This is a genomic window from Isoptericola sp. NPDC057653 (assembly GCF_042799955.1).
Lineage (GTDB): Bacteria > Actinomycetota > Actinomycetes > Actinomycetales > Cellulomonadaceae > Isoptericola.
In genome coordinates, this window is record NZ_JBHVHP010000001.1 from 2222109 (window position 1) to 2278255 (window position 56147).

General features: G+C 75.3%; 56 protein-coding genes (2 of these 56 cut by a window edge). 44 read left to right on the forward strand and 12 right to left on the reverse strand.

All coding sequences use genetic code 11. The annotated features are described in order from the left end of the window. From ACFU9A_RS10150 to ACFU9A_RS10165, 4 genes are all read right to left on the reverse strand, one after another. Nucleotides 1-525, reverse strand: the 5' portion of a protein-coding gene (locus ACFU9A_RS10150; RefSeq protein WP_430575091.1) for a PQQ-dependent sugar dehydrogenase. It extends 2061 nt beyond the left edge of the window; only the first 525 of its 2586 coding nucleotides appear in the window; its start codon is at nt 523-525; its stop codon lies off the left edge, out of view. A gap of 366 nt (nt 526-891) precedes the next feature. Further along, the gene (locus ACFU9A_RS10155; RefSeq protein ID WP_430575092.1) at nt 892-1749 is read right to left on the reverse strand and encodes an ATP-binding cassette domain-containing protein; all 858 of its coding nucleotides are present in this window, start codon (nt 1747-1749) and stop codon (nt 892-894) included. Beyond that, nucleotides 1746-2828 carry a putative F420-0 ABC transporter permease subunit gene (locus ACFU9A_RS10160; RefSeq protein WP_430575093.1) on the reverse strand — a complete coding sequence of 361 codons (1083 nt, stop codon included), beginning with the start codon at nt 2826-2828 and terminating at the stop codon, nt 1746-1748. Before ACFU9A_RS10160 ends, ACFU9A_RS10155 begins: the two co-directional genes overlap by 4 nt. Continuing rightward, nucleotides 2825-3880: a putative F420-0 ABC transporter substrate-binding protein gene (locus ACFU9A_RS10165; protein WP_430575094.1), complete on the reverse strand. Its 1056-nt coding sequence runs from the start codon at nt 3878-3880 to the stop codon at nt 2825-2827. Before ACFU9A_RS10165 ends, ACFU9A_RS10160 begins: the two co-directional genes overlap by 4 nt. A gap of 186 nt (nt 3881-4066) precedes the next feature. Between ACFU9A_RS10165 and ACFU9A_RS10170 the strand changes: the two genes are divergently transcribed. The 3 genes from ACFU9A_RS10170 to ACFU9A_RS10180 are packed head-to-tail and all read left to right on the forward strand — an operon-like array spanning nt 4067 to nt 7101. Continuing rightward, nucleotides 4067-4849 (forward strand): tyrosine-protein phosphatase, encoded by a 783-nt coding sequence (locus ACFU9A_RS10170; RefSeq protein ID WP_430575095.1) that lies wholly within the window; start codon nt 4067-4069, stop codon nt 4847-4849. 25 nt (nt 4850-4874) lie between these two features. Beyond that, complete coding sequence (locus tag ACFU9A_RS10175; protein WP_430575096.1) at nt 4875-5429, forward strand: hypothetical protein; 555 nt, start codon at nt 4875-4877, stop codon at nt 5427-5429. A gap of 4 nt (nt 5430-5433) precedes the next feature. Then, on the forward strand, nt 5434-7101 hold the full coding sequence (locus tag ACFU9A_RS10180) for a molybdopterin-dependent oxidoreductase (RefSeq protein WP_430575097.1): 1668 nt from the start codon (nt 5434-5436) through the stop codon (nt 7099-7101). A gap of 10 nt (nt 7102-7111) precedes the next feature. Here the strand turns inward: ACFU9A_RS10180 and ACFU9A_RS10185 are convergent, their stop codons facing one another. Continuing rightward, nucleotides 7112-7552 carry a hypothetical protein gene (locus tag ACFU9A_RS10185; RefSeq protein ID WP_430575098.1) on the reverse strand — a complete coding sequence of 147 codons (441 nt, stop codon included), beginning with the start codon at nt 7550-7552 and terminating at the stop codon, nt 7112-7114. A gap of 89 nt (nt 7553-7641) precedes the next feature. On the opposite strand from ACFU9A_RS10185, the gene ACFU9A_RS10190 reads away from it, so the two are divergent. Next, entirely contained in the window at nt 7642-8202 is a 561-nt protein-coding gene (locus tag ACFU9A_RS10190) for a TetR/AcrR family transcriptional regulator (RefSeq protein WP_430575099.1), read from the forward strand. Nucleotides 8203-8214: 12 nt separating this feature from the next. Here the strand turns inward: ACFU9A_RS10190 and ACFU9A_RS10195 are convergent, their stop codons facing one another. Further along, entirely contained in the window at nt 8215-8862 is a 648-nt protein-coding gene (locus ACFU9A_RS10195; protein WP_430575100.1) for a LysE family translocator, read from the reverse strand. Nucleotides 8863-8925: 63 nt separating this feature from the next. Here ACFU9A_RS10195 and ACFU9A_RS10200 point away from each other — a divergent pair, with 63 nt between their 5' ends. Further along, the gene (locus ACFU9A_RS10200) at nt 8926-9423 is read left to right on the forward strand and encodes an HIT family protein (RefSeq protein WP_430575101.1); all 498 of its coding nucleotides are present in this window, start codon (nt 8926-8928) and stop codon (nt 9421-9423) included. Between the two features lie 13 nt (nt 9424-9436). Here ACFU9A_RS10200 and ACFU9A_RS10205 read toward each other — a convergent pair whose 3' ends face one another. Continuing rightward, nucleotides 9437-10036 (reverse strand): YdcF family protein, encoded by a 600-nt coding sequence (locus tag ACFU9A_RS10205; RefSeq protein WP_430575102.1) that lies wholly within the window; start codon nt 10034-10036, stop codon nt 9437-9439. A 24-nt stretch (nt 10037-10060) separates the two neighbouring features. Further along, complete coding sequence (locus ACFU9A_RS10210) at nt 10061-11047, reverse strand: bile acid:sodium symporter (protein ID WP_430575103.1); 987 nt, start codon at nt 11045-11047, stop codon at nt 10061-10063. 381 nt (nt 11048-11428) lie between these two features. On the opposite strand from ACFU9A_RS10210, the gene ileS reads away from it, so the two are divergent. Further along, on the forward strand, nt 11429-14767 hold the full coding sequence (gene ileS, locus ACFU9A_RS10215; protein ID WP_430575104.1) for an isoleucine--tRNA ligase: 3339 nt from the start codon (nt 11429-11431) through the stop codon (nt 14765-14767). A 30-nt stretch (nt 14768-14797) separates the two neighbouring features. On the opposite strand, the gene ACFU9A_RS10220 is transcribed toward ileS, so the two are convergent. Next, nucleotides 14798-15496: an alpha/beta fold hydrolase gene (locus ACFU9A_RS10220; RefSeq protein WP_430575105.1), complete on the reverse strand. Its 699-nt coding sequence runs from the start codon at nt 15494-15496 to the stop codon at nt 14798-14800. 121 nt (nt 15497-15617) lie between these two features. Between ACFU9A_RS10220 and ACFU9A_RS10225 the strand changes: the two genes are divergently transcribed. The 29 genes from ACFU9A_RS10225 to ACFU9A_RS10365 all read left to right on the forward strand — a co-directional run bounded on the left by ACFU9A_RS10225 (nt 15618) and on the right by ACFU9A_RS10365 (nt 44957). Beyond that, on the forward strand, nt 15618-16094 hold the full coding sequence (locus ACFU9A_RS10225) for a nitroreductase/quinone reductase family protein (protein WP_430575106.1): 477 nt from the start codon (nt 15618-15620) through the stop codon (nt 16092-16094). Between the two features lie 41 nt (nt 16095-16135). Continuing rightward, nucleotides 16136-17572, forward strand: coding sequence for a bifunctional folylpolyglutamate synthase/dihydrofolate synthase (locus tag ACFU9A_RS10230; RefSeq protein ID WP_430575107.1), 1437 nt, complete (start codon nt 16136-16138; stop codon nt 17570-17572). A gap of 147 nt (nt 17573-17719) precedes the next feature. Next, nucleotides 17720-18715 (forward strand): dihydroxyacetone kinase subunit DhaK, encoded by a 996-nt coding sequence (dhaK, locus tag ACFU9A_RS10235; RefSeq protein WP_430575108.1) that lies wholly within the window; start codon nt 17720-17722, stop codon nt 18713-18715. A gap of 41 nt (nt 18716-18756) precedes the next feature. Next, on the forward strand, nt 18757-19428 hold the full coding sequence (dhaL, locus tag ACFU9A_RS10240; RefSeq protein WP_430575109.1) for a dihydroxyacetone kinase subunit DhaL: 672 nt from the start codon (nt 18757-18759) through the stop codon (nt 19426-19428). Then, nucleotides 19425-20144 (forward strand): dihydroxyacetone kinase phosphoryl donor subunit DhaM, encoded by a 720-nt coding sequence (dhaM, locus tag ACFU9A_RS10245; RefSeq protein WP_430575110.1) that lies wholly within the window; start codon nt 19425-19427, stop codon nt 20142-20144. The genes dhaL and dhaM overlap by 4 nt, the downstream gene beginning before the upstream one ends. A gap of 57 nt (nt 20145-20201) precedes the next feature. Next, entirely contained in the window at nt 20202-20816 is a 615-nt protein-coding gene (locus tag ACFU9A_RS10250; protein ID WP_430575111.1) for a TetR/AcrR family transcriptional regulator, read from the forward strand. A 144-nt stretch (nt 20817-20960) separates the two neighbouring features. After that, nucleotides 20961-22661 (forward strand): MDR family MFS transporter, encoded by a 1701-nt coding sequence (locus tag ACFU9A_RS10255; protein WP_430575112.1) that lies wholly within the window; start codon nt 20961-20963, stop codon nt 22659-22661. Beyond that, a complete protein-coding gene (locus tag ACFU9A_RS10260; RefSeq protein WP_430575113.1) occupies nt 22658-23101 on the forward strand; it encodes a DUF4233 domain-containing protein in 444 nt (147 codons plus the stop codon). Before ACFU9A_RS10255 ends, ACFU9A_RS10260 begins: the two co-directional genes overlap by 4 nt. A gap of 104 nt (nt 23102-23205) precedes the next feature. Next, nucleotides 23206-23661: a nucleoside-diphosphate kinase gene (ndk, locus tag ACFU9A_RS10265; protein ID WP_430575114.1), complete on the forward strand. Its 456-nt coding sequence runs from the start codon at nt 23206-23208 to the stop codon at nt 23659-23661. A gap of 191 nt (nt 23662-23852) precedes the next feature. After that, nucleotides 23853-27431, forward strand: coding sequence for a chromosome segregation protein SMC (gene smc / locus ACFU9A_RS10270; protein ID WP_430575115.1), 3579 nt, complete (start codon nt 23853-23855; stop codon nt 27429-27431). Between the two features lie 4 nt (nt 27432-27435). After that, nucleotides 27436-27762, forward strand: a complete 327-nt coding sequence (locus tag ACFU9A_RS10275; protein WP_430575116.1) for a hypothetical protein — start codon at nt 27436-27438, stop codon at nt 27760-27762. Between the two features lie 106 nt (nt 27763-27868). After that, nucleotides 27869-29041, forward strand: a complete 1173-nt coding sequence (ftsY, locus tag ACFU9A_RS10280; protein WP_430575117.1) for a signal recognition particle-docking protein FtsY — start codon at nt 27869-27871, stop codon at nt 29039-29041. A gap of 154 nt (nt 29042-29195) precedes the next feature. After that, nucleotides 29196-30473 carry an ammonium transporter gene (locus ACFU9A_RS10285; protein ID WP_430575118.1) on the forward strand — a complete coding sequence of 426 codons (1278 nt, stop codon included), beginning with the start codon at nt 29196-29198 and terminating at the stop codon, nt 30471-30473. Next, entirely contained in the window at nt 30470-30808 is a 339-nt protein-coding gene (locus tag ACFU9A_RS10290) for a P-II family nitrogen regulator (RefSeq protein WP_430575119.1), read from the forward strand. Before ACFU9A_RS10285 ends, ACFU9A_RS10290 begins: the two co-directional genes overlap by 4 nt. 12 nt (nt 30809-30820) lie before the next feature. Continuing rightward, complete coding sequence (locus tag ACFU9A_RS10295; protein WP_430575120.1) at nt 30821-32644, forward strand: HD domain-containing protein; 1824 nt, start codon at nt 30821-30823, stop codon at nt 32642-32644. A 53-nt stretch (nt 32645-32697) separates the two neighbouring features. Next, the gene (ffh, locus tag ACFU9A_RS10300) at nt 32698-34317 is read left to right on the forward strand and encodes a signal recognition particle protein (RefSeq protein WP_430575121.1); all 1620 of its coding nucleotides are present in this window, start codon (nt 32698-32700) and stop codon (nt 34315-34317) included. A 52-nt stretch (nt 34318-34369) separates the two neighbouring features. After that, on the forward strand, nt 34370-35482 hold the full coding sequence (locus tag ACFU9A_RS10305; protein ID WP_430575122.1) for an amidohydrolase family protein: 1113 nt from the start codon (nt 34370-34372) through the stop codon (nt 35480-35482). A gap of 190 nt (nt 35483-35672) precedes the next feature. After that, nucleotides 35673-36089 carry a 30S ribosomal protein S16 gene (rpsP, locus tag ACFU9A_RS10310; protein WP_430575123.1) on the forward strand — a complete coding sequence of 139 codons (417 nt, stop codon included), beginning with the start codon at nt 35673-35675 and terminating at the stop codon, nt 36087-36089. Next, a complete protein-coding gene (locus ACFU9A_RS10315) occupies nt 36089-36328 on the forward strand; it encodes an RNA-binding protein (RefSeq protein ID WP_430575124.1) in 240 nt (79 codons plus the stop codon). Before rpsP ends, ACFU9A_RS10315 begins: the two co-directional genes overlap by 1 nt. Before the next feature lie 154 nt (nt 36329-36482). Beyond that, nucleotides 36483-37019: a ribosome maturation factor RimM gene (gene rimM, locus ACFU9A_RS10320; protein ID WP_430575125.1), complete on the forward strand. Its 537-nt coding sequence runs from the start codon at nt 36483-36485 to the stop codon at nt 37017-37019. A gap of 1 nt (nt 37020) precedes the next feature. After that, nucleotides 37021-37818 (forward strand): tRNA (guanosine(37)-N1)-methyltransferase TrmD, encoded by a 798-nt coding sequence (gene trmD, locus ACFU9A_RS10325; protein WP_430575126.1) that lies wholly within the window; start codon nt 37021-37023, stop codon nt 37816-37818. Between the two features lie 165 nt (nt 37819-37983). Beyond that, the gene (gene rplS / locus ACFU9A_RS10330; protein ID WP_430575127.1) at nt 37984-38343 is read left to right on the forward strand and encodes a 50S ribosomal protein L19; all 360 of its coding nucleotides are present in this window, start codon (nt 37984-37986) and stop codon (nt 38341-38343) included. Nucleotides 38344-38523: 180 nt separating this feature from the next. Further along, nucleotides 38524-39357 (forward strand): signal peptidase I, encoded by an 834-nt coding sequence (gene lepB, locus ACFU9A_RS10335; protein WP_430575128.1) that lies wholly within the window; start codon nt 38524-38526, stop codon nt 39355-39357. Nucleotides 39358-39419: 62 nt separating this feature from the next. Next, nucleotides 39420-40241, forward strand: a complete 822-nt coding sequence (locus tag ACFU9A_RS10340) for a ribonuclease HII (protein WP_430575376.1) — start codon at nt 39420-39422, stop codon at nt 40239-40241. Further along, nucleotides 40238-40537: a DUF2469 domain-containing protein gene (locus tag ACFU9A_RS10345; RefSeq protein WP_013838354.1), complete on the forward strand. Its 300-nt coding sequence runs from the start codon at nt 40238-40240 to the stop codon at nt 40535-40537. Before ACFU9A_RS10340 ends, ACFU9A_RS10345 begins: the two co-directional genes overlap by 4 nt. Nucleotides 40538-40680: 143 nt before the next feature. Then, nucleotides 40681-41040 (forward strand): YraN family protein, encoded by a 360-nt coding sequence (locus ACFU9A_RS10350; RefSeq protein WP_430575129.1) that lies wholly within the window; start codon nt 40681-40683, stop codon nt 41038-41040. Further along, a complete protein-coding gene (locus tag ACFU9A_RS10355) occupies nt 41040-42575 on the forward strand; it encodes a YifB family Mg chelatase-like AAA ATPase (protein ID WP_430575130.1) in 1536 nt (511 codons plus the stop codon). The genes ACFU9A_RS10350 and ACFU9A_RS10355 overlap by 1 nt, the downstream gene beginning before the upstream one ends. Then, nucleotides 42568-43932, forward strand: a complete 1365-nt coding sequence (gene dprA / locus ACFU9A_RS10360) for a DNA-processing protein DprA (protein ID WP_430575131.1) — start codon at nt 42568-42570, stop codon at nt 43930-43932. The genes ACFU9A_RS10355 and dprA overlap by 8 nt, the downstream gene beginning before the upstream one ends. 77 nt (nt 43933-44009) lie before the next feature. Next, entirely contained in the window at nt 44010-44957 is a 948-nt protein-coding gene (locus tag ACFU9A_RS10365; RefSeq protein ID WP_430575132.1) for a tyrosine recombinase XerC, read from the forward strand. Nucleotides 44958-45018: 61 nt separating this feature from the next. On the opposite strand, the gene ACFU9A_RS10370 is transcribed toward ACFU9A_RS10365, so the two are convergent. Further along, entirely contained in the window at nt 45019-45594 is a 576-nt protein-coding gene (locus ACFU9A_RS10370; RefSeq protein WP_430575133.1) for a dihydrofolate reductase family protein, read from the reverse strand. Nucleotides 45595-45667: 73 nt separating this feature from the next. Next, a complete protein-coding gene (locus ACFU9A_RS10375; protein ID WP_430575134.1) occupies nt 45668-46648 on the reverse strand; it encodes a murein hydrolase activator EnvC family protein in 981 nt (326 codons plus the stop codon). Between the two features lie 646 nt (nt 46649-47294). Here ACFU9A_RS10375 and rpsB point away from each other — a divergent pair. The 7 genes from rpsB to ACFU9A_RS10410 all read left to right on the forward strand — a co-directional run bounded on the left by rpsB (nt 47295) and on the right by ACFU9A_RS10410 (nt 53450). Next, nucleotides 47295-48236, forward strand: coding sequence for a 30S ribosomal protein S2 (gene rpsB / locus ACFU9A_RS10380; protein WP_430575135.1), 942 nt, complete (start codon nt 47295-47297; stop codon nt 48234-48236). 111 nt (nt 48237-48347) lie between these two features. Continuing rightward, nucleotides 48348-49187, forward strand: coding sequence for a translation elongation factor Ts (gene tsf / locus ACFU9A_RS10385; RefSeq protein ID WP_430575136.1), 840 nt, complete (start codon nt 48348-48350; stop codon nt 49185-49187). A gap of 234 nt (nt 49188-49421) precedes the next feature. Next, nucleotides 49422-50189 (forward strand): UMP kinase, encoded by a 768-nt coding sequence (gene pyrH / locus ACFU9A_RS10390; RefSeq protein ID WP_430575137.1) that lies wholly within the window; start codon nt 49422-49424, stop codon nt 50187-50189. 62 nt (nt 50190-50251) lie between these two features. Beyond that, on the forward strand, nt 50252-50809 hold the full coding sequence (gene frr, locus ACFU9A_RS10395) for a ribosome recycling factor (protein WP_430575138.1): 558 nt from the start codon (nt 50252-50254) through the stop codon (nt 50807-50809). A 98-nt stretch (nt 50810-50907) separates the two neighbouring features. After that, entirely contained in the window at nt 50908-51705 is a 798-nt protein-coding gene (locus ACFU9A_RS10400) for a phosphatidate cytidylyltransferase (RefSeq protein WP_430575377.1), read from the forward strand. Nucleotides 51706-51810: 105 nt separating this feature from the next. Continuing rightward, the gene (gene rlmN, locus ACFU9A_RS10405) at nt 51811-52902 is read left to right on the forward strand and encodes a 23S rRNA (adenine(2503)-C(2))-methyltransferase RlmN (protein WP_430575378.1); all 1092 of its coding nucleotides are present in this window, start codon (nt 51811-51813) and stop codon (nt 52900-52902) included. Continuing rightward, nucleotides 52899-53450 carry a DivIVA domain-containing protein gene (locus ACFU9A_RS10410; RefSeq protein ID WP_430575139.1) on the forward strand — a complete coding sequence of 184 codons (552 nt, stop codon included), beginning with the start codon at nt 52899-52901 and terminating at the stop codon, nt 53448-53450. The genes rlmN and ACFU9A_RS10410 overlap by 4 nt, the downstream gene beginning before the upstream one ends. A gap of 106 nt (nt 53451-53556) precedes the next feature. Here the strand turns inward: ACFU9A_RS10410 and ACFU9A_RS10415 are convergent, their stop codons facing one another. Then, a complete protein-coding gene (locus tag ACFU9A_RS10415) occupies nt 53557-53940 on the reverse strand; it encodes a MerR family transcriptional regulator (protein ID WP_430575140.1) in 384 nt (127 codons plus the stop codon). Nucleotides 53941-54010: 70 nt separating this feature from the next. On the opposite strand from ACFU9A_RS10415, the gene ACFU9A_RS10420 reads away from it, so the two are divergent. Next, entirely contained in the window at nt 54011-55306 is a 1296-nt protein-coding gene (locus tag ACFU9A_RS10420) for an MFS transporter (RefSeq protein ID WP_430575141.1), read from the forward strand. Between the two features lie 51 nt (nt 55307-55357). After that, nucleotides 55358-56147, forward strand: partial view of an ion channel protein gene (locus ACFU9A_RS10425; protein ID WP_430575142.1) — the 5' portion only. It continues 497 nt past the right edge of the window; 790 of the gene's 1287 nt are visible here — the first part of the coding sequence; its start codon is at nt 55358-55360; its stop codon lies beyond the right edge, outside the window.

Sequence of the window (56147 nt, forward strand, 5' to 3'; positions counted from 1 at the left end):
GAGGCGGTTGACGCCCTTCCACTGGTCCCAGTAGCTCTCGTCCTCGCCCGCGGGGAGCTTCTCCGGGGCGTTGCCCGTGGGGGTGTCCGACACGCCGTCGCCGTCGGCGTCGCGCGGGGCGTAGACGAGGTAGACCCAGCCGTTGTCCTCGAAGGCGGGGTCGATCGCGATGCCCTGGAGCCCGTCCTCCGAGTTGGCGTACACGTCGAGGGTGTTGACCACCTTCGTGACGCCGGTCGACGGGTCGGTGAGGCGGATGTCGCCGTTGCGGGCGGTGTGCAGCACCCGGCTGTCGGGGAGCACCGCCATGTCGATCGGCTCGCCGACGTCCTTGGTGAGCGTGATCTTCTCGTAGTTGGACCAGTCGAGGGCGGCGTCGCCGCCCGGCTCGGCCGCGTGGTCGACGCCGTCGTGCGCGACGGCGGGCGCCGTGGCGGCGCCGATGCCGGTGAGCGCCAGCAGGCCCGCGGTGAGCGCGGCGGTCGCGCGCCGGTTCGGGGCCCTGTTCCCGTGGATATGCTTCATCTGATGCCACTCCTGTGAGGTTCAGTCGCCTGCGAGAGGTCATCCGGACCGGGTCACCCCCGTCGCGCCAACGACGGGTCAGGGTGGCCCGGTTCTGTGTCGGTCCTGGTCAGGGGCCTGTGCGGCGCCCTGCGTCTGCCCTCCTCGTCTCGTCGTCGAGCGAAGCCCGCCGCACGTCGTCGTACGGGGGAGCGCGTCGCCCCGCGCTGCTCGGCGCGGGGGCGACGGGGTCGAACCGTTCCTGGCGGGTGAATCGTTGCCGACCACCTGGTCGTCATCCTACGAGACTTCCGTCGAGAGTCAATCAAAAGTTGGGTGCTCGTCGACTGCTGCGTGTCGCCCGCCGGCGCGGTTCGGGGGAGCCGCTCAGTCGCGGCGCGTGAACGTCAGCACCGGACGCCCGGTGACCGGGTGCGTGAGCACCTCGGTCCGCACCCCGTACACGGGGTCGAGGACGTCGGGCACGAGGACGTCGCGGACGTCCCCCGCGGCGACGACACGGCCGGCGGCGAGCAGCACCACGTGGTCGCAGTGCTGGGCGGCGAGGTGCAGGTCGTGCAGGGCGGCGAGCACGGTGACGCCGCGGTCGGCGAGCGTGCGCAGCACGCGCAGCGCGTCGAGCTGGGCCGCGATGTCGAGGTGGTTGGTGGGCTCGTCGAGCAGGATCAGCGCGGGCTCCTGCGCGAGCGCGCGGGCCATGTGCACGCGCTGGCGCTCGCCGCCGGAGAGGGTCGTGACCTCGCGGTCCGCGAGCCCGGCGGCGCCGGCCTCGTCCAGGGCGCGGAGGGCCGCGGCCCGGTCGGCGGCGGAGTCGCCGGCCAGCAGGGGGCGGTGCGGGATGCGCCCGAGCAGGACGGCGTCGAGCACGGTCACGGGCAGGTCGGTGGACGCCTCCTGCTCGACGAACGCGAGCGTGCGCGCGCGGCGGCGACGCGGCAGGGCGAGCAGGTCCGCCCCGGCGAACGCGACGCGGGGAGCGCCGGCACCGCCGTCCGACGGCGGCTGCACGCCGGCCACCACGCGCAGCAGGGTCGACTTGCCGGACCCGTTGGGCCCCAGCAGGCCGCTCACCGCGCCCGCGGGCGCGGTGACGTCCACGCCGTCGAGGATCAGCCGCCCGCTCGTCGCCCACGAGACGCGGGCGGCGTCGAGGCCCGCGGCCGGGGCGTCGGTGGAGGTGGCCCGGGCGTCCGTGCCCGGGGCGGTGCTGGTGCCCGCGCTCATGCGATCCTCCGCCCGCGCCACAGGAGCAGGGCGAACACCGGCGCGCCGACCGCCGCGGTGACGATGCCGACGGGCACCTCCCGCGGGGCGAAGACGGTGCGGGCCAGCGTGTCCGCCCACACGAGGAACGACGCCCCGCACAGCGCCGACAGCGGCAGCAGCAGCCGGTGGCGCGCGCCCGTGAGGAGCCGCACGGCGTGCGGCAGGATCAGGCCGACGAAGCCGATCGACCCGGACTGCGAGACCAGCGCCCCCGTCAGCAGCGCGACGCCGACCAGCAGCAGCCAGCGCACCCGCGCCACCGGCACGCCGAGCGCCGCGGCGGCGGTGTCGCCGAACGTGAACGCGTCGAGGACGGACCCCGTCGAGGCGAGCAGCGTGCCCAGCACCAGCACGGCCACGCCCGTGATCGCGACCGACGTCCACGTGGCCCCGGCCACCGAGCCCATCAGCCACGACAGGATCTCGCGGTACGAGTCGCCGGTGGCCGACCAGAAGATGACGAAGCTCGTCGCGGCGGCGGCGAGCTGGCTCACCGCGAGCCCCGCCAGCACGGTGCGGGTCGGCGTGATCGTGCCGATCGCCCCGGCGAGCCCGAGCGCGGCCGCCAGCGCCACGACCGCGCCGCCGAACGCCGCGACCGGCAGCAGCACGGTCAGCCCGGCCACGAGCACGAGGACCGCGCCGAGGGAGGCGCCGGACGACAGGCCCAGCAGGTACGGGTCGGCCAGGGGGTTGCGCGTCAGGGACTGCATGACGACGCCGCACACGGCGAGCCCGGCCCCGACGGCCGCCGCGGTGAGCACGCGGGGCAGCCGCAGCTCCCAGACCATGCCGTCGGGCAGCGCGCCCAGCGGCTCCAGGCCGAGCACCCCGCCGAGCCCGAGGTGCGTCGCGATCGAGCGCCACACGTCGGCGACGGACAGGTCGGCCGGCCCGACGGTGACCGTCACGAGGACGGTCGCGACCAGCACCACGGCCGCCGCGGGCAGCCACCACCCGGCGCCGCGGCGCGCGGCGGACGGGCCGGGTGCGGGCGGTGGCGCGGGCGGCGCGTCGGGCCGGGCCTGGACGCTCACAGGTCGAGACCGGCCAGCTGGTCGGAGAGGTCCACGACGGCGTCGACGTTCCGCACCCCGGCCTCGGACGCCGGGAACGGCACGGTGAGGTAGCGGCCCTCGCGCACGGCCGTCATGCGCGCCGTGGCGGGGTTGGACTCCAGCCGCTCGATCTTCTGCTCGGCGCTGTTCCACGTCGCGTCGACGAGCACGATGACGTCCGGGTCGGCCTCGATGGCCTGCTCCCACGAGAACGACGTCCAGGTGTCGTGCACGTCCGCGGCGACGTTGTCCAGGCCGACGGCGTCCATGATCATCTGCGGCGCCCCGATGCCCGCGCCGACGTACGGGATGTCGTCGCCGGAGGAGTACCAGAGCGCGGTGAGGCCGCGGTCGTCGCGGGTGACGGACGCGAGGGTGTCGCGCTGGGCGGCCACGAGGTCGTCCGCGGCGTCGGAGGCGTCGAAGATCTCGCCGACCTCGCCGATCTCCGCGAAGACGTCGTCGAAGGTCAGCGGGTCGGGCATCGACTCCGGGGACTTGCAGGCGGCCGGGGAGACGTAGGTCGCGACGCCCAGCTTCGCCAGGGTGGCGCGGTCGCCCGCGCCGTCCGCGGTGAGGTTGGACTCCCAGCCGGCGTACACGAGGTCGGGCTCCAGCCCGAGCACGGCCTCGCTGCCGGGCACCTGGTCGGACAGCGGGGTCGCGACGGCGGGGGCCTCCGCGGCGGCGTCGGCGAGGGAGTCGGGCACCGGGCCGTCGAGGAACGCCGACCCGACGATGCGGTCGCCCAGCCCGAGCGCGAGCAGCATCTCGGTGGTGCTCGACTTGATCGTCACGACCCGCTGCGGGGCGGCGTCGACGGTGGTCCGCGTGTCGCAGTTGTCGAGGCTGAGCGGGTAGGAGGTGCCCGCTCCGGCGGCTCCGTCGGACGAGGCGGACGAGGCGGACGAGGCCGGCGCCGCGCCGGCGTCGGGCCCTTGCCCGCAGCCCGCGAGGGCGACGACGGACAGGGCGGTCACGAGGATGGTCGGGACGGCGGCGGGCACGGCGGTGAGGGGGCGGCGAGGCACGCGGGGGACTCCAGGATCACGGGTCGGGGACGGCACAGGGCGGTCAAAGGTCCAGGACGGCGCGGCATCTCGCACCGGTGGAACCGCGGCCCACAGCCCGGGTCGCGCCGACGGGCCAGAGTCGGGCCCGTGATCCGGCGTCGAGCCTAGTACGCCCGTGGCCGCGCGTGTGGTTGCCTGGCGCGCGTGACCTCCCCGAGCGGCATCGTCCCCACCGCGCCGACGCCTGCGGCCGGTCCCGCAACGGACGACGGCCGCGCCGTGCGCTGGGGCGCGCTGCCGAACGCCCGGGACCTGGGCGGCCTGCCCACCACCGACGGCGGCCGCACCGTGGCCGGGCGCGTCTTCCGGGCGCCGCGCCTCGAGGACGCGGGCCCCGACGGGATCGCGGCGATGGCGGGAGCAGGTGTCCGCACCGTCGTCGACCTGCGCAACGCGGCCGAGGTGGAGCCGCTCGCACTGCCGTCGTCGGTGACGCGCCACGCCCGCCCGGTCGAGGACCCGGACGACGAGGAGTTCATGCGCGCGTGGGCCCCGCACCTCGACACCCCGCGGTACTACCCGACCGTGCTCGAGCGCTGGCCCGACCTGATCGCGGCCGTCTTCCGGACCCTCGCCGCCGCGCCCGACGGCGCCGTCGTCGTCCACTGCGCGGCCGGGCGCGACCGCACGGGCATGGTCACCGCGCTCCTGCTGACCCTGGTCGGCGTGCCGCGCGCCGCGGTCGTCGAGGACTACCTGCTGGCCGTGCGCGCGACCAACGAGCGCGCCGCCGCCCACCCCGGCGGGCACGAGACCCATCGCGCCCCCGACGAGCTCGCGGCCTGGTGCGACGACGTCGGCGCGGCCCTCGAGGAGTTCCTCGACGCGGTCGACCCCGCCGCCTACCTGCGTGCGCACGGCGTGACGGACGCGGAACTCGACCGCGTGCGCGCCCGCCTGCTGGACCGACGGCGGGCGTGGCGGTGACCGGGCGGCGCTACGCTCCGGCGTCATGACCAGTCGCGTGCAGGACGCCATCTCGTGGCGGCGGCCGCGCCGACAGCGGCGCGGGGCCCGCGCGAGCGCGGGCGCGGCGACGGGCCTCGTGCGCGCCGCCGTCGACCTCGCGATGTCGATCGCGAGCGGCGACGCCCCCGCCGGCGACCTCTCGGGCCTCGCGGCGGAGCCCCCGCGCGTGCCCCGCGACCCCGCGCAGCCGGTGGCCGAGCTCCCGTGCGTCGTCGTCGGCGGCTCCCCGTCGTGGGCCGCCGCGACCGCGGCGGACCGCCCGCGCCTGTGGGCGACCGCGCCGCGGTTCTGGGTCGAGCTCCCGGGGACGGGCGGCGACGTCGAGGTCGACCGCGCGACGCTGGCGCTCCGCTCGCTCGCCGTCGCGCCCGGGCAGGAGGGGCCCGTCACCCTCGACACCCGCTGCGACGCGACCCTCGCGGCGCCAGGCCTCGAGATCGTCGTCCAGGGGTCGTGGCTCGCCGTCGCGTGGCTCGGCCACCTCGCCGGCTGGCGCGACCCCGGGCTGCCCGAGCCGGGCACGGCAGTGGGACGCTGAGGGGATGACCAGCACGCCGGCAGGGGACAGCGCGTCGCAGGGGGCCGGGCCGGGGGAGGCCGGACGGGGGGAGGCCCCGCCGTGGGACCCCGCGTCGGCGGGCCCGCCCGAGAAGCGACGGCACGACGGCTGGTGGGCGGCGCTCGCGGGCGTCGTCGCGACGGGGGCGGGCCTCGCGCTCGCGGAGCTGCTCGCCGCGTTCGTCGGCCCGGGGTCCGGCCCGGTCGTCGCCGTGGGCGGCGCGGTGGTCGACGGCGTGCCGGGCTGGCTCAAGGACCTCGCCGTCTCCTGGTTCGGCACGGCCGACAAGGCGGTGCTGCTCGCCACGATGGGCGTCGTCTCGCTCGCGGGCGCCGCGTTCGCCGGGTTCCTGGAACGCCGTCGCCCGCCGTGGGGCGCGGTCCTGCTCGGCGCGGTCGGCGTGGTCGCGGCGATCATCGCCGCCCGCCGCCCGGGGGCGACCGTCGTGTGGGCCCTGCCCAGCCTGGTCGGCGTCGTGGCCGCCGTCGTCCTGCTGGGCGCGCTGCTGCGCCGCGTCGAGGTGTGGTTCGCCGAGGACGAGCGCCCGGGGGGCGACTGGCGCGAGGCGGTCGACCGGCGGCGGTTCCTGCAGTGGACGGGCGTGACGGCGGCGGGCGCGGTGCTCGCGCTCGGGGCCTCGCGCGTGGTGTCCGCCGGCGGCCGCGTGGTGGCGGCCGCGCGGGACGCGATCCGGCTGCCGCGCCCCGCGACGGCGGCCGCGCCGCTGCCCACCGGCGTGGACTTCGGCGCCCCGGCGACGGTCCCCGGGCTGACCCCCTACGTCACGCCGAACCCGGACTTCTACCGGATCGACACCGCCCTGCTCCTGCCCCAGGTGGACCCGGGGGACTGGTCGCTGTCCGTGACGGGCCTGGTCGACCAGCCGTTCACCCTCACGTGGGACGAGCTGCTCGCCTTGCCGCTCGAGGAGCACTACGTGACCCTGACGTGCGTCTCCAACGAGGTGGGCGGCAACCTCGTCGGGAACGCCCGGTGGCTCGGGTACCCCGTGCGCGAGCTGCTGGCGCGGGCCGGGCCGCAGGTCGGCGCGGACATGGTGCTCTCGCGCAGCACGGACGGGTTCACCGCCGGCACGCCGCTGGAGGTGCTCCAGGACCCCGGCCGGGCGAGCCTCCTCGCCGTGGGGATGAACGGCGAGCCCCTGCCCGTGGAGCACGGCTTCCCGGCACGGCTGGTGGTGCCGGGCCTGTACGGGTACGTGTCCGCCACCAAGTGGGTCACGGAGCTCACGGTGACGACGTTCGCCGCCGACCAGGGCTACTGGACGCCGCGGGGGTGGTCCGCGCGGGGCCCGATCAAGCTGTCGTCGCGCATCGACGTCCCCCGCCCCGGCGCCGACCTGCCCGCGGGCACCGTGACGCTCGCCGGCGTGGCGTGGGCGCAGCACACCGGGATCTCGCGCGTGCAGGTGCGGGTCGACGACGGTGCGTGGGTCGAGGCGCAGCTCGCCGGGACCGTCGGCCCGGACACCTGGCTGCAGTGGCGCCACGACTGGGACGCGACGCCCGGGGACCACACCGTGGCGGTCCGCGCGACCGACGCCGACGGGAACGTGCAGGTCCAGGCCGAGGCGCCGCCCGCGCCCGACGGCGCCACCGGCTGGCAGACCATCCCCGTGACGATCACCTGACGCCGGCGCCTCACCACGCCGCGAGCGCGGGGACGAGGCAGGCGGCGACGAACACGACCTGGAGCGCGGACCGCGCGGGCAGCGGCATGGTGCGGACGCCGGCGGCGGCCCGGGCCGCGTGCACGTTGGCCGGGAACATCACGACGAACAGCAGCGCGAGGCAGATCCCGGCCGCCGTGCGCGTGGCCGGCAGGAGCAGCCCGGCGGCACCCGCGAGCTCGAGCACCCCCGTGACGGTCACGAGCAGCTCGGGCCGGGGGAGGCGGGGCGGCACCATGGCGACCAGGGCTGCGCGCCGGGGGCTCGTGAAGTGGGCGCTCGCGGTGAGGAGCAGCATGGCCACCAGCCCGGCGGTCAGGGCGGGCGGCCAGCCGTCGAGCGGGTCGACTCCGAGGGCGCCGAGGCCCCGGGCCGCGAGGGTGACGGTGACGAGGACGACGAGGGGTGCCATGGCGTTCTCCCGGATCGGCTAGAGTGGATCTTGACAGTGACAAGTTAGATTCGCGAGCGCGGACTGGTCAATGGCTAGATGGAGGCCTGATGGCGGACGGGTACCACCACGGGGACCTGCGGTCGGTCGTGCTGCGCCACGCCGCCGACCAGATCGCGCAGGACGGCGTCGACGGGCTCTCCCTGCGGGGCCTGGCGCAGCGGTCGGGGGTGTCGCACGCCGCGCCGGCGCACCACTTCGGCGACCGGCGAGGGCTGTTCACCGCGCTCGCGACCGAGGGCTTCGACCTGCTGGCGGCGGAGCTCGTCGCCGCGGGCCCCGAGCTGAAGGAGGTGGCGGTGGCCTACGTCCGGTTCGCCCTCGCCCGGCCGGGCCACTTCGCCGTGATGTTCCGCTCCGACCTGCTCCGGGCCGACGACCCGGACCTGGCCGCCGCCCGCCGGCGTTCCGGGCAGGCGTTGCGCGAGGGGGTCGGCCGGCTGGACGGCGTCGCCGACCCGGCAGCCGTCCAGCTGGCGGCGTGGTCGGTCGTGCACGGCTTCGCGTCGCTGTGGCGGGAGGGGGCCTTCGCGGGATCGGACCTCCTGGACACGTCGGCCGACCCGGAGGAGGCCGCGCGGCGCGTCGTGGAGAGGCTGTCGTTCAGCTGACGCCGGGTCCGGTCAGACCCGCGCGGACACGGCGAGGCGCGCGCCGAACAGGACCAGCACGCCGCCCGTGACGCGGTCCACCCAGCGCACGGCGCTCGACCGCCGCAGCCGCGGCCCGACCCACCCGGCGCCGAGGACGACCAGCGACAGCCACGCCGTGCCCAGCAGGCAGTGCACCAGCGCGAGCAGCAGGCCCATGAGCAGCGGGTTCACGCCGTCGGGCACGAACTGCGGGATGGCGGCGACGTAGAACACGCCGACCTTGGGGTTCATGAGGTTGGTGCTCAGCCCCATGCCGAAGTCGCGCCACCGGCCGCCGGTGGGCAGGGGGACGTCGAGGCCGCCGTCCCCGGGCGCGGTCGCGGGCGCGCGGAACGAGCGCCAGAGCATCGCCGCCCCCATCCACACCATGTACGCCGCGCCGGCGAGGGTCAGCACGCGGTACGCCGTCTGGCTGGCGGCGAGCAGCGCGGCCGCTCCGCCGGCGGCGGCCGCGCCCCACACCAGGGTGCCGACCTGGATCCCGAGCAGCGCCGCGAACCCGTGCGAGCGCGAGCGGGTCACGGTGCTGCGCAGCACCAGCGCGGTGTCGAGGCCGGGGACGAGGGTGAGGAGCCCCGCGACGAGCGCGAAGGCGAGCAGCGACTCGTGGATGGTCACGGCGACACCCTAGGGGTGCCGGCGGCGTCGCGGGGAAGCCCGCGGCGCTGGAAGACTCCCCGCATGGAGCACACCCACGCGCCCGCGGGCTACGCGTGCCCGTTCTGCCTCGAGCAGCAGGGGCGCGGGGACGAGCACAGCCGGCCGGGCGACGTCGTGGCCGTCACCGGGCGGGCGTACGCGCGCGTGGCGCCGAAGTGGTGGCCGGGCAACCCCGGCAGCCTGCTGGTGATCCCGCGCGCGCACGTCGAGAACCTGTACGCGATCACCCCCGAGGACAACCAGGCGGTGTGGGACCTCGTCCGGCGCGTGGCCGTCGCCGTGCGCGACGCGTACGCGTGCGACGGCACGTCCGTGCGGCAGCACAACGAGCCCGCCGGGGACCAGGACCTGTGGCACCTGCACGTGCACGTCTTCCCGCGCCACCGCGGCGACGACCTGTACCGGCGCCACCACGACGCGGCCTGGGCGACGCCCGACGCGCGGGCCCCCTACGCGGCGCGGCTGCGGCGGGAACTGGGGCTGCCGACGTCGTTCCGCGCCGTGCCGCGCGACGACTGACCGAGGGGCGCGGTCACGGTCGTCGCAGGTCCGCGCGGACGCCGCGCAGGGTCCACAGCCCGTAGGCGGCGAGGACCGGCTTCAGCGCGAGCCACTCGCCCCACCGGTGGTCGTCGGCGCGGGTCAGGCGACCCGCCAGGTCGGGCCGCTGCCGCCGCGCGTAGACCCGCGCCTTGAGCGCGTGGGCGGGCTGCGACACGATCGTGATGCGGTCGGCGTCCTCGACGAGCGGGAGCACGCGGGCGACGTTCTCCCACGTGGTGCGGCTCTCCTCCTCGAGCACGACGGGGCCGTCGTAGCCGAGGACGGCGACGGCGTGCGTGCTCAGCACGCTCGCCTCCGACCGCCCGCCGGTGGTGGCGCCGCCGCTGAGCACCAGGGTGGCCCGCGCGGCGGGGTCGATCGACCGGAGCGCGGCCCGGACCCGCCACCGGTTCACGGCGTTGGCCGCGGGGCCGGGGTTGCGGAAGCCGAGCACGACGACGGCCTGCGTGCCCCCGGGCGGTCGTGCGTCGTCGGCGACGAGCGTCCGCGACCAGCGGCCGTTCAGCCACTCGCTGCCCGCGAGCGCGGCGGCGAGCCCGGCGAGGGCGAGGAGCGGTCCGCGGCGCATGCCGGCGACGCTACCCCGCGCGCCTCAGCGCACCGGAGCGAGCCTCGGCACCAGGCGCACCAGCACGACCATGGCGACGAGCTCGACGAGGGTCTGGGTGACCACCGCGAGCGGCGCGAGGGCCAGCGCGCCGGGCAGCGCGAGCGCGAGGGGCAGCACGACCAGGGAGTTGCGCGTCGTCGTGGAGAACACCGCCGCGCGGGTGCGGGGCGCGTCGAGGCGTCCGGCCCGCCCGGCGGCCAGGCCCACCGCCACGGCGACGACGACGAACGCGACGTAGAGGGGCACCACCCGCACGAGGTCCACCGCGCGGGCCCCGACGGCGGCGACCTGCGAGCCGACCACCACCGCGAGGGTCGCCATCATGAGCGGCACCATGGCGCCGGCGGCCACCGCCTCCGTCGCCCGGCCGGCGCGGCCCGCGGCACCCGGCCGGTCCGCCCCGCCCCGCCGGGCGAGCGCCTGGACGACGCCCGCGGCGGCCAGCGGCGCCACGACGAGCACGACGAACGCGTGCACGAAGGGTCCCGCGTCGACCACGCCGAGCACGCCGGGGCCGGCGAGGAGGGCGAGGTGGCCCGGCAGCAGCAGGAGCTGCAGCAGCATCAGCAGCGGGGTCGCGGCGAGGAGCCGGTCGCGGGCGCCGCCCGCCAGCCCCGTGAAGACCACGACGTAGTCGACGCACGGCGTGAGCAGCACGAGCAGCACGCCCAGCAGCAGCCCCGCGTCGTCCGCCACGGCCCGGGAGAGCCCGAACGTCACGGCGGGCATCACCACGAAGTTCGTCGTGAGCACCACGGCGAGGAACCGCCAGTCGCGGAACGCGCGCCCGACGTCGACGAGGGGCACGCCCAGGAACGTCGCGAACAGCAGCAGCGCCAGGACCGGCGTGATCGCGTGCTCCAGGGCGGGCGCCACCTCCGGGAGGGTCAGGCCGGCGGCGGCGCCGACGACGATCGCGGCCAGGTACAGCGGCACCTGCCGCCGGTCCCACCAGCCCACCGCGCCCACCGGCCCGTCCTTCCGCCCACGTCCGTCAGGCGCCCGCCGCCCCGCGCGACCCTAGACGAGTCGCCATGCCGATGGCGCGGCGTCGGGACCGGCTTGCGCGGCTGGCTACCATGGACGCACAGGCGTCGACCCGGCCATCACCGGCGAGCCTCCGGAAGAACCGAGTGCGTCCCACTCCCAGTAGAACCGGACGGGTAGGCCCGTGACAGCCGTGAACGAGCGGCGGGCGCCGTGCCGAGACCTCGGCAGGTGTCCGCAAGCGGGGTGGTACCGCGGTACCCGCGCCCTTCGGGGCGGGGGCGTCGTCCTCGCGGAGACAGCAGCACGACGCACTCGATCCGCCGACCCGTACCGCCAGCTCGTTCGCACAGGAGCCCACCCATGGCCTATCCGCAGCACCGTTCGTCCGACCAGAGGCCCGACCAGCCGGGCGCCGCCTTCGGCATCGCCGGCGTCCCCGCGTCCCCGGACCTGCCGGCGATCGAGCGCGAGGTCCTGGACTTCTGGGGCGCCGACGACACGTTCCGCGCGTCGGTGGCGAAGAACCCGGCCGGCGAGAACGGCAGCAACGAGTTCGTCTTCTACGACGGCCCCCCGTTCGCCAACGGCCTGCCGCACTACGGGCACCTGCTCACCGGCTACGCGAAGGACGTCGTCCCGCGCTACCAGACCATGCGCGGCAAGCACGTGGAGCGCCGGTTCGGCTGGGACACCCACGGCCTGCCCGCCGAGCTCGAGGCGATGAGCCAGCTCGGCATCAAGACCAAGGACGAGATCCTCGAGCTGGGCATCGAGAAGTTCAACGCGGCCTGCCGCGCGTCGGTGCTGAAGTACACGTCCGAGTGGCGCGACTACGTCACCCGCCAGGCGCGCTGGGTCGACTTCGACCACGACTACAAGACGCTCAACGTCACCTACATGGAGTCGGTGCTGTGGGGCTTCAAGAAGCTCTACGACGCCGGCCTCGTGTACGAGGACTTCCGCGTCCTGCCGTACTGCTGGAACGACCAGACGCCGCTGTCCAACCACGAGCTGCGCATGGACGACGACGTCTACCAGACGCGCCAGGACCCGGCCGTGACCGTCGGCTTCGACGTCGCGACCGTGCCCGCCGGCCAGGACGTGGTGCGCCCCGGGGACAAGCTCCTCATCTGGACCACCACGCCGTGGACCCTGCCCTCCAACCTGCTCGTCATGGTGGGCGAGGACATCGACTACGTCGTCGTGGAGTCGTCGTTCACCGGCACGCCGCAGCGGTACGTGCTCGCCGCGGCGCGCGTGGACGCGTACGCCCGCGAGCTCACGGACGAGGGCGAGGACGCCCCGCGCGTCGTCGGCCGCCTCACCGGCCGCGACCTGCTCCAGACCTCCTACGTGCCGCCGTTCGCGTACTACGAGGGGCGCGAGCGCGCGCACCGCGTGGTCGAGGCGGACTTCGTCACGACGACGGACGGCACCGGCCTGGTGCACAGCGCCGGCGCGTTCGGCGAGGACGACAAGGTCGTGTGCGACCGCGAGGGCGTCGCCTCCGTCATGCCCGTGGGCGCGGACGGCAAGTTCACGCACCCGGTCGACGAGTACGCCGGGCTGCAGGTCTTCGACGCCAACCTGCCGATCATCGACCACCTCAAGGCGCGCACCCGCGGGGAGGCGGAGGCCGGGTCGGTGACGGCCGGCACCGTGCTGCTGCGCCGCGAGTCGTACGCCCACTCCTACCCGCACTGCTGGCGCTGCCGGCAGCCGCTGATGTACATGGGCGTGTCGTCGTGGTTCGTCGAGGTGACGAAGTTCAAGGACCGCATGGTCGAGCTGAACCAGGAGATCTCCTGGACGCCGGAGCACATCAAGGACGGCCAGTTCGGCAAGTGGCTCGCGAACGCCCGCGACTGGTCGCTGAGCCGCAACCGGTTCTGGGGCTCGCCCGTGCCCGTGTGGAAGAGCGACGACCCGGCGCACCCGCGCCTCGACGTGTACGGGTCGCTGGCGGAGATCGAGCGCGACTTCGGTCGCCTGCCGCTGGGCCCCGACGGCGAGCCGGACCTGCACCGCCCGTTCGTCGACGAGCTCACCCGCCCCAACCCCGACGACCCGACGGGGAAGTCCACGATGCGCCGTGTCGAGGACGTCATGGACGTGTGGATGGACTCCGGCTCCATGCCGTACGCCCAGGTGCACTACCCGTTCGAGAACGCGGACTGGTTCGAGCACCACTACCCGGGCGACTTCATCGTCGAGTACATCGGCCAGACCCGCGGCTGGTTCTACCTGCTGCACGTGCTCGCCACGGCGCTCTTCGACCGGCCCGCGTTCCGCACCGCCGTCTCGCACGGCATCGTGCTGGGATCCGACGGCCGCAAGATGAGCAAGTCGCTGCGCAACTACCCGGACGTCTCCGAGGTCTTCGACCGCGACGGCTCCGACGCGATGCGCTGGTTCCTCATGGCCAGCCCGATCCTGCGCGGCGGCAACCTCGTCGTGACGGAGGAGGGCATCCGCGACTCCGTGCGCCAGGTGCTGCTGCCGCTGTGGAGCACCTATTACTTCTTCACCCTGTACGCGAACAGCGCGACCGGCTCCGAGGGGGGCGCCGCCGGCTACACGGCGAAGCCCGTGACGGCCGACCGCGTCGCCGGGCTGCCGGCCCTCGACCGGTACCTGCTGGCGCGCACGCACGACCTCGTCGCCACCGTGACGTCGCAGCTCGACGCCTACGACATCTCCGGCGCCTGCGAGTCGGTGCGCGAGCACCTCGACGTCCTCACCAACTGGTACGTGCGCACCCAGCGCGACCGGTTCTGGGCCGAGGACGCCGACGCCTTCGACACGCTGTACACCGCCCTCGAGACGCTGACCCGCGTCATGGCGCCGCTGGCCCCGCTGCTCACCGAGGAGGTCTGGCGCGGCCTCACCGGCGGTCGGTCCGTGCACCTCACGGACTGGCCGAGCGCGGACGGCGCCGTGGAGCCCGCCCTCGTGCGCGACGACGAGCTCGTCGCCGCGATGGACGAGGTGCGCGCCGTGGTGTCCAGCGCCCTCGCGCTGCGCAAGGCCCACCAGCTGCGCGTGCGCCAGCCGCTGGCGCGCCTCACCGTCGCCGTGCCCGACCCGGCGGCGCTCGCGGACTACGCGGGCCTGCTGACCACCGAGCTCAACGTCAAGGCGGTGGACCTCGTCGAGGCCGACGCCGAGGCGTCCGAGCGGTTCGGCATCACCGAGCGCCTCGCGGTCAACGCCCGGGCGGCCGGCCCGCGCCTGGGCCGCGGCGTCCAGGCCGTCATCAAGGCCGCGAAGTCCGGCGCGTGGCGGCGCGACGACGACGGCACGGTGGTCGTGACCACGGACGCGGGCGACGAGCCGCTGCTCGCGCCCGAGTACGAGCTGACGACGGTCGTGGCGGAGGGTGCCGGCGGCGAGGTCGCGGCGAGCGTGCTGCCCGGCGGCGGGTTCGTCGTCCTCGACCTCGCGCTGGACGACGCGCTGCGCGCCGAGGGCTACGCCCGCGACGTCATCCGCGACGTCCAGGACGCCCGCAAGGCCGCCGGCCTCGAGGTCGGCGACCGCATCGCGCTGGAGCTCGACGTCCCGGCCGAGCACGTCGCCGCCGTGGAGGCCCACCGCGACCTCATCGCCCGCGAGACCCTCGCCCTCGACCTCGCCGTGGCGGCGGGCGACGGCGAGCGCGCGGTGCGCGTGAGCAGGCGGGAGACGCCGGCCGGCTGAGCCGGCCCGCCCGGCCGTCGGGACCCGCGGTCACCACCCGCCCTGCGCGAGGTCGAGGAACGCCTCGACCTCGCGCAGGAACGTCTCGGGGTGGGTCGGGTGCACCAGGTGGCCGCCGGGCAGCGTGACGAACCGCGCGTCGGGCAGGCGCGCCGCCATCCGCACCATCGCGTCCTGCGGCAGGTGGCTGTCGGGGCCGCCGCCGATGACGAGGGTCGGCGCGGTGACGCCGGCCAGGGCGTCCGCCCGGGCGGGGTCGGGGGAGTTGAGCGTGGCGAGCACCGCCGGGCGGATCCTGCGCTCGTAGAACGACGCGTCGTCCGCGAACCCCGTCGGCACGGGCAGGCCGAGCGGCTCCGGCGGCGGGCACTCCTCCAGCACGAGCGCGGCGACGAGGCCGGGCCGCTCCTGCGCCACCAGCAGCCCGACCAGCCCGCCCAGCGAGTGGCCGACCAGCACCACCCGGTCCAGGGCGAGGTCGTCGAGCAGCAGGAGCACGTCGTCGCGCAGCGCGGTGACGGAGCCGGCGCCGACGGCCGGGCTGCGGCCCGCCCCGCGCAGGTCGGGCACCACGACGGTGGCGCGGCGCGCGAGCGGTGCGACGAACGGGTCCCACGTGGTCCCGTCGCCGCCCCCGCCGTGCAGCAGGACGAGCGGCGGGGCCGTCGACCCGGGCGGGCCCTGGACGGTGTGGTGGGCGAGGCGGACTGGGGCGTCGTCGGTGGCCATCGCGTCGACCGTAGCGCCGGTCGACGACAGCCCCGGGCGACGACCGCGGCGCGGACCGCCCCCCGGGGCTAGCCTGGACGTCCCGGCGCGCCGGCGCCGGCGCCCGCGAGGAGTCCCCGCCATGGTCGCGACACCCGCCCCCGACCGTCCCCCCTTCGTGCCCCCGCGCTGGTTCGTGCGCTCCGCGTGGGCGTTCCAGCGGGCCGGCTACCGGCTGACCGGCGGGCGCTGGCCGCTGCGCCGCCCGACGCCCGGCGGCAGGTTCGGGATGCTGCGCCTGCGCGTGGTCGGGCGCCGCAGCGGCCAGGAGCGCGCGGTGATCCTCGGCTACGTCGAGGACGAGGGCCGGTACGTCACGCTCGCCATGAACGGCTGGGGCGACCCGCCGCCCGCGTGGTGGCTCAACCTGCGGGCCCACCCCGACGCCGACGTCGACACCGTCGACGGCCCACGTCCCGTCCGGGGCGCGGCGGCGCAGGGGCCGGAGCGCGACCGCCTGTGGGCCCTCGTGGGCAGCCACCGGGGCTGGGGCGACGTCGACCGGTTCGCCGCGCACCGGTCCGGCGAGACGCCGGTCGTCGTGCTCGAGCCGCGCTGACGCGTCGTCGTCGGCGGGCGGGCACCGCCTATCCTTCGGGAGTGACCCCCGACGCTGAGAACAAGCCTTCGTCCGCCGCTCGCAAGGCCCGCGCGGCCGAGCGTCAGGCCGCCCGCCAGGCGGCCGACGACGCCGTCGCGAACGAGTCGCTGCGCGAGGTCTACGCGGAGATCATGTCCCGCGCGCCGGAGCACGACATCGACCCGACGCTGGCACGCGTGCAGCGCGTGCTGGAGCTGCTCGGCGACCCGCAGCGCGCGTTCCGGTCGATCCACCTCACCGGCACCAACGGCAAGTCGTCGACGGCGCGGATGACCGAGCGCCTCGTGCGCGAGCACGGGCTGCGCACCGGCCTGTTCACCTCGCCGCACCTGACCAGCGTCACCGAGCGCATCCAGGTGGACGGCGAGCCGCTGAGCGCCGCCCGGTTCGTCGAGGTCTGGGAGGACGTCGCGCCGTACATCGGGGTCGTGGACCGCGAGTCGCAGGCCGAGGGCGGCCCCCGCCTGAGCTTCTTCGAGGTCCTCACGGTGATGGCGGTGGCCGCGTTCGCGGACGCCCCGGTCGACGTCGCGGTGATCGAGGTCGGCATGGGCGGGCGCTGGGACTCCACGAACGTCGTGGACGGTGAGGTCGCCGTGCTCACGCCCGTCGGGATCGACCACGAGCGCTGGCTCGGCTCCACGCTCGCCGAGATCGCGACGGAGAAGTCCGGGATCGTCAAGGACGGCGCCACGGTGGTGAGCGCCGCGCAGGAGCCGGTCGTGGAGGAGATCCTGCGCGAGCGGGCCGCCGCCGTCTCCGCCCACCTGCTGCGCGAGGGGCTGGAGCTCGAGGTCGCCGGCCGCCGCGTCGCCGTCGGCGGGCAGCTCGTGGACCTGCGCACGCCGGCCGGGCTCTACACCGAGGTGCTGGTGCCGCTGCACGGCGTGCACCAGGCCCACAACGCGCTGCTCGCCCTGGCGGCCGTCGAGGCGTTCCTCGGCGGGCGGGCGCTCGACGGGGGCGTGGTGGAGACCGCGTTCGCCGACGTCGTGGTGCCGGGCCGCCTCGAGGTGGTGCGCTCCAGCCCGACCGTCCTGGTCGACGCGGCGCACAACCCGCACGGCGCGCAGGCCCTGGTCGACGCGCTGGACGAGGAGTTCGACCTGCCGCGGCTGGTCGGCGTCGTCGCCGTCATGGCCGACAAGGACGTGGAGGGCCTGCTCGCCACCCTCGAGCCGGCGATCACCGAGCTGGTGCTCACCCGCAACTCCTCGGACCGCTCGGCCGACCCCGAGGACCTGGCCGAGGTGGCGCGCGAGATCTTCGGCGAGGACCGGGTGCGCACCACGGCCCGGCTCGACGAGGCGCTGCAGGTCGCGGCGGACCTCGCCGAGAGCGGCGACCAGGTGGGCGTCGGCACCGGGCGCGGCGTGCTGGTCACGGGGTCGGTCATCACCGTCGCGGACGCGCGGATCCTGCTCGGCCGGGGCTGACCCGGCGGAGCAGGATCCGCGCGCCCGCGACGCGCATGATCACCCGCGCGCGGGCCGTCCGGGGCGCTGCGTGCCGTCGCCGCCGGGTGTTGGATGGGGGACAGGCCGCCGACCGTGCGTGGCAGCCGTGAGCCGAGGAGGCAGGACATGAAGAAGCTGCTCGACGACCCCGCGGACGCGGTCACCGACTCGCTCGCGGGCTTCGCCCTCGCGCACGCCGACCTGGTCGACGTGCACCTGGAGCCCGTCTACGTGTCGCGGGCCGGCGGTGCCGTGGCGGGCAAGGTGGGCCTGGTCAGCGGCGGCGGGTCGGGGCACGAGCCCCTGCACGCCGGGTTCGTGGGCGACGGGATGCTCGACGCGGCCGTCCCGGGCGCGGTGTTCACCTCGCCCACCCCGGACCAGATCGTCCCCGCCATCCTGGGCGCGGACTCCGGCGCGGGCGTCGTCGCCATCGTGAAGAACTACACCGGCGACGTGCTCAACTTCGAGACCGCGGTCGAGCTCGTCGAGGCCGAGGGGTCGCAGGTCACGACGATCCTCGTGAACGACGACGTCGCGGTCGAGGACTCCCTGTACACCGCGGGCCGCCGCGGCGTGGCCGGGACCGTGTGCGTGGAGAAGATCGCCGGCGCGGCCGCCGCGCGCGGCGACGACCTCGGCGCGGTCACGGAGGTCGCGGGCCGCGTGGTCGCGAACGTGCGCTCCATGGGCGTGGCCCTCACCGCCTGCACGGTGCCGCACGTGGGCAAGCCCTCCTTCGACCTGCCCGACGACGAGGTGGAGATCGGCATCGGCATCCACGGCGAGCCGGGCCGCCACCGCATCCCGTTCTCGGGCGCCACCGAGATCACGCGCAGCCTGCTCGACCCGGTCGCCGACGACCTCCGGCTGGCGGGCGGCGACGACGTGCTGCTGTTCGTCAACGGGATGGGCGGCACGCCGCTGTCGGAGCTGTACGTCGTCTATGGTCGAGCGCGCGGGCTGCTCGAGGAGCGCGGTGTCACCGTCTCCCGGTCGCTCGTGGGCAACTACGTGACGTCCCTGGAGATGCAGGGCGCGTCCATCACGGTGCTGCGGCTGGACGACGAGCTGCGGGAGCTGTGGGACGCGCCGGTGCGCACGGCGGCGTTGCACTGGTGACGGGCGCCGAGGGGCGCCCCGAGGCGAGGAGGCGTGCGGGGATGGGTCTCGACGTGGCTTGGGCGGAGCGTTGGGTGCGGCGCACCGCCGACGTCGTGGCGGCGGCGAAGGACGAGCTCACCGAGCTCGACCGGCAGATCGGGGACGGCGACCACGGGGAGAACCTGAACCGCGGGTTCCAGGCCGTGGTCGCCAAGCTCGACGAGCCGGGCGCCGCGGAGCGGGCGGACGTCGGCGACGTCCTCATGCTCGTGGCCACCACGCTCATGTCGAAGGTCGGGGGAGCCTCCGGCCCGCTGTACGGGACGGCGTTCCTGCGCGCGGCGAAGCGCTCCGCGCGCCCGAGCGTCGACGGGTCCGGCGTCGTCGTCCTGCTCGACGCCGCGCTCGAGGGCGTGACGTCCCGCGGCAAGGCGCAGGTGGGGGAGAAGACGATGGTCGACGCCCTCGCGCCCGCGGTCGAGGCGGCCACCGCCGCCGCGGACGCCGGCCAGGACCCCGTCGCGGTGCTGCGTGCCGCCGCGGACGCCGCCGACGCCGGCGCGACCGCCACCATCCCGCTCGTGGCCACCAAGGGGCGCGCCTCCTACCTGGGCGAGCGCAGCGCCGGGCACGAGGACCCGGGTGCCCGGTCGACCGCGCTCCTGCTGCGCGCCGCGCTCGACGCGGCCCTGGTCCGCGCGGCGGGCGACGTGAGCGGCGACCCGGCGTGAGCGTCGGGCTGCTGCTCGTCTCCCACTCGGCCCGCCTCGCGGAGGGGGCGGCCGAGCTGGCCCGCGAGATGGCGCCGGACGTGGCCATCGACTGCGGGGCGGGGGACGGCGAGGGCGGCCTCGGCACGTCGCTGGAGGTCGTGCAGGAGGCCCTCGGGCGCGTGCTGCCCGGCGCGGACGGCGTCGTGGTGCTGGCCGACCTCGGCTCCGCCGTCCTGACCGTCGAGTCCGCGCTGGAGCTCGACGACGACCTCGCCGGCCGGGTGCTGCTCGCCGACGCCCCGTTCGTGGAGGGCGCCGTCGCGGCCGCGGTCGCGGCCCAGCAGGGCGCGGACGTCGCCGCGGTGCTCGCGGCCGCGCAGTCCGCCGGCGGCCCGCCCGCTGCCGCGGCGCCCGGCGCGCCCGGCGCCCCTGCCGCGCCCGTCCCGCCCGCCGCGGGGCAGGGCGCGGGCCCGGGGGACGCCGTGACGGCGCGGGTGTCGATCCGCAACCCGCTGGGCCTGCACGCGCGCCCGGCCGCGGTGGTGGCGCGCGCCGCGGCGGCGTTCGGCGGCCCGGTGACGTTGCAGGGCGTGGACGCGACCAGCGTGCTGCAGCTCATGGCGCTCGGGACCGCGGCGGGCACCGAGGTGGAGGTCGCGGCCCGCGGGGCCGACGCGCAGGACGCCGTGGCCACCGTCGTCGGGCTCATCGAGGGCGGCTTCGGCGAGGTGTGAGCACGCTCACAGGAAATTGCACTTGGTGCAAAATTGCAGCGGGTGCATCATTGTCCGGTGACTCCTCCATCTGCCGCCGGCGACCTCGGGTTGCGTGAGCGCAAGAAGCGCGCCCGCACGGACGCGATCGTCGACGCCGCACAGCGCCTCGTGCTCGAGCGAGGCTTCGACGCGGTCACGGTGGAGGAGATCGCCGAGGCCGCCCAGATCTCGCCCCGCACGTTCTTCAACTACTTCGAGTCGAAGGACGACGCGGTGCTCGGTCAGGGCGCGTTCGAGCTGAGCGCCGAGGTCCGCGAGTCGTTCGCGGCCGGGGGACCCCACGGCCGCCTCGTGGCGGACGTCGAGGTGCTCGTGCGCTCGCTGCTCCACGCGTTCTCCGGCCCCGGCCAGCACGCCGCGGAGCGGATGCTGGAGATCCTCCAGCTCGAGCCGCGCCTGCTCACCCGGCACTTCGCCTGGTTCGAGCGGCACAAGTCGCAGGTGGTCGCGCTGTTCGAGCGACGCCACCAGGCGGCCCCGCTGCCCGCCGACCCGGAGGTGTGCACGTTCGTCGTCTTCGGCGTCGCGCGCGCCGCGATGGACGAGTGGGACCGCACCGGCCGCCACGGCGAGGTCGGCGACCACGTCCCGCGCGTCATCGACCAGCTCGCCGCGATCCTCACGGCGTGAACCCGTGAACCCGTGAACCCGTGAACCCGGCGGCGTGACCCGCGGCGGGAACCCGGCGCCCCGGCGCCGTGCCGACCGCACGCCCCCGAACCCCCCAGCCCCCGTCACTACCCGGCGCTCCGCGCCACCGATCCGAGGTGTCCCATGAGCCACGCTGCTCCCGCCGCGCCGGACAAGCCGCTCGTCGTCCTGACGCAGCGCACCGTCTGGCTGATCTTCGGCGCCCTGATGGCGTCGATGTTCCTGTCCTCCCTCGACCAGACGATCGTCGGCACCGCGATGCCCACGATCGTCGGCGAGCTCAACGGCGTCGAGCACCAGGGGTGGGTCATCACGGCCTACATCCTGGCCGTCGCGATCGGCATGCCGCTGTACGGCAAGTTCGGCGACCTCTACGGGCGGCGCTGGCCGTTCCTCGTCGCGATCGGCCTGTTCACGCTCGCGTCCGCGGGCGCCGGGTTCGCCCAGAACATGCCGGAGCTCGTCGTCTGGCGCGCCGTGCAGGGCCTCGGCGGCGGCGGCCTGATGATCCTGTCGCAGTCGATCATCGCCGACATCGTGCCCGCCTCCGAGCGCGGCAAGTACATGGGCCCGCTCGGCGCGCTCTTCGGCATCTCCGCCGTCCTCGGCCCCCTCCTGGGCGGCTGGCTCACCGAGGGCCCGGGCTGGCGCTGGACCTTCTGGCTGAACATCCCGATCGGCATCATCGCGTTCGCCATCGCCTGGTTCTCGCTCAAGCTGCCGTCGCACCGCTCCTCGCGCCCGGTCGACTGGGCCGGCATCGTGACCATGGCCGTCGCCACCACCGGCATCGTCCTCGTCACCAGCTGGCGGTCGCTGTCCTCCGGCGGCTACGACTGGGCCGACTGGCGCCTCTCGGGCCTGGTCGTCGTGACCCTGCTGGCCGTCGCCGCGTTCATCGTGGTGGAGACCCGCGTGGCCGAGCCGCTGATCCCGCTGCGCCTGTTCAAGAACCGCACGTTCACGATCACCACGCTCATCGGCCTGGTGCTCGGCATGGGCATGTTCTCGGCCATGGCGATGATCCCGACGTTCCTGCAGATGTCCACCGGTGCCGGCGTCACCGAGTCCGGCTGGCTGATGCTCCCGATGATGGCCGGCATGATGCTGACCTCGATCGCCTCGGGTATCGCGATCTCCAGGACGGGGCGGTACAAGGCGTACCCGGTCGTCGGGCTGATCATCGTGGGCCTGTCGATGGTGTGGCTCACGCGCCTGTCCGGCGACATGTCGATGTGGACCTTCGGGGCCATGATCTTCGCGCTCGGCGCCGGCATGGGCCTCGTGATGCAGACCATCGTGCTCGCGGTGCAGAACGCCGTCGACCCGCGCGAGCTCGGCACGGCGACGAGCGCCAACAACTTCTTCCGCGAGATCGGCGCCGCGGTCGGCACGGCCCTGTTCACCACGATCTTCACCACGCGCCTGAAGGACAACCTCACGGAGGTCTTCGCCGGGATGCCCGCGGGCGCCGGCGGCGCGTCGGAGGAGGGCCTCACCCCGGCCGTCGTGCAGGCCATGCCGGAGCCGTTCAAGTCCGGCGTCATCGACGCCTACGCGAACGCCCTGGCGCCGTCGTTCTGGTACCTGCTGCCGCTGATCGTGCTGGGCCTGGTCCTCGCGATCTTCCTGCCCGTGATCAAGCTCTCCGACATCGCCGGCATGGTGGCGCGCGGCGAGGCGGTCTCCGACCCCGCCAAGGCCCTCGCGGCCGACGGCGAGCCCGGCGCGGTGGTCGTGGACGAGATCGGCGACGCGTCCGAGGGTGTCGCCCCGGACGACGGTCCCGGCACCCGCGAGCGCGCGGATATCGTGGGGTCGTGAGCAAGAAGGACGACCGTCCCCGCCCGGGGGACCGCATCAAGCCCCGCAGGCCCGCCAAGGCGCAGTTCACGTCGATGATGCTGCAGCTGGAGGCCTTCGTGGTGCTCTTCGCCGGCGTCGCCCTCTACGGGCTGCGCAACTCCGGCTACGAGCGCGGACCCCTGGTCATCGAGTCCCCGGTGGCCCTCTGGGGCGTCATCGGCGTGCTGTTCGTGGTGCTGCTGGTGATGTCCCGCATGGTCGGGACGCCGATGGGGTACTACGCGGGGACGGTCGTGCAGGTGCCGGTGCTGGCGATGGGCCTGCTGCTGCCGATGATGTTCGTCGTCGGGGTGCTGTTCGTCGTCATGTGGGTCGTGGCGCTGCGCCTCGGCGGCCGCATCGACCGCGAGCGTGCCGCCTACGACGCCGAGCACCCGGAGACCGCCCCCAACCTCTGACCGGCCCGAGCGCCCTTCGAGCACGGGACCTGTGTCGTCATTCACGTCATGGCGACACGGGTCCCGTGGTCGAAGGGGGTGCCGGCGCCGATAGGCTCTGGGGCATGACCGACGTCGCAGACACGACCCTGCCCGCCGAGCCCGTCGAGCGCACGCTCGTGCTCGTCAAGCCCGACGGCGTCCGCCGCGGCCTGTCCGGCGAGGTGCTGCGGCGCATCGAGGCGAAGGGCTACACCCTGGCCGCCGTCGAGCTCAAGCAGGCGACGACCGAGCTCCTCGCCGCGCACTACGCCGAGCACGAGGGCAAGCCGTTCTACCAGCCGCTCGTCGACTTCATGCTGTCGGGCCCTACGCTCGCCGTCGTCGCCGAGGGCCAGGGCGTCATCCCCGGCTTCCGCTCCCTCGCGGGCGCGACCAACCCGACGGAGGCGGCCCCGGGCACCATCCGCGGCGACCTCGGCCGCGACTGGGGCCTGAAGGTGCAGCAGAACCTCGTGCACGGCTCCGACTCGCCCGAGTCCGCGGCCCGCGAGATCGGGCTCTGGTTCCCGCACCTCTGACATCCCGGCGGCGGGGGCGCCGCGTCCCCCGCCCCGAAGCATCGAGCGTGCTGGCTCGTTCCTCGACCGACGATGGTGAGGAACGAGCCGGCACGCTCGATGCGTACCCGGGGTCGGGCGGGGCCGGGTGCGACCGGGCGGGACCGGCGGAGTTCCGCGGATCCGCGGCCTCCGGCGGTTAGGCTCGCCGCGTGCACCTCAAGACGCTCACGCTCCGCGGCTTCAAGTCGTTCGCCTCGGCGACGACGCTGAGCCTCGAGCCGGGCATCACGTGCGTGGTCGGGCCCAACGGCTCGGGCAAGTCGAACGTGGTCGACGCGCTCTCCTGGGTGATGGGGGAGCAGGGCGCGAAGTCGCTGCGCGGCGGCAAGATGGAGGACGTCATCTTCGCCGGCACCTCCGGCCGCCCCCCGCTGGGCCGCGCCGAGGTGTCCCTGACGATCGACAACACCGACGGCGCCCTGCCGATCGACTACACCGAGGTGACGATCTCCCGCACGCTGTTCCGCAGCGGCGGGTCGGAGTACGCGATCAACGGCAGCTCGTGCCGGCTGCTCGACATCCAGGAGCTGCTGAGCGACTCCGGCATCGGCCGCGAGATGCACGTCGTGGTGGGGCAGGGGCAGCTCGACGCGGTGCTGCGCGCCACGCCCGACGACCGCCGCGGCTTCATCGAGGAGGCCGCGGGCGTCCTCAAGCACCGCAAGCGCAAGGAGAAGGCGCTGCGCAAGCTCGAGGCGATGCAGGGCAACCTCGCCCGCCTCACCGACCTCACGGCGGAGCTGCGCCGCCAGCTCGGGCCGCTCGGGCGGCAGGCCGAGGCGGCCCGCAAGGCCCGGACGGTGCAGGCCGACCTGCGCGACGCCCGGTCGCGCCTGCTGGCCGACGACCTGGCCCAGCTCACCGCGCAGATGGCGCAGGAGCGGGCGGACGAGGCGGCGCTGAAGGAGCGGCAGCAGGCCACGGAGCAGGGGCTGGAGCGGGCACGCGCGCACCTGGCGCGCCTGGAGGTCGCGGCGTCCGGCGCCGTCGCGGACGCGGGTCGTGCGGCCGACGCGTTCCACGCGCTGAGCGCGCTGCGGGAGCGGCTGCGCGGCCTGGCGACGCTGGCCGACGAGCGGGTGCGGCTGCTCGGCACCGTCGAGCCGGAGCAGCGCGGGCAGGACCCGGCCGCCCTGGAGGCGCAGGCGGAGCGCGCCCGGGCGACGGAGGCGGAGCTGACCCGCGAGGTCGAGCTGGCGCGGGAGGCCGTCGAGCGCGTCGTCGCCGCCCGCACCGATGCGGAGAAGGCCGCGGACGCCGCGGAGCGCGAGCTCGCGACGCTGCACCGCGGCGCCGCGGACCGGCGCGAGGGCCTGGCGCGGCTCTCCGGGCAGGTGGCCGCCCGCCGCAGCCGGGTCGAGGCCGGCGACGCGGAGCTGGAGCGCGTGCGGGAGGTCGTGGCGGAGGCGGAGCGCCGGGCCGAGGAGGCCGCGCGCGAGTTCGGCGCGCTCGAGGTGCAGGTCGTGGGTGCCGAGGAGGGCGAGGAGGACCTCGACGCCCGGCACGAGGACGCGACGACGGCGCTCGCCGAGTCGCAGGCCGCGGTGCGGGACCTGGAGGCCCGCGCGGCGGAGGCGGAGCGCGACCGGGCCACGTGGAGCGCGCGCGTCGAGGCGCTCGAGCTGAGCCTCGACCGCAAGGACGGGGCGGGCGCCCTCCTCGCGGACGCCGCGCCGGGGGTGCTCGGCTCGGTGGCCGCGCTGCTCGGCGTCGAGCAGGGCTACGAGGACGCGGTGACCGCCGCGCTCGGCCCGGTCGCCGACGCGGTCGCGGTCCGCGACGTCGACGCCGCCGTCGACGCGCTGCGGCGCCTGCGGGACGACGACGCGGGCCGCGCCGGCCTCGTGGTGGGCGGGTCCGCGCCGGCGGACGCGAGCGACCCCGTCGCGGTGGACCTGCCCCGCGGCGCGCGCCGCGCGACCGACGTCGTCACCGTGGCCGGCCCCGCCGCGGCCCCGCTGCGCACCCTGCTGCGGGACGTCGTCGTGGTGGACGACCTGGCGCAGGCCCGCGCGCTGGTGCAGGCGACGCCGGGAGTCGTGGCGGTCACGCGCGCGGGCGACCTGCTCGGGGCGGGGCGCGCCTGGGGCGGCTCCGCCGCGGCGCCGAGCGTGCTGCACCTGACGTCCGCGCTCGACGAGGCGAAGGAGGGGCTCGACGACGCGGCCGCCCGCGGGGAGCGGTGCCGGTTCGAGCTGGTCGGCGCGCGCGAGCGCCTCGAGGCGGCCCAGGCGGCCCAGGACGACACCCTCGCGCGGCTGCACGAGTCCGACGCGGCGCTCGCCGCCGTGGCCGAGCAGCTCGGCACGCTGGGCGCGGCGCACCGCTCCGCGCTCGCGGAGGCGGAGCGGCACCGCGCCACGCTCGCGAAGGCCCACGACCGGCGCAAGGCCGACGAGGCCGAGCTGGCCGACCTGGCGCGTCGGCTCGAGGTGGCCGAGGCGGAGCCCGCCCAGTCGCAGGAGCAGGTGGAGGCCGCCCAGGGGCAGCGGGACGCGGCCCAGGCGAGCGCCACCGCGGCGCGCGCCGCCGAGACCGAGGCGCGGCTGGAGCTGCGCACGAGCGAGGAGCGGGCGCGCGCGGTCGCGGGCCGCGCGCAGGGCCTCGCCCGGGCCGCCGCCCAGGAGCGGGCGGCGCGCGAGAAGGCGGAGCGGCGCGCGGTGCAGCGGGCGGCGGAGGCGCGCACGGCCGCGTCGGTGCGCGACGACGCCGGCACGGCGCTCGGCGTCCTCGCCCGGTCGATCGAGCGGGCGCAGTCCGAGCGGGCCGCGGCCGACGAGGAGCGGGCGGCGCGCCAGCAGGAGCTCGACGCCGTGCGGGCCGACGCCGACCGGCTCGCGGGCGAGCTGCGCGACCTCACCGACGTGGCGCACCGCGACGAGGTAGCGCGCGCCCAGCAGGTGGCACGGCTGGAGCAGCTGCAGGCCCGGGCCGTCGACGAGCTGGGCAGCGACCCGGAGGTGCTCGTCGAGGAGTTCGGCCCGCACCGGGACGTGCCCGTGGCGCGGCCCGCCGACGCGGCGGAGGACGATCCCGACCCGGACCCGGTGCCCTACGTGCGCGCGGAGCAGGAGAAGCGGCTGGCGACGGCGGAGCGGGCGCTCGCCCGGATCGGCGCCGTCAACCCGCTCGCGCTGGAGGAGTTCGCGGCCCTGGAGGAGCGCCACCAGTTCCTCACCGAGCAGCTCGCCGACCTCAAGAAGTCGCGCCAGGACCTGCTGCACATCGTCGAGGAGATCGACGAGCGCGTGCAGCAGGTGTTCGCCGAGGCCTTCCAGGACACCGCGGAGCAGTTCGTGCGGGTGTTCGGCCGGCTCTTCCCCGGGGGCGAGGGGCGGCTGGTGCTGACGGACCCGTCGGACCTGCTCACGACGGGCATCGAGGTCGAGGCGCGGCCGGCCGGCAAGAAGGTCAAGCGGCTGTCGCTGCTGTCCGGCGGGGAGCGGTCGCTCACGGCCGTGGCGTTCCTCGTGTCGATCTTCAAGGCCCGCCCCAGCCCCTTCTACGTGATGGACGAGGTCGAGGCCGCCCTGGACGATGTCAACCTGGGCCGGCTGCTCGAGATCTTCCGTGAGCTGCAGGAGGACTCGCAGCTCATCGTCATCACCCACCAGAAGCGCACGATGGAGGTCGCGGACGCGCTGTACGGCGTGACCATGCGCGGCGACGGTGTGACGACCGTCATCTCCCAGCGGATGCGCGAGACCGCCGTCGCGCGAGGAGAATAGCGCCATGCTCACGTTCGTCTTCTGGGTCCTCGGGTCCCTCGTTCTCGCCGCGGTGGTGTTCCTCGTGGCCAACGTCATGGAGCGTCGTGAGGGACAGGACGAGGACGCCCCCGGCCTCCGTCGCTTCCTCCGCGACTTCCGGTCCGGGCTCCGGCGCAGGCGCGCCGCGCCGCCCGCCCCGGTCGAGACCGGCATGGACGAGTTCTTCGCCGCGACGATCGAGGACGCCCCGGGGTACGTCGACCCGGAGGAGCTGACCGAGGCCCTGCACCGGGCGCGGCTGCAGGCGCGCAGCACCTGGCACGTGGGGACCGTCCGCAAGCCCGAGTGAGCCGTCGCGGCCGGCGCCGCAGGGTCGCTCGCGACCCGCGTCCCGCGCCGCCCGGCGGTGAGCCGGCCCGGGCGGCGGTGGTGCGCGGTTCTGGGAGACTGTGCGCGTGACTGATCTGCTCTGGCTCTGGATCCTCCTCGGTGTCGTCGTCGTGGTCGGCGGCGGCGCCGCCCTGCTCGTGCCGCGGTCGCGCCGGCGGCGCCCGGACCACGACGCCGGTGGCTCGACGACGCTCGCGCCGCCCGCCCCGGAGGCGCCCGCCGCGGAGCCGGGGGTCGGGGTGCCGGAGGTCGCGGCGCCCGAGGACGCCGGCCCGGCGGCCCCCGCCCTGGAGACGCCGGAGCCGGTCGCGGGCCGGCTGGTCCGCCTGCGCGACCGGCTCGCCCGCTCGGGCTCCCCGTTCGGCGCGCGCCTGCTGAGCGTGCTCTCCCGCGACCACCTCACGGAGGACGACTGGGACGAGCTCGAGGAGACCCTCCTGCTCGCCGACATCGGCGCCGGCCCGGCCGAGGAGCTGCTCGACGCCCTGCGCACGCGGGTGCGTGTGCTCGGCGTCAAGGACCCCCAGTCGGTGCGCGACCTGCTGCGCGAGGAGCTGCTCCACGTCGTCGACCCGTCCCTGGACCGCGAGATCGCGACGACCGGCCCGGTCGGCGACGACGGCACGCGGCTGCCCGCGGTGGTGCTGGTCGTGGGCGTCAACGGCACGGGCAAGACGACGACCGTCGGCAAGCTCGCGCGGGTGCTGGTCGCGGAGGACCGCACCGTCGTCCTCGGCGCGGCGGACACGTTCCGCGCGGCGGCCGCCGACCAGCTGCAGACCTGGGGTTCGCGGGTGGGCGTGGAGACCGTGCGCGCCGACCGCGACGGCGCGGACCCGGCCGCCGTCGCGTTCGACGCGGTGAAGCAGGGCAAGGCCGACGGCACGGACGTCGTGCTGGTCGACACCGCGGGCCGGCTGCAGAACAAGGCCGGCCTGATGGACGAGCTCGGCAAGATCACCCGCGTCATCACGCGGGAGGCCCCGCTGGCCGAGGTGCTGCTGGTGCTCGACGCCACCACGGGCCAGAACGGCCTCAACCAGGCGCGCGTCTTCGGCGAGGTCGCGGGCGTCACGGGCATCGTGCTGACCAAGCTCGACGGCACCGCCCGCGGCGGGATCGTCGTCGCCGTGCAGCGCGAGCTCGGCGTGCCGGTCAAGCTCGTCGGCCTGGGGGAGGGCCCGGACGACCTGGCGCCCTTCGACCCCGAGCAGTTCGTCGACGGCCTCCTCGGCTGACCCGCCGGACCGGGGCGCCGGCGCGCCACGTAACAGAACGTTGACGTCCGAGGCCGCTTTGTCACCTGCCCGTCACACAACCTGAGCACGGGCGAAACGGTGCACCGCGAGTGTTGTCCCCGACCAGCCGCCGGGCTGGCGAGGGGAGAACACCATGGAATGGGACACCGGGGCCGCTGCGTGGATGCTGACGTCGGCATCGCTCGTGCTCCTCATGACGCCCGCCCTGGCGCTGTTCTACGGCGGCATGGTGCGCGGCAAGTCGGTGCTGAACATGATGATGATGTCGTTCGGCGCGATCGGCGTCATCGGCGTGATCTACGTGCTGTGGGGCTGGTCGATGTCCTACGGCTCGGACGTCGGCGGGATCGTCGGCAACCCGTTCGACCAGTTCGGGCTGAGCGGGACGCTCTTCGACGACGCGGGTGACGCGGTGGTGAGCCCGCTGGGCAACTACCCGCAGGTCATCGACGTGGCCTTCCAGGTCACGTTCGCGATCATCACCGTCGCGCTCATCTCCGGCGCCATCGCCGACCGCGTGAAGTTCGGGACCTGGATGGTCTTCGCGGGCATCTGGGCGACGGTCGTCTACTTCCCGATGGCGCACATGGTCTGGGGCGGCGGGTTGCTGTCCGCCGACGGGCCGTTCGGCGGGATCGCCGCGCCGATCGACTTCGCGGGCGGCACGGTGGTGCACATCAACGCCGGCGCCGCGGCCCTCGTGCTGGCGCTCGTGGTCGGCAAGCGCAAGGGCTTCGGCACCGAGCCGATGCGCCCCCACAACCTCACGATGGTGATGCTCGGCGCGGCGCTGCTGTGGTTCGGCTGGTTCGGGTTCAACGCCGGCTCCGCGTTCGGCGCCAACGAGTCCGCGGGCCTCGCGTGGGTCAACACGACGTCGGCGACCGCGGCCGCCATGCTCGCCTGGCTCGTCACGGAGAAGCTGCGCGACGGCAGCGCCACCTCGCTCGGTGCCGCGTCCGGCGTCGTCGCGGGCCTGGTCGCGATCACCCCGGCCGCCGGGTCCGTGAGCCCCGTGGGCGCGCTGCTGCTCGGCGCCGTCGCCGGTGTCCTGTCCGCCCTCGCGGTGGGCCTCAAGTACAAGCTGGGCTACGACGACTCGCTCGACGTCGTCGGCGTGCACCTGGTGGCCGGCCTCTGGGGCACCGTCTCCATCGGCTTCCTCGCCACCGAGACCGGCCTGTTCTACGGCGGCGGGTTCTCCCAGCTCGTCGTGCAGGTGATCATCGCCCTCATCGCGGTCGTCTTCTCCCTGGTGCTCACCACGGTGATCGCCCTCGCCCTCAAGGCGGTCATGGGCTGGCGGGTGCCCGAGGAGGCCGAGGTCGGCGGCATCGACCTCGCGGTGCACAGCGAGACCGCGTACGAGACGATCCAGCAGGGTTCGGTCGCGAAGGAGATCCGCGCATGAAGCTCGTCACGGGAGTCATCCAGCCCCACCGCCTGGACGACGTGAAGTCCGCCCTCGAGGCCGCCGGCCTCCGCGGCATGACGGTCAGCGAGGCCAGCGGCTACGGCCGCCAGAAGGGGCACACCGAGGTCTACCGCGGCGCCGAGTACACCGTGGACCTGGTGCCCAAGGTCCGCGTGGAGGTGCTCGTCGCGGACGGGGACGCGCCCACCGTCGTGGACGTCGTCGTCAAGGCCGCCCAGACCGGGCGCATCGGCGACGGCAAGGTGTGGACCACCTCGCTCGACGACGTGGTGCGGGTGCGCACCGGCGAGCACGGCGACGCGGCCCTCTAGGTGGCGCTGCCCGTGCCCGACCCCCTCGGGGACCCGACCGGGCCCCGCCCCCCGACCACCGGGGGGCGGGGCCCGGTCGGCCCGTTGCGCGCCGACCTGCTCGCCCTGGCCGACGGGCTGACGGGCCCCGGCCGGTCCGGCGTCGCGCGCCGCACCGCCCTGCAGCAGCTCGTCACGGACCGGCTCGCGCCCCTGTACGAGGCCGCCACGGCCGACGTCGACCCGGCGGGGATCGCGCTGGCCGCCGTGGGCAGCCTGGGCCGCGGCGAGCCGGGCCCGCTGTCCGACCTCGACCTCGTCCTCGTGCACGACGGCCGCACCCACAAGCCCGACGAGCTCGCCCGGGTCGCCGACGCCCTCTGGTACCCGCTGTGGGACTCGGGGGTCGACGTCGACCACGCCGTGCGCTCCCTGAGCCAGACCCGCCGGCTGGCGTCCACCGACCTCCCGGCCGCGGTCGGCTGGCTCGACGTGCGCCCGCTCGCGGGCGACGCCGTGGTCGTGCACCGGGCCGCCTCGGCGATCCTCACGGACTGGCGGTCCGCCTCCCGGCGGCGCCTGCCGGAGCTGCTGCACAGCGCCCGGGAGCGCGCGGAGCGGGCCGGCGAGCTCGCGTACCTCATCGAGCCGGACCTCAAGGAGTCCCGCGGCGGCATCCGCGACGCGGTGCTGCTGTCGGCGCTCGCGGCCACCTGGCTCACCGACCGGCCGCACGGGCGGGTCGACCGGGCGTACGCGCACCTGCTGGACGTGCGGGACACGGTGCACGTCGTCACGCGGCGCCGCTCCACGCGGCTCCTGCTCGCCGACCTGGACGAGGTCGCCGCGCGCTGCGGCCACGACGACCCGGACGAGCTGCTGGCGGGCCTCGCGGAGGCGGGCCGCGAGATCTCGTACGCCCTGGACTCGACCGTGCGCCGGGCGCGACAGGCCCTCCAGCGCCCCGCGGTGCGGCGGCCGGTCGTGGTCCGGGGCCGGCGGTCGGCCCCACGCCTGCGGTCCGCGGGCGACGGCCTCGTCGAGCACGACGGCGAGCTGGTGCTGGCCGCCGGCGCGCAGCCCGCCGACGACCCGCTGCTCCCGCTGCGGGCGGCGGCCACCGCGGCGCGCACGGGCCTCGTGCTCTCGCCGGTCACCGTGCAGTCGCTGGCCCAGAGCCCGCCGCCTCCGGTGCCGTGGCCGCCCGCCGCCCGCACGGCCCTGCTCACGCTGCTCGGCGCCGGCCCGGCCCAGGTGCCCGTCTGGGAGGCGCTCGACCTCGCCGGCGTCGTGACGACCTGGATCCCCGAGTGGGCCGGCGTGCGCAACCGCCCGCAGCGCGCGGCGATCCACCGGCACACGGTCGACCGGCACCTCGTCGAGACGGTCGCCCGGGCCTCGCGGGTGCGACGCCAGGTCGCGGCCGACGCCGGCGTGGCCCCGGCGCCGAGCGAGGTGCTGCTGCTGTCCGCGCTGCTGCACGACATCGGCAAGCGGCGCGGCGCGGCCAGCACGGACCACGCCGTCGAGGGCGCCGCGATCGCGCCCGGCGTCGTGCGGCGCACCGGCTTCGACGACGCCGTGGCGCGCGACGTCGGCCTGGTCGTGCGCCACCACCTCACCCTCGCGCGGCTGGCGACCACCGCGGACCTGGAGGACCCGGCCACCGTGACGGAGCTCCTGGACGCGCTGGAGCACCGCGCGGACCTGCTGGAGACGGTCCGGGCGCTGACGGAGGCCGACGCGTCGTCCCTGGGGCCGGCGGGCTGGACGGCGTGGCGCGCGGCCCTGGTGGACGACCTCACGCGGCGGGCCCGCCGGGCGCTCGGGACCGACCGCCTGGCGACCGGTGGGTGACGGGTAGGCTAGGTGGCTGCATCCCCCGAAGACTCTCTGTGAGGACCTGCCTGGTGTTCAACTCCCTGTCGGACCGGCTCACCGCGACGTTCAAGAACCTGCGCGGTCGGGGCCGGCTCTCCGAGGCGGACATCGACGCGACCGTGCGCGAGATCCGCCGGGCGCTGCTCGACGCCGACGTCGCCGTGCCCGTCGTGCGCGAGTTCACCGCCGCCGTGCGCGAGCGCGCGCTGTCCGCCGAGGTGTCGGGCGCGCTGAACCCGGCGCAGCAGGTCGTGAAGATCGTCAACGACGAGCTCGTCGCGATCCTCGGCGGCCAGACCCGCCCGCTCCAGCTCGCGAAGACGCCGCCCACGGTCATCATGCTCGCGGGCCTCCAGGGCGCCGGTAAGACGACGCTCGCTGGCAAGCTCGCGCTGGCCCTCAAGGACCAGGGTCACACGCCGCTGCTCGTCGCCGCCGACCTCCAGCGGCCCAACGCCGTCACCCAGCTGTCCGTGGTGGCCGAGCGCGCGGGCGTGCCCGTCTTCGCGCCCCACCCGGGCAACCAGGGCGCGGAGACCGACGTCGTCATCGGCGACCCCGTGGGCGTGGCCCGCCAGGGCGTCGCGGAGGCGAGGACCAAGCAGCACGACGTCGTCATCGTCGACACCGCCGGCCGCCTCGGCGTCGACCAGGTCCTCATGCGCCAGGCCGCGGACATCCGCGACGCCGTGCAGCCCGACGAGGTCCTGTTCGTCATCGACGCGATGATCGGCCAGGACGCCGTCGCGACCGCGAAGGCGTTCGAGGAGGGCGTGGACTTCACCGGCGTGGTGCTGTCCAAGCTCGACGGCGACGCCCGCGGCGGTGCCGCGCTGTCCGTGGCCACCATCACCGGCCGGCCGATCATGTTCGCCTCCACGGGCGAGAAGCTGACCGACTTCGAGGTCTTCCACCCCGACCGGATGGCCTCGCGCATCCTCGACATGGGTGACGTGCTCACCCTCATCGAGCAGGCCGAGAAGGCGTTCGACGCCGAGGAGGCCGCCAAGATGGCGGCCAAGGTCGAGAAGGGCGAGGACTTCACCCTCTCCGACTTCCTCGTGCAGATGCAGCAGATGAAGAAGCTCGGCTCGATGAAGAAGATGCTCGGGATGATGCCGGGCATGGGGCAGATGCGCGAGCAGCTCGAGAACTTCGACGAGCGCGAGGTCGACCGCGTCCAGGCCCTCATCCAGTCGATGACGCCGGCCGAGCGCGACAACCCCAAGATCATCAACGGCTCGCGCCGGGCGCGCATCGCGCGCGGCTCCGGGCAGACCACCACGGCCGTCAACCAGCTCCTCGAGCGGTTCGGCCAGGCGCAGAAGATGATGCGCCAGATGAGCAAGGGCGGCGGCATGCCGGGCATGCCCGGCGGGATGCCGGGGATGCCCGGGATGCCCGGCGGCGGCAAGAAGGCGCGCGGCAAGCAGGCGCCGCAGCGCAAGGTCAAGGGCAAGTCCGGCAACCCGGCGAAGCGGGCCCAGCAGGAGCGCGACGCCCTGCAGCGCGCCCTCGGCGGCCCCGCCGAGACCACCGCGGCGCCCGGCTCCGCCTTCGGTGTCGGCGGCGGCGCGGAGCCGGCGGAGCAGGACCTGTCCAAGCTCCAGCTCCCCGACGGCTTCGACAAGCTGCTCGGCGGTCGCTGAGCCTCCGGCCCGGCGCGCCCGGACGAACCCTGCGACTCGGTAGCCTTCGACCATGTCCGCCCCGCACGTCCCGCTGCACGTCACCGGCCATGTCCTGCTCGGACAGGACCGCGACGTCGGTGAGATGTGGGTGCGCGACGGACGCGTCAGCCTGACCCGGCCGTCGCCGCAGGGCAGCGCCACCCGCGACCTGGAGGGCTGGGTGCTCCCGGGGCTCGTCGACGTGCACTGCCACGTGGGCCTCGGCCCGGACGGCGCCGTCGACGCCGAGACGGCGGTCGCGCAGGCGCTCGCCGACCGCGACGCGGGTGTCCTGCTCGTGCGCGACGCGGGGTCGCCGGCCGACACCTCCTGGGTGCAGGAGCGGCCCGACCTGCCCCGCCTCGTGCGCGCCGGTCGTCACCTCGCGCGGCCGAGGCGCTACCTGCGGAACTTCGGCCTCGAGCTCGACGACGTGGCGGACCTGCCCGGCGCGGTGCGTGCCGAGGCGCGTCGCGCGGACGGGTGGGTCAAGCTCGTCGGCGACTGGATCGACCGGGACCTCGGCGCCGACGGCGACCTGCGGCCGCTGTGGCCGCGCGACGTCCTCGTCGAGGCCGTCGCCGCCGCGCACGCCGAGGCGGCGCGCGTCACGGTGCACGCGTTCTCCGAGGAGGTCGTCGGCGACCTCCTCGCCGCGGGCGTGGACGGCATCGAGCACGGCACCGGCGTGGTCGGCGGCTACGTGGACGAGGTCGCCGCGCGCGGCATCCCGGTGACACCCACGCTGCTGCAGGTGGGGCGCTTCGCCGAGATCGCGGAGCAGGCGCAGGACAAGTACCCCGTGTACGCCGCGCGCATGCGGCGCATGCACGCGCGCCGCTACGAGCACGTGCGGACGCTGCACGAGGCGGGCGTCCCGCTGCTGGTCGGCACGGACGCGGGCGGCACCCTGGGCCACGGGCGGGTCGTGGACGAGTGCGTCGAGCTGGTCGCGGCGGGCATCCCCGCGGCCGACGTCGTCGCGATGGCGACCTGGCGGGCCCGCGAGGTGCTGGGATTCGGCGCGCTGGTCGAGGGCTCCAGCGCCGACCTGGTCGTCTACCCGGCCGACCCCCGCGAGGACATCGAGGTGCTGCGGCACCCGACGGCCGTCGTGCTGCGCGGACAGGTCGTGCGGGGCTGACGCGAGCCGGCGGCGAGAGGTGCGTCACGTGAGGTTGGAGCGCGCCCCCCGGGTCTGGCACAATGGCCGGGTACTCGGCGTGCCCAGGCCCCTCTCTCCTGCGCAGGTCGCGTCCTGACCTCATGCGCCGCCAGGACCCCACCCGGCGGAGCGCAAGGTCGCCCCACCAGAACCAGGAGACACCACCACAGTGGCCGTCAAGATTCGTCTGAAGCGCCTCGGCAAGATCCGGGCCCCGTACTACCGCGTCGTCGTGGCCGACTCGCGCGCCAAGCGCGACGGCCGCGTCATCGAGGAGATCGGGAAGTACCACCCGACCGAGGAGCCGTCGTTCATCGAGATCAAGTCCGAGCGCGCGCAGTACTGGCTCGGCGTCGGTGCGCAGCCGACCGAGCAGGTCGCCGCGCTCCTCAAGGTCACCGGTGACTGGCAGAAGTTCAAGGGCCTGCCCGGCGCCGAGGGCACCCTGCGGACCAAGACCGCGAAGGCCGACAGCGCCGCCGCGATCGAGGCCGTCGCCGCCGAGGCCGAGAAGGCCAAGGCGAAGGCCGCCGAGAAGAAGACCGCGGAGCCGGCGGAGTCCGCCGAGGCCGAGGCCGAGGCCTGATGCTTGCCGAGGCCCTCGAGCACCTGGTGCGCGGCATCGTGGACCACCCGGACGACGTCCGGGTGGGCGCACGGACGCAGCGCCGGGGCGACCTGCTCGAGGTGCGGGTGCACCCCGACGACCTCGGCCGCGTGATCGGCCGGGGCGGACGGACCGCGAAGGCTCTGCGCACCGTGGTCGGCGCGCTCGCGACGGACGGCCCCGTGCGGGTCGACGTCGTGGACGTCGACCGGCCTTGACCGCCGCACCCGCTGCCGTAGCTTCGACGAGGCCCGGTCCCCACCGCACGCCGGTGGGGCCGGGCCTCGTCGTCTGTGGCCTCGACCAGGGCGGGGCATGCTGGACCGCGGGGCCGTCGACGTCCCGTGGAGCGAATTCGAGACAGGAGTGGTCATGCAGCTGGTGGTGGCGCGCGTCGCGCGTGCGCACGGGCTCCGGGGCGAGGTCGGTCTCGACCTGCGCACCGACAACCCCGAGGACCGGCTGGCGGTCGGCCTCACCCTTCGGACCGACCCGGCGTCGGCGGGGCCGCTGACGGTGACCGCCGCGCGCGAGCACCAGGGGCGCTGGCTCGTGTCGTTCGCGGAGGTCGCCGACCGGACCGCCGCCGAGGCGCTGCGCGGCGTCGAGCTCGTCGTCGAGGCCGACGCCTCCGACGAGGAGGACGCCTGGTACCCGCACGAGCTGCAGGGTCTGCGGGCGGAGCTCGAGGACGGCACGGTCGTGGGCGAGGTCGTCGGGCTGGAGCACCTGCCCGCGCACGACGCGCTCGTGGTCCGTGAGCCGGGCGGTGAGCGCACCCTCGTCCCGTTCGTGCACGCCATCGTGCCCACGGTCGACGTGGCCGGCGGCCGGGTCGTGCTGACCCCGCCGGGCGGGCTGCTCGCCCGGGACGCGGAGTCCGCCGTCGTCGACCGCCCGGAGGACTGACGTGCGCGTCGACGTCGTCTCGATCTTCCCCGACTACCTGGCGGCGCTGGACCTGTCGCTGGTGGGCAAGGCGCGCAAGGCCGGGCTGCTCGACCTGCGTGTGCACGACCTGCGGGACTGGACCACCGACCGGCACCGCACCGTGGACGACACCCCGTTCGGCGGGGGAGCGGGCATGGTCATGCGGCCCGACGTGTGGGGCCACGCGCTCGACGACGTCCTGCCCGCCGGCGGCGGCGGGCACCTCGTGGTGCCGACCCCGTCGGGGGACGTGTTCACGCAGCGGCACGCGGAGGCGCTGGCGCTGGAGGAGCACGTCGTGTTCGCGTGCGGCCGGTACGAGGGCATCGACGCCCGCGTCGCCGAGCGCGCCCGGGCCGCCGGGCACCGCGTGAGCGAGCTGTCGATCGGCGACTACGTGCTCAACGGCGGCGAGGTCGCCGCCCTCGTGATGATCGAGGCGTTCGGGCGGCTGCTGCCCGGCGTGGTGGGCAACCCGCACTCGCTGGTCGAGGAGTCGCACGGCGCCGCCGGGCTGCTCGAGTACCCCGTGTACACCAAGCCGCCCGCGTGGGAGGGGCTCGAGGTGCCCGAGGTGCTGCTGTCCGGGCACCACGCGCGGATCGAGCGCTGGCGCCGCGACCGGGCCCTGGAGCGCACCGCGGCGCGGCGTCCCGACATGGTGGCGGCGCTCGACGTCGCGGGGCTCGACAAGGCCGACCTCGCCCTCCTGGCGGGCCTCGGCTGGGTGGTGGCCGACGGCGGCCTCCGACGGGCGCCGGAACCTGTGGCAGAATAGGGCGCTGGTGTGTTCGCCGACCCGGCCTCTGCCACAGGGGAGGTCATGACGGCTGGTAGCCGTCTGGGTCGAGGAGCCGACGCACCCACCGATTCGTCAGACACGGCGCGCCCGAGAGCGTGCCACGATCTTGTTCCTGACCTGTGGCAGGGCGGGGAGAGAACCATGCACACGCTCGACTCCGTCGACGCAGCCTCGCTGCGCTCCGACGTCCCGGACTTCCGCGCCGGCGACACCGTCAAGGTCAACGTCAAGGTCGTCGAGGGCAACCGCTCGCGCGTCCAGGCGTTCCAGGGCATCGTCATCGCGCGCCAGGGCGGCGGCGTCCGCGAGACCTTCACCGTCCGCAAGATCAGCTTCGGTGTCGGCGTGGAGCGCACGTTCCCCCTGCACGCCCCGACCATCGACTCGATCGAGGTCGTGACGCGCGGTGTCGTCCGCCGCGCGAAGCTGTACTACCTGCGCAACCTGCGCGGCAAGAAGGCGAAGATCCGCGAGAAGCGCGTGACGCCGACCGCGAAGTGAACCGCGGCGGCGTGACGCCCCGCGTCACGCCGCACCGGTACGCACCGACGGGCGGTCCTGCTACGGCAGGGCCGCCCGTCCGTCGTCTCCCGACGGTGGTCCGTGGTGGTCTTCGTCGCCCGGTACGCCACGGCTCGTGACGGTTTCGCCCTGGACGGTGGCGAGTGAAAGAGTGAGAGCGTGGCAGACTCCGATCCCGTGACCGACCGGCCCAGTGCGCACGAGCCTCGACCGAACGACCCCGCGGGCGAGGGGTCCGGCGGCGGGGCCGACGGCTTCGACGCCGTGGTCGGCTCGGGCCAGGCCGCCCCGGCCGGCGGCCCGGCGCCGAGCCGTGGACGGAGCGGTGGGCTCGGCGTCCTGCGCGAGACGGCGATCATCGTCGTCAGCGCCCTCGTCCTGTCGTGGCTCATCAAGACGTTCCTCGTGCAGGCGTTCTTCATCCCCAGCGGGTCGATGGAGGACACGCTCGAGGTCGGCGACCGCGTGATGGTCTCCCGGATGGTCCCGGACGTCTTCGACGTGCACCGCGGCGACATCGTGGTGTTCAGGGACCCGGGCGGCTGGCTGCCGCCGTACGAGCCGCCGGAGCGCACGCCGGTCGGGCAGGCCGTGACGAACGTCCTGACCTTCGTCGGGCTCATGCCGCAGGAGACGGGCGACCACCTGATCAAGCGCGTCATCGGCCTGCCGGGCGACCACGTGACGTGCTGCGACGACCAGGGCCGGGTAAGCGTCAACGGGCAGCCCATCGACGAGGAGTCGTACATCAAGCCCGGCTCGGTGCCGAGCGAGCTCGACTTCGACACCACCGTCCCGGACGGCATGCTGTTCGTCATGGGCGACAACCGGCAGAACTCGGCGGACTCCCGCTACAACACCGGCAAGCCCGGCGGCGGCTTCGTGCCCATGGACAACGTGGTCGGCTCGGCGTTCGCGACGGTCTGGCCGTTGAGCGACGCCACCCTGCTGCGCAACCCGGGCGACGTCTTCGCGAAGGTGCCGGAGCCGTGACCTCGCTCGTCGAGCAGCAGGGCGGCGCACAGGCCGCCCGCGTGCTCTCCGGCCCCGAGACGGTGCGTCGTCCGACGCCGCCGCGCCGGCGCACGGCGAACGCGGCCGCCAAGCAGCGCCGGAGCCCCACCCTGCGCCAGGAGCGGTCCCTGCTCACGGGCGGGGCGCGCCTCGTCGCGGGCATGGACGAGGTGGGCCGCGGCGCGCTCGCCGGCCCGGTGAGCGTGGGTGTCGTCGTCGTCGACGCCGCCACGCGGACGGCCCCGCAGGGCCTGACGGACTCCAAGCTCCTCACCCCGGCCGCGCGGGTCGCGATGGTCCCCCAGCTGCAGCGCTGGGGCGTGGCCTGGGCCGTCGGGCACGCCGGGCCCGCGGAGATCGACGCGCACGGCATCGTCGCCGCGCTGCGGCTCGCCGGCCGGCGCGCCCTGGCACAGGTGCGGCGTACCTGCGGCGACGTGGACGTGGTGCTGCTGGACGGCTCGCACGACTGGCTGAGCCGGGGCGACGTGGACCTCTTCGAGGCGACCGACCTCGACCCGGCACTGAGCCCCGACGTGCCCGAGCCCGCGGTGCGCACCCTGGTCAAGGCGGACCTGCAGTGCTCGTCGGTCGCGGCGGCGAGCGTGCTCGCCAAGGTGGAGCGCGACGGCCTGCTCGTGCGCCTGGCGCGCCAGTACCCGGCGTTCGCCTGGGACCAGAACAAGGGGTACTCCGCCCCGGCCCACCTGGAGGCGCTGCGCAGCCACGGCCCGACGCCGCAGCATCGCCGGTCGTGGAACCTCCGCGCGCTCGCCGACGACGGCGGGATCGGCGCGACGGTTCCCGGCGCGCCCGCCGCCACGCTCGACGCGGGGCTCGCCGATGGGATGATGGCACCGTGAGCGCCGAAGACCTCGAGAACTACGAGACCGAGATGGAGCTCGCGCTCTACCGCGAGTACCGCGACGTGGTGGGCCTGTTCTCGTACGTCGTCGAGACCGAGCGGCGGTTCTACCTCGCCAACCAGGTGGACCTGCAGGTGCGCTCCGCCGCGGGCGAGGTCTACTTCGAGCTCCGGCTGGCCGACGCCTGGGTGTGGGACGTGTACCGGTCCGCGCGGTTCGTGAAGTCCGTGCGCGTGGTGACGTTCAAGGACGTCAACGTCGAGGAGCTCGCGAAGGCGGAGCTCGCCCTCTAGCGGTCTCGCGGCCATCAGCGCGAGGACGCCGCGGGCCGTCCGCAGGCGCCGACGCTGCCCCCAGGCAGGGCGTGGTCCACAGCCGCACGTGACCCGCGCCCGGCGCCATGCCGCTCCGCGAGGCTTCCCGCGGAGGTGGTTCGATGCGGGCGAAGGACGCCGTCGGGCGGTACGGGGAACGGGTGGCCGCGCGCCACGTCGAGGCGCAGGGTCTGCAGGTGCTGGAGCGCAACTGGCGCGGGTCGGGCGGTGAGCTCGACCTGGTCGCGCTCGACGGCGACGTGCTGGTCGCGATCGAGGTGAAGACGCGCCGGGGCACGGCGTACGGGCATCCGGCCGAGGCGGTGACGCCGGAGAAGCTCGCGCGGGTGCGCCGGCTCACCGGGCAGTGGCTCGTCGAGCACCGCGGCGTGCGGTGCCGCGAGGTGCGGGTCGACGTCGTGGCGGTGGTGCTGCCACGGTCGGGCGCCGCCCAGGTCGAGCACCTGGTCGGGGTGCTCTGATGGGCCTCGGGACGACGGCGTCGGTGGCCCTGACGGGGCTGAGCGGCCACCTGGTGGAGGTGCAGGCGCAGCTCGCGGCGTCCGTGCCGGGGTTCACCCTGGTCGGGCTGCCCGACACCGCGCTGCACGAGTCGCGCGAGCGGGTGCGGGCCGCCGTCCTCTCCACGGGGATCAAGTGGCCGCACCGCAAGATCACGGTCAACCTCTCGCCCGCCTCGCTGCGCAAGTCGGGCTCGTCCTTCGACGTGGCCATCGCCGTGGCCGTGCTCGCGGGGGACGGGACGATCCCCGGCGCCGGGCTGGACCGGGTGGTGCACCTGGCCGAGCTCGGGCTGGACGGGCGCCTGCAGCCCGTGCGGGGCGTCCTGCCTGCCGTCGCGGCGGCCGTCGAGGCCGGCTGCCTCGACGTCGTCGTGGCGGCCGGCGACGCGGAGGAGGCCCGCCTGGTGCCGGGGGCGCGGGTGCACGCGGCCGCCACCCTGGCCGAGGTGGTGCTGCTGCACGGCGGCGACCTGGCCGAGCTGCCGGAGCTCGACGCCGTCCGGCCGGCCCGGCAGCCGGTCGTGCGCCGTTCGGCGGGGGACCTGTCGGAGGTGGTCGGCCAGGCGCAGGCGCGCGTGGCGCTCGAGATCGCGGCCGCCGGCGGCCACCACCTGCTGCTCGTGGGGCCGCCCGGTGCGGGGAAGACGATGCTCGCGGCACGGCTGCCCGGCATCCTCCCGGACCTCACCCCCGTGGAGGCGGTGGAGGTGACCTCCGTGCACTCGGTGGCCGGGACGTTCGACCCAGGGAACGGTCTGCTCACCCGGCCTCCCTTCGAGGACCCGCACCACACGGCCACCCCGGCGGCGATCGTCGGGGGCGGCACGGGCTTGGCGCGGCCCGGTGCCGTGTCGCGGGCGCACCGGGGCGTGCTGCTGCTCGACGAGGCGCCCGAGTTCCCCTCCCGGGTGCTCGAGACCCTGCGGCAGCCGCTGGAGCAGGGGGAGCTGGTGCTGCACCGCGCGGGAGGCGCGGCGCGCTACCCGGCCCGCTTCCAGCTGGTGCTGGCGGCGAATCCCTGCCCGTGCGGGATGGCGTCGGTCAACAAGGGGCTCGACTGCGCGTGCACGCCGACGGCGAAGCGCCGGTACTTCGGCCGCCTGTCGGGCCCGCTGCTCGACCGCGTGGACCTGCAGGTGGACGTGCATCCCGTGACCCGGGCCGAGCGCACCGCCCGTACCCCCGGGGAGTCGTCGGTCGAGGTGGCCCGCCGGGTCGCGGAGGCTCGCGCGCTGGCGCGCGAGCGGCTGGCCGGCACCCCCTGGACGACCAACGCCGAGGTGTCGGGGCGGTGGCTGCGGGACCGCTCGCGGGGGCCGGGGGTCCTCGCGCCGATCGAGCAGATGGTGGACCGGGGCGTGCTGAGCCTGCGCGGGGCCGACCGGGTGCTGCGGATCGCGTGGACGGTCGCCGACCTGGCCGGGCGCGGGTCCCCGACCCGCGAGGACGTCTCCCTGGCCGTCACGATGCGTACCCGGGGGAACCATGGGTGAGCCCGTCGTCGCCGCGCCCGGGCGCAGGGCGGCGCCGCCGGTCGACCGGCCGCCGCGCCGAACCGGGTCCGTACCGCCCGTGCCGCCCGCGCTGCCGTTCGACACTGCCGACCCGCACCTCGCCCGCGCCGCCTGGAGCCGGCTCGTGGAGCCGGGCGACGTGGTGGCGGGGGCACTCGTGGCGCACCTCGGGCCGGGGGACGCCCTCGGCTGGGTCGCCGACGCGGTCCGCGACCCGGCCCGCGCCCTGCGCGGCTCGGCGCTCGACCCGCTCGGGTCGGACGTCGCGGCGGACCGGCTCATGGAGGCCGTCGCGCGGTGGGCGCCTCGCCTGGACCGCCTCGACCCCCGGCGCGAGCTGCGCGTGCTCGACCGGCTGGGCGGCAGCCTCCTGACCCCGGAGGACGCGCGCTGGCCCGGTCGGCTCGTCGACCTCGGGGCGGAGGAGCCGTTCGCGCTCTGGGTGCGGGGCGACCCGGACCTCGCGGCCCTCGTGGAGCGCTCGGTCGCGGTGGTGGGGGCGCGGGCCTCCAGCGCGTACGGCGACCAGGTGGCCTCGGGGGTGGCGGCCGGGCTCGCCGACCGCGGGTTCACGGTGGTCTCCGGAGGGGCGTACGGGATCGACGCCGCGGCCCACCGCGGGGCGCTCGCGGGCGGCGCGCCCACGGTCGCCGTGCTCGCGGGAGGCGTCGACCGGTTCTACCCGCCCGGGAACGCCGAGCTGCTGCGCCGGCTGGCCGACGGCGGCGGCGCGGTGGTCAGCGAGGTGCCCCCGGGCTCCGCCCCGTTCCGGCAGCGGTTCCTGGCACGCAACCGGATCATCGCCGCCGCGTCGTGCGCCACGGTGGTGGTCGAGGCGGCGTGGCGCTCGGGTGCGCTGAGCACGGCCCGGCACGCGACCCGGCTGCTGCGGCCGCTGGGTGCCGTGCCCGGTCCGGTGACGTCCGGGACGTCGACCGGGTGCCACGTGCTCCTGCGCGACGGCGCGGCCGTCTGCGTGACGGACGCCGCGGAGGTGGCCGAGCTCGCGGGCCCGTACGGCACGGGAGCGGTCGCCGGGCCGGCCGACGCGGAGGGCGGTCACGGCGACCCGCGCGCGTCGGGGTGCCCGGCCGCCGGGACCACGCCCCGGGCCGGCCGCCCCGAGGAGGTCGATGCGCTCGACGAGCGCGCGCGGCGGGTGTGGGACGCGCTGCCGGCGCGGTCGTCCGCGGCGCTGGACGCGCTGATCCGGACCGCGGGGCTGTCGGTCGCGGAGACCCTCGCCGGGCTCGGCGACCTCGAGCTGCACGGGCTCGCCGCGCAGGACGGCGGCCGTTGGCACCGGGGGACCCGCCGCACCGGGAGGCGAGGGTGACGAGGACGGGGTGGCGCGGGGGAGACACGCGCGTCGCCTCACCCCCCTCTCGCCCCGTCAGGGGCACACTGACCTGGATGGACACCGATCCGGACCTGCCGCCGCTGCCGGCGCCGCTCGACGAGGCGCTGGCCCGCTTCGACGAGTTTCTCGAGGTCCAGCGGGGCCATTCGGCGCACACACGCCGGGCCTACCGCGCGGACGTGGGTTCGCTGCTGCGGTACGCGGTGCGGCACGGCGTGGGGGACCTGCCCGGCGTGGACGTCGCCGTGCTGCGCGGCTGGCTCGCCACCCAGGCCGACCGTGGGCTGGCGCGGGCCACGATCGCCCGCCGCGGCGCCGCGGCCCGCACCTTCCTGCGCTGGGCGTACCGCGTGGGGCTCGTCAGCGTCGACCCCACGGCCCGCCTCGCCAGCCCCAAGGTCCCGCGCACCCTGCCCACGGTGCTGAGCGCGGACGCCGCGTCGGCGCTGCTCGACACCGCCCGCGAGGCGGCGCACGCCGCCGAGCCCGACGACCGGCCCTCCGCGCTGCGCGCCTGGGCCGCCGCGGAGCTGCTGTACGGCAGCGGGATCCGCGTGGGCGAGCTGGTCCAGGTGGACGTCCCGGCCGTCGACCTCACCGAGCGGCTCGTGCGGGTGCTCGGCAAGGGCGGCAAGGAACGGGTCGTGCCCTTCGGGGTGCCGGCGGCGCGCGCCGTGTCCGAGTGGCTCGCGGCCGGCCGGCCCGCGCTGGTGCAGCCCGGGTCCGGCGCCGCCCTCCTGCTCGGCGCGCGCGGCGGACGGTGGGGGCAGCGTCAGGTCCGCGACGCCGTGCACCAGCTGGCCGCGCAGGCCGGGGTCGAGGACGTCGCCCCGCACGCCCTGCGGCACTCGGCAGCCACGCACCTGCTCCAGGGCGGATCCGACCTCCGGTCCGTCCAGGAGGTGCTGGGGCACTCCGACCTCGGCACGACCCAGCGGTACACCCACGTGGACGACGAGCGCCTCCGCAAGGTGTTCGTGCAGGCCTTCCCCCGCGCCTGACCTCCCGTCGGCCGCCCTCCGAGCTGCTTCCCGGACGGCGCCCCGGGGCCCGGTGCTCGCCCTACGCGCCGTCCCGGACGACGCGGTAGCGCAGGGACGTGCGGACGCCGATCTCCTGGACGCTCACCTTCTCCAGGGTGGTGCCGGGCGGCACGGACCCGGCACCTCCGTCGAACAGCCGGACCCCGCCGCCGAACAGGACCGGCATGACGTCGATGGCCAGCTCGTCGACGAGACCGTGCGCCATGAGCTGGCCGAACACCTCGGCACCGCCGATGAAGGTCACGTCGAGGTCGCCCGCGGCCTCGACGGCGCGCGCGACGGCCTCCGCGACCCCGTCAGGGACGAAGGTGATCCAGAGCCGGTCGTTGCGCTTCGGTGCGACGGGCGGCGGCTCGTGGGTCACGACGAAGATCGGTACCTGGAACTCGTACCCGTCCGCGTAGCCGTCGGGATCCTCGGCGAGGTCGTACGTGCGGCGGCCCATGAGCACCGCGCCGGTCTCCTCCTGCAGCTGCCGCATGTAGGCGCTGCTCTCGAGCGAGTCGAAGTCCGCGTACAGCGCGCCGTAGTCCCCGTCGGCGTCCTGCACGTAGCCGTCCAGCGAGACGGTCGCCCCCGCGATCACCTTGGCCATGGCGTCTCCTCCTTCGTCGGAAGTCCGGTCGAGGGTGAGACCGTCGCGGCGCGCCGTACTCGTCGGTGGTCTCTCAGGGGCCGCCGGGGAGCAGCACGATCGGGGCGTCCTCGCCGAGCAGCGCGAGCGGGTCCAGGTAGACCTCACCGCGCAGCACGCCCCAGTGCAGGCATCCGCCGGGCGCGCAGTGCCCGGGGGTGTCGGCAAGGACGCCGATCGCCTCGCCGCGGCCCACGGTGTCGCCGCGGCCGACGGAGGCTGTCACGGGCTCGAAGGTCGACCGCAGGCCGCCGGGGTGCGTGACCACGACGACCGGCTTGCCCGCGACCGAGCCGGCGAAGGAGACGACCCCTGCCGCCGGGGCCCGCACCGGGTCGCCCGCGCCCGCGGCGAGGTCGACGCCGCGATGCCCGGCCAGCCATCGTTCGGCGGGAGGGTCGAACGGGTGCACGACCGACCCCGGGACGGGACGCGACCAGCCGTCGCGCGGTGCGAGGTCGCCCGCGAGGTCGCCCGCAAGCTCGTCCGCCGTGCCGTTGGCCGTGCCGTTGGCCGTGCCGTCCGCCGTGCCGTCCGCCGTGCCGTCCGCCGTGCCGTCCGCCGTACCGTCCGCCGTGCTGCGGGCGTGGTGGATCGTCGTCGCCGGCGCCGCAGCGCCCGCGCCCGCAGCGCCCGTGCCCGCAGCGTCCGCAACGTCTGCCTCCGGGGCTCCTGGCGTCCCTGCCGCCTGCGGCGCGCCTGGTGTCCCCGCCGCGCCTGGTGTCCCAGCCGCCTCCGCGATGGCGCGGACGTGCGTCCCGAGGACGGTGTCTGCGCGCAGGGAGGGCCGCGGACCACCGCCCGCCGCTCCGGCCACGGCGGGCGCGGCGCCGAGCAGCAGCGCGAGCACGGTGAGCAGGGCGGCTCGGGCGGCCCGCCGTGCGCCGCGATCGGCGGGCGCCGAGGGCGGCGCGGCCGAGCCGCGCTCCGTCGGCCCAGGGGCGAGGGGCGGTGTGGGCCCGGCGGCGCGCGGGGCCGGCGGGCGGGGGAGCGGTGGGCCGGGGACGGGAGTCATGCGGGCATCCTGGCCAGGCCGGGCCGGCGGTGGGGCGGCGCGGTGGGATCCTGGGGACGCGGCCGTCCTGGGGGCAGGGTCCCGCCCGCCTAATCGCCGGGGACGGCGTCGACGACGACGGCGGTGCCCGCGCTCCGACCGGCCGCTCGGCGCCGCGACGGACGGGTCCCAGGACCGGGCTCAGGACGGATCCGCGAAGGGCAAACGCCCGGCGCGGCGACAGGCGACGCCGGCTGTGACGGGGCCGGTCGCGGGGGCGACGGACGGCCCCCTCCCGTCGGGTAGACTGGTGGGCGCGATCGGCTTGTGCCTCGCCCCCGAACCTTCCCGGTGTGCTCCGCTGCCGTCCTCGACGGCTCGGAGCCCGTCCGGGCCGGGGGAACGGTGCGGGCAGGTCGACATCGCGCGTCACGTACGCGCCCCGCGTCCCGGTCCGCCGGTCGCAGGGCGCGGCCGCGTCGGCAGCGGTCCGTTCCCGGTACTCCCGGGGACGGTGCCGGCCCGGCGTGACGCCAGGGGTGGTGGGTCAGATGCCCGTCACCGACGAACCGAGTACCGCGACCGGACTCCTGCCGAGGATGCAGGGCCGGTCGCCAGACGCGCGTGCAGCCCGGATGATCCGGCGCACGCGGCGAAAGGACGTGTCATGGCCGTCGTGACCATGCGCCAGCTCCTCGAGAGCGGTGTCCACTTCGGGCACCAGACCCGCCGTTGGAACCCGAAGATGAAGCGCTTCATCTTCACCGAGCGCAACGGCATCTACATCGTCGACCTCCAGCAGTCGCTGTCGTACATCGACCGCGCCTACGAGTTCGTCAAGGAGACCGTCGCCCACGGCGGCACCATCCTCTTCGTCGGCACCAAGAAGCAGGCGCAGGAGCCGGTGGCCGAGCAGGCCGCCCGCGTCGGCATGCCGTACGTGAACCACCGCTGGCTGGGCGGCATGCTCACCAACTTCACCACCGTGCACAAGCGCCTCCAGCGCCTCAAGGAGCTCGAGGAGATCGACTTCGACGACGTCGCCGGCTCCGCGCTGACGAAGAAGGAGCTCCTCGTCCTGCGTCGCGAGAAGGACAAGCTCGCCCGCACGCTCGGCGGCATCCGCGACATGGCCAAGACGCCGTCCGCGGTCTGGGTCGTCGACACCAACAAGGAGCACCTCGCCGTCAACGAGGCCCGCAAGCTGGGCATCCCCGTCGTCGCGATCCTCGACACCAACTGCGACCCCGACGTCGTCGACTACGCGATCCCGGGCAACGACGACGCGATCCGCTCCGTCACGCTGCTCACCCGCGTGATCGCGGACGCCGCGGCCGAGGGCCTCATGCAGCGTCACTCGGGCAAGAAGGGCGAGGCCGCGGAGACCACCGAGGCCGAGCCGCTGGCCGAGTGGGAGCGCGAGCTCCTGGCCGGTGCCGAGGCCGCGCAGGCCGAGGCGCCCGCCGCCGAGGAGGCCGCGACCGAGGCTCCCGTCGCCGAGGAGGCCGCCACCGAGGCTCCCGTCGCCGAGGAGACCGCCACCGAGGCGCCCGCCGCCGAGGAGACGCCGGCCGCCGAGGGCGAGCAGGCCACCGAGAAGTCCGAGTGAGGCCTCGCGGGCCGGTCGCCGTCGCGCGACCGGCCCGCGACCCCGCACGCCCCTTCCGCCCGGCGCCCCGACCGGGGCCGGGCGGATCTCGAACCAGCACGGAGGACCCCCATGGCGAACTACACCGCCGCTGACATCAAGGCGCTCCGCGAGCGCACCGGTGCCGGCATGCTCGACGTCAAGAAGGCGCTCGACGAGGCCGACGGCAACGCCGAGCAGGCCATCGAGATCATCCGCAAGAAGGGCCTGGCGCGCGCCGCCAAGCGCGAGGGCAACGCGACCACCGAGGGCCTCGTGGCCGTCAAGGTCGAGGACTCCGCCGCCGGCCAGGCCGCCACGATGATCGAGCTCGACGCCGAGACGGACTTCGTCGTCAAGAACGAGAAGTTCATCGCGCTGGCCGACGCCGTCCTCGACGCCGCCGCCGCCGCGGGTGCCACGGACGCCGAGTCCGCGCTCGCCGCCCCGGCCGCCGACGGCACCGTGGCCGACACGATCGCCGCGCAGGGCGCCACCCTGGGCGAGAAGATCGTGCTGCGCCGCGTGGCCCGCCTCGAGGCGCCGAAGGTCACGACCTACCTGCACAAGACGGCCAAGGACCTGCCGCCGTCGATCGGCGTGCTCGTCGCCACGGACGACGCGGCCGAGCCCGTCGCCAAGGACGTCGCGCAGCACGTCGCGGCCCTGGCCCCGCGGTTCCTGTCCCGCGAGGACGTCCCGGCGGACGTCGTCGAGAAGGAGCGCGAGATCGCGCGCGAGGTCTCGATCGCCGAGGGCAAGCCCGAGGCCGCCCTGCCGAAGATCGTCGAGGGTCGCCTGGGCGGCTTCTTCAAGGACGCCGTCCTCGTGGACCAGCCGCTGGCCAAGGACACGAAGACGACGGTCGCCAAGCACGTCGCCGCCACCGGCGGCAACCTGCTCGGCTTCGTCCGCTTCCGCGTCGGCAGCTGACACCCGCCTGCGTCCAGGCCCGACCGCACCGTGCGCGGTGCGGTCGGGCCTGTCGCATACCCACCCACCCGCGCCCCTGACGGGGCGGGAGCCGCCGTCCGGTGCCAGGATGCGCGGAGGGTGATCACCAACGGTCGGGCGGCGCAGGCCCGGCCACGCCCGCGGCGTCCAGCGCGCCGCGCGGCGATGCGCAGCACATGCCCGAGGCATGCGGAACAGACCGAGAGAGCGACGGTGACGCACGTGACCGAGACCAACCAGACCGAGCCGCCCGCCGCGGCGGGCGAGAGCGCGCCGGCACGCCGGGTGCTGCTGAAGCTCTCCGGCGAGACCTTCGGCGGCGGCAGCGTGGGCCTGGCGACGGACGTCGTGCGCCGCGTCGCCCAGGAGATCGGCGACGCCGTCCGCCAGGGCGTGCAGGTCGCGATCGTGTCCGGCGGGGGCAACTTCTTCCGCGGGGCCGAGCTGTCCCGTGCCGGCCTGGACCGTGCCCGTGCCGACTACATGGGCATGCTCGGCACGGTGATGAACTGCCTGGCGCTGCAGGACTTCCTGGAGCAGGACGGCGTGACCACCCGCGTGCAGACCGCGATCACCATGGGGCAGGTCGCGGAGCCGTACATCCCCCTGCGGGCGATCCGTCACCTGGAGAAGGGGCGCGTCGTGATCTTCGGTGCGGGGGCGGGCATGCCGTACTTCTCCACCGACACCGTCTCGGTGCAGCGCGCGCTGGAGACGCACTGCGACGAGGTCCTCATGGGCAAGAACGGCGTCGACGCCGTCTACTCGGCCGACCCGCGCACGAACCCGGACGCCGAGCGGCTCGAGCAGCTGACCTACACCGACGCCCTGGTGCGCGGCCTCAACGTGATGGATGCCACCGCGCTCTCGCTGTGCCGGGACAACGACGTGCGGATGCGCGTCTTCGGCCTCGAGGAGCCGGGTAACGTGACCCGCGCACTGCTGGGCGAGAAGATCGGCACGCTGGTCACCACGCACTGACCCTGCGCGGGTCCACCGAGCACGACACGACCGACGAGCACGACGACGAGAATGGAGCACCGGTGATCGACGACACCCTCCTCGAGGCCGAGGACAAGATGGACCGGGCGATCGAGGTCGCCAAGGAGGACTTCGCGGGCATCCGCACCGGCCGCGCGAGCGCCGGCATGTTCTCGAAGATCACCGTGGACTACTACGGCGCCCCGACGCCGCTGCAGCAGCTCGCGTCGTTCAACATCCCGGACGCGCGCACGGTGCTCATCTCCCCGTTCGACAAGAGCTCGATGACGACGATCGAGAAGGCGCTGCGCGAGTCCGACCTGGGCGTCAACCCGTCGAACGACGGCAACGCGATCCGCGTCGTCATGCCCGCCCTCACCGAGGAGCGGCGTCGTGACTACGTGAAGATGGCCAAGACGAAGGCGGAGGACGCCCGCATCTCCGTGCGCAACGTCCGCCGCAAGGCCAAGGAGGAGCTGGACCGCATCGTCAAGGACGGCGAGGCCGGCGAGGACGAGGTGTCCCGGGCCGAGAAGGAGCTGGAGTCGCTGACGAAGAAGCACGTCGAGGCGATCGACCAGCTGCTCGCCGGCAAGGAGAGCGAGCTGCTCGAGGTCTGATGGTGACCCATCCCCTCGAACCGGGCGAGGACGCGTCCCCGCTCGACCCCGCCACCGGTGGGGCGGCCGGCCCGACGTCGTCGCGCGCCGGCCGCAACCTGCCCGCGGCGATCACCGTCGGCGTGCTCCTGCTCGTCGGCGTGGCGGCGTCCCTGTGGTTCCGCCCGGAGCCGTTCGTGGCGGTCGCGGTCGTCGCCGTGGGCGCCGCGCTCTGGGAGCTCCGCCAGGCCTTCGCCCGGCGCGACATCCGGCTGCCCATGCTCCCGCTCCTGGTGGGCGGGGCCGGCATGGTCGTCTCGGCGTACACGTCGGGGCCGGAGGCGCTGCTGGTCGCGTACGTGCTGACGGTCGGCGCGGTCGTCGTCTGGCGGGTGCTGGACGGCCCAGGGCCGCAGGCCCTGCGCGACTCGGCCGCCTCCGTCTTCGCGGCGACGTACGTGCCGTTCCTCGCGGGCTTCGTGCTCCTGCTGCTGGCGCAGCCGGACGGCGAGCTGCGCGTGGCGCTGTTCATCCTGCTCGCCGTCGCGAACGACACCGGCGGGTACATCGCCGGGGTGACGATGGGCCGCCACCCGCTGGCGCCCACCGTCAGCCCGAAGAAGACCTGGGAGGGCCTGGCGGGCTCGGTCGTGCTCGCCACGGCCGTGGGCGTCGCGGGCGCGGTGCTCGCGCTCGACGCCAGCCCGCTGCTGGGCGTCGTCCTCGGCGTCCTCACGGCGATCACCGCCACGGTGGGCGACCTCGCCGAGTCGCTCATCAAGCGCGACCTAGAATTGAAGGACATGGGTTCGCTGCTCCCCGGTCACGGGGGCGTGCTGGACCGCCTCGACTCGCTGGTCGTCACCGCCCCGTTCGTGTACCTCGTGCTCACCATGGCGCCGCCCGGCGCCCTGTAAGGAACCGTCATGCCCCCCACCTCCGCCCGTCCCGCCGCGCCCGGCACCGACCTCGGGATCCCCGTGGTCCGGCCGGGCGACGAGACCGCACCCATGCCCCTGCAGATGGCGCCGCGCCGCCGGGGCAAGCCGCCGAAGCACTTCGCGGACCTCACGCCCGCGGAGCGGGTGGCGTCGATGGAGGCGATGGGGGAGAAGCCGTTCCGGGCCAAGCAGCTCGCCACGCACTACTTCCAGCACTACACGTCCGACCCGGAGCAGATGACCGACCTGCCGGCGTCGACGCGCGAGGCCATCGCGACGACGATGTTCCCCCCGCTCATCCGCCCCACCCGGCGGCTGGAGGCGGACGGTGGCACCACGGTCAAGACGCTGTGGCACCTGTTCGACGACGCGAAGGTCGAGTCGGTGCTCATGCGCTACCCGCACCGGACCACGCTGTGCGTGTCGTCCCAGGCGGGCTGCGGCATGGCGTGCCCGTTCTGCGCGACGGGGCAGCTCGGCCTCACCCGCAACCTCTCGACGGCGGAGATCCTCGAGCAGGTGCGCGCCGCGAACCGCTCGCTCGCCGAGGGTGAGATCCCCGGCGGCCCGACCCGCCTGAACAACCTCGTGTTCATGGGCATGGGCGAGCCGCTGGCGAACCCGAAGGCGGTCTTCGAGACGGTGCGCGCGCTGGTCGCGCCGCAGCCCGAGGGCTTCGGGATGTCGGCACGCAACATCACCGTCTCGACGGTGGGCCTGGTGCCGGCGATCGAGAAGCTCACGAAGCTCGAGATCCCGGTGACGCTCGCGCTCAGCCTGCACGCGCCCGACGACGACCTGCGCAGCGAGCTCGTGCCGATCAACACCCGCTGGAGCGTGGACGAGGCGCTCGACGCCGCGCGGCGCTACTTCGAGGTCACGGGCCGGCGCGTGTCGATCGAGTACGCGCTCATCAAGGACATGAACGACCACGGCTGGCGCGCCGACCTGCTGGGGGAGAAGCTCAACGCCCGCGGCCGCGGCTGGGTGCACGTCAACCCCATCCCGCTCAACCCCACTCCTGGCTCGATCTGGACCGCGAGCGAGCGTGATGTCGAGGACGAGTTTGTGGCACGCTTGCGCGGGCACGGCATCCCCACCACGATCCGTGACACCCGCGGGAGCGACATCGACGGCGCCTGCGGGCAGCTGGCTGCCGAGGAGGACGAGTGAGCGCACTGTTCAGCACGGTGTCCGCGATGCGCACCGGGTACGACCGCGACGAGGTCGAGGACTTCTTCGACCACGCCCGGCAGGCCTACGAGGGTCGCACCGCGGAGCCCCTGTCGCACGCCGACATCCAGGTGTCGACGTTCGACCTGGTGCGCGGCGGCTACGACACGCACGAGGTGGACGCGGCGCTGGACCGGCTGGAGGCGGCGTTCATCGCGCGCCAGCGTGCCGAGTACGTCGCGGCGCACGGCCAGGAGGCCTGGATGGCCGCCCTCGCCGACCGCGCCCGCACGATGTACGGGCGCCTGGGGCGGCCCGACGGCGAGAAGTTCGCGCCGGCCGAGCGCGGCGCGCAGGGCTACGACACCGACGACGTGGACGCGCTGTGCGACCGGCTCGTCGCGTACTTCGACCGCCAGGAGCCGCTGACCTCCACCGAGATCCGCTCGGCCACGTTCAGCCGCGCCAAGGGCTCGGACGCGTACGCCGAGGGCTCCGTGGACCGGTTCTTCGCCCGCGCGATCGAGGTGCTGCTCGGGGTGGAGTGACCGTGTCGTGGAGTGACCGGGGCCGACCCGCCTCGCACCGCCGCACCGCCCGCAGGGGCCGCCGACCACAGGTCGGCGGCCCCTGCGGCGTCGTGCGTGGCGCGGGTCAGCGGGCGGCCGCCTCGGACAGCAGCGCGGCGTGCTCGGTGCGGGCCAGGAACTCGCGGATGGTGTCGCGGCTGCGCGTGAGGCACGCGATGCGGTCCTCGATACCACCCAGCTCGGAGGCGAGGAGCTCGGCGACGGTGCGGGGGCACGTCGGGTGGTCCTGCAGGGCCGTCTCCTCCATGTCGAGCAGCACCTTGATGAGACGGGTGGGGATGCCGGCGTGGACCATGCCCGCCACCCGCGACACCCGCTCGACGTCGGCCTCGGAGTAGGTGCGGTAGCCGTTGGCCGCGCGCTCCGCCGTCAGCAGCCCTTGCTGCTCGTAGTAGCGCACCAGCCGGGGCGCGACGCCCGTGCGCCGGGCGACCTCGCCGATCTTCATCATGGGCCTCCGGGAGTGTCGTGGGTCACGCTTGACATTGACATTAGTGTCAATCTTTAGCGTCGTCGACATGACGACAACCCGTTCGACCCCGCGTCCCGCACCCGACCTCCCGTGGCCCACCCTGCTGGTGCTCGGCGCCGGCACCTTCACGATGGTCACGGCCGAGATGCTGCCCACGGCCGTGCTCCCGCAGATGAGTGCCGGGCTCGGCGTGGACGAGTCCCGCACCGGCCTGCTCGTCTCCGTCTGGGCAGCGGCCGTGGTGGTCGCGAGCTTCCCCCTGGTGCGGCTGGTGGCCGGGCGGGACCGCAGGACGGTGATCGCCGTCGCGCTCGCCGTGCTGGCCGCGTCGTCGGCGGCGACGGCGCTCGCTCCCACGTACGGCGTCGCCGTGGGCGCCCGGCTCGTGGGCGCCGCCGCCGTCGGGCTGCTCTGGGCGAGCGCCAACGCGCACGTCGCCGACCTGGTGCCCGACCGGCTGCTGGCGCGCTCCGTGGCGGTCGTGCTCGGCGGGGCCACGCTCGGCATGGTGCTGGGCACGCCCCTCGCGAGCCTCGTGACGCGCGCCGTCGGCTGGCGCGCCGCGTTCGCGGGTCTCGCCGCGCTGACGCTCGTCGTCGCCGTCCTCGTGCGCGCCGTCGTGGAACGCTCCCCGCGAGCGGGCGCGCGGTCCGGCGCCCCGACGACCGGCGCCGGCCCGACCGTGCCGGAGGCGTCGCCCGCCGGACCCGGCCCGATGATCGCCGTGACCGCGATCGTCGGCGTCCTGCTGGTGGGCCACTACGGCGCCTACACCTACGTCGTGCGGATCGTCGAGACCCCGGCGGCCGCGGTGCCCGGCGGGGTGAGCACGCTGCTCCTCGTGTTCGGGCTCGCCTCCGCGCTGGGGGTGGTGCTCGCCGGGCGGTTCGGCGCGCGCACCGCACCCGCCCTCGTGCTGAGCACGGCCGGCACGGCGGTCGCGCTGCTCGGGCTCGCGGTGGTGGACGTGCACCCCGCCCTCGGCGCGGCGGTCGTGGTGCTGTGGGGCGTCGCCTCGGGCGCCCTGCCGCCCCTGGCCCAGACCCTGATCCTGCGCCTGGGCGGCCCCGCCCGGCGGTCGACGGCGGCCGCGCTCATCCCCGTGGTGTTCAACGGCGGGATCGCGGTCGGGGCGGCGCTCGCCTCCCTGCTCGTGGCGCGGGGTGGCGTCGACGCCCTGCCGGTCCCCGCCGCCGTCGTCGTGGCGGGGACCGCGGTCGCGCTCGCGGCGGGCGCCCGCACCTGGTCGGACCGCGCGGCGGCCGTCGCCGGGCCCCGCGACCCGTCCGAGGGGCCCGCCGACGTGCTCGACGACGCCCCTCTTCCCGGGGCGGCGCCGTGAGCCGGCACCCTCGCCGCGCCGGATGGAGCGGGGGCCAGTAGGTTCCGAGCTGTGCCAGCGCAGAGCCCGGGACCGGCCCTCGAGACGTCCGCCACCGCCCTCACGACCGCCCGGCTGGCTGCCGTCGCGGTCCCCGGCGCCGTCGTCGGCGTCCTGTCCGCCCTCGGGCTGATCCTCGTGTCCTCCGTCGCGGGCGCGGCGCAGGACTGGCTGTGGGACACCCTGCCCGCCGCCGTGGGGACCCAGGGCGACTCGCCCTGGTGGATCCTCGGGACGCTCACGCTCACCGGGCTCGTCGTGGGCGCGATCGTCGCGTGGTTCCCCGGCCACGCGGGCGACGACCCTGCCACCACCAGCCTGGTCGCCGCGCCGCTGCCCCCGCGGACCGTCCCCGGCCTGGCGCTGGCCCTCGCGGTCGGGCTCGCGGGCGGCGTCAGCCTCGGGCCGGAGAACCCGATCATCGCCGTCAACGTCGCCCTCGCCGTGTGGGTGGTCGCGCGCCTGCGCCTGGGCGCGCCGCAGCAGGTCGTGATCCTCATGGCGGCGTCCGGCACGCTCGGCGCGATGTTCGGCACCCCCGTCGGCGCGGCGCTCCTCATGACGGAGATGCTGGCCGGGCGCGGGAAGGGCGAGCTCTTCGACCGGCTCTTCGGCCCGCTCGTCGCGGCCGGCGCGGGCTCGCTCACCATGGTGCTGTTCGGCGCCCCGCAGCTGAACGTCGAGGTGCCCGCCTACACCCCGGCCGCCCTCGACCTGGTCACCGGCTCCCTCGTGGCGATCGCCGCCGCGCTGCTGTGCCTCGCGGGCGTGTGGGCGTTCCCCCTGGTGCACCGCGCGTTCC

Coding starts and splice junctions, on each gene's coding strand:
- ACFU9A_RS10155 (WP_430575092.1), bottom strand. CDS start 1,749: ATGAGCGCGGGCACCAGCACCGCCCCGGGCACGGACGCCCGGGCCACC.
- ACFU9A_RS10175 (WP_430575096.1), top strand. CDS start 4,875: ATGACCAGTCGCGTGCAGGACGCCATCTCGTGGCGGCGGCCGCGCCGA.
- ACFU9A_RS10180 (WP_430575097.1), top strand. CDS start 5,434: ATGACCAGCACGCCGGCAGGGGACAGCGCGTCGCAGGGGGCCGGGCCG.
- ACFU9A_RS10185 (WP_430575098.1), bottom strand. CDS start 7,552: ATGGCACCCCTCGTCGTCCTCGTCACCGTCACCCTCGCGGCCCGGGGC.
- ACFU9A_RS10190 (WP_430575099.1), top strand. CDS start 7,642: ATGGCGGACGGGTACCACCACGGGGACCTGCGGTCGGTCGTGCTGCGC.
- ACFU9A_RS10200 (WP_430575101.1), top strand. CDS start 8,926: ATGGAGCACACCCACGCGCCCGCGGGCTACGCGTGCCCGTTCTGCCTC.
- ACFU9A_RS10205 (WP_430575102.1), bottom strand. CDS start 10,036: ATGCGCCGCGGACCGCTCCTCGCCCTCGCCGGGCTCGCCGCCGCGCTC.
- ileS (WP_430575104.1), top strand. CDS start 11,429: ATGGCCTATCCGCAGCACCGTTCGTCCGACCAGAGGCCCGACCAGCCG.
- ACFU9A_RS10220 (WP_430575105.1), bottom strand. CDS start 15,496: ATGGCCACCGACGACGCCCCAGTCCGCCTCGCCCACCACACCGTCCAG.
- ACFU9A_RS10225 (WP_430575106.1), top strand. CDS start 15,618: ATGGTCGCGACACCCGCCCCCGACCGTCCCCCCTTCGTGCCCCCGCGC.
- dhaK (WP_430575108.1), top strand. CDS start 17,720: ATGAAGAAGCTGCTCGACGACCCCGCGGACGCGGTCACCGACTCGCTC.
- dhaL (WP_430575109.1), top strand. CDS start 18,757: ATGGGTCTCGACGTGGCTTGGGCGGAGCGTTGGGTGCGGCGCACCGCC.
- ACFU9A_RS10255 (WP_430575112.1), top strand. CDS start 20,961: ATGAGCCACGCTGCTCCCGCCGCGCCGGACAAGCCGCTCGTCGTCCTG.
- ndk (WP_430575114.1), top strand. CDS start 23,206: ATGACCGACGTCGCAGACACGACCCTGCCCGCCGAGCCCGTCGAGCGC.
- ACFU9A_RS10275 (WP_430575116.1), top strand. CDS start 27,436: ATGCTCACGTTCGTCTTCTGGGTCCTCGGGTCCCTCGTTCTCGCCGCG.
- ACFU9A_RS10285 (WP_430575118.1), top strand. CDS start 29,196: ATGGAATGGGACACCGGGGCCGCTGCGTGGATGCTGACGTCGGCATCG.
- ACFU9A_RS10290 (WP_430575119.1), top strand. CDS start 30,470: ATGAAGCTCGTCACGGGAGTCATCCAGCCCCACCGCCTGGACGACGTG.
- ACFU9A_RS10305 (WP_430575122.1), top strand. CDS start 34,370: ATGTCCGCCCCGCACGTCCCGCTGCACGTCACCGGCCATGTCCTGCTC.
- ACFU9A_RS10315 (WP_430575124.1), top strand. CDS start 36,089: ATGCTTGCCGAGGCCCTCGAGCACCTGGTGCGCGGCATCGTGGACCAC.
- rimM (WP_430575125.1), top strand. CDS start 36,483: ATGCAGCTGGTGGTGGCGCGCGTCGCGCGTGCGCACGGGCTCCGGGGC.
- rplS (WP_430575127.1), top strand. CDS start 37,984: ATGCACACGCTCGACTCCGTCGACGCAGCCTCGCTGCGCTCCGACGTC.
- ACFU9A_RS10350 (WP_430575129.1), top strand. CDS start 40,681: ATGCGGGCGAAGGACGCCGTCGGGCGGTACGGGGAACGGGTGGCCGCG.
- ACFU9A_RS10355 (WP_430575130.1), top strand. CDS start 41,040: ATGGGCCTCGGGACGACGGCGTCGGTGGCCCTGACGGGGCTGAGCGGC.
- dprA (WP_430575131.1), top strand. CDS start 42,568: ATGGGTGAGCCCGTCGTCGCCGCGCCCGGGCGCAGGGCGGCGCCGCCG.
- ACFU9A_RS10365 (WP_430575132.1), top strand. CDS start 44,010: ATGGACACCGATCCGGACCTGCCGCCGCTGCCGGCGCCGCTCGACGAG.
- ACFU9A_RS10370 (WP_430575133.1), bottom strand. CDS start 45,594: ATGGCCAAGGTGATCGCGGGGGCGACCGTCTCGCTGGACGGCTACGTG.
- ACFU9A_RS10375 (WP_430575134.1), bottom strand. CDS start 46,648: ATGACTCCCGTCCCCGGCCCACCGCTCCCCCGCCCGCCGGCCCCGCGC.
- rpsB (WP_430575135.1), top strand. CDS start 47,295: ATGGCCGTCGTGACCATGCGCCAGCTCCTCGAGAGCGGTGTCCACTTC.
- tsf (WP_430575136.1), top strand. CDS start 48,348: ATGGCGAACTACACCGCCGCTGACATCAAGGCGCTCCGCGAGCGCACC.
- rlmN (WP_430575378.1), top strand. CDS start 51,811: ATGGCGCCGCGCCGCCGGGGCAAGCCGCCGAAGCACTTCGCGGACCTC.
- ACFU9A_RS10415 (WP_430575140.1), bottom strand. CDS start 53,940: ATGAAGATCGGCGAGGTCGCCCGGCGCACGGGCGTCGCGCCCCGGCTG.
- ACFU9A_RS10420 (WP_430575141.1), top strand. CDS start 54,011: ATGACGACAACCCGTTCGACCCCGCGTCCCGCACCCGACCTCCCGTGG.